This window comes from bacterium, assembly GCA_040754625.1.
Taxonomy (GTDB): Bacteria; JACRDZ01; JAQUKH01; order JAQUKH01; family JAQUKH01; genus JAQUKH01.
In genome coordinates this window covers 1-44,084 of record JBFMCF010000093.1, presented here as the reverse complement: position 1 = coordinate 44,084, position 44,084 = coordinate 1, and the positions used below count along the sequence as shown (strand labels likewise).

Annotated in this window: 44 protein-coding genes; 4 read left to right on the top strand and 40 right to left on the bottom strand. The window is 39.7% G+C overall.

The window, feature by feature from the left end; translation table 11 throughout:
- Positions 1–178: 178 nt before the first annotated feature.
- Complete coding sequence (locus tag AB1498_08510) at positions 179–1,294, bottom strand: hypothetical protein (protein MEW6088332.1); 1,116 nt, start codon at positions 1,292–1,294, stop codon at positions 179–181.
- Between the two features lie 247 nt (positions 1,295–1,541).
- Between AB1498_08510 and AB1498_08505 the strand changes: the two genes are divergently transcribed.
- Positions 1,542–1,913, top strand: coding sequence for a helix-turn-helix transcriptional regulator (locus AB1498_08505; GenBank protein MEW6088331.1), 372 nt, complete (start codon positions 1,542–1,544; stop codon positions 1,911–1,913).
- A 16-nt stretch (positions 1,914–1,929) separates the two neighbouring features.
- Here the strand turns inward: AB1498_08505 and AB1498_08500 are convergent, their stop codons facing one another.
- From AB1498_08500 to AB1498_08435, 14 genes are all read right to left on the bottom strand, one after another.
- Entirely contained in the window at positions 1,930–2,118 is a 189-nt protein-coding gene (locus AB1498_08500; protein ID MEW6088330.1) for a hypothetical protein, read from the bottom strand.
- Positions 2,119–2,167: 49 nt separating this feature from the next.
- The gene (locus tag AB1498_08495; GenBank protein MEW6088329.1) at positions 2,168–2,530 is read right to left on the bottom strand and encodes a GDSL-type esterase/lipase family protein; all 363 of its coding nucleotides are present in this window, start codon (positions 2,528–2,530) and stop codon (positions 2,168–2,170) included.
- A gap of 9 nt (positions 2,531–2,539) precedes the next feature.
- Positions 2,540–3,640 (bottom strand): acyltransferase family protein, encoded by a 1,101-nt coding sequence (locus AB1498_08490; protein MEW6088328.1) that lies wholly within the window; start codon positions 3,638–3,640, stop codon positions 2,540–2,542.
- Positions 3,641–3,698: 58 nt separating this feature from the next.
- Positions 3,699–4,142 (bottom strand): type II toxin-antitoxin system VapC family toxin, encoded by a 444-nt coding sequence (locus AB1498_08485; GenBank protein MEW6088327.1) that lies wholly within the window; start codon positions 4,140–4,142, stop codon positions 3,699–3,701.
- Entirely contained in the window at positions 4,139–4,366 is a 228-nt protein-coding gene (locus AB1498_08480) for an AbrB/MazE/SpoVT family DNA-binding domain-containing protein (protein MEW6088326.1), read from the bottom strand. Before AB1498_08480 ends, AB1498_08485 begins: the two co-directional genes overlap by 4 nt.
- A 261-nt stretch (positions 4,367–4,627) precedes the next feature.
- Positions 4,628–4,837, bottom strand: coding sequence for a hypothetical protein (locus AB1498_08475; GenBank protein ID MEW6088325.1), 210 nt, complete (start codon positions 4,835–4,837; stop codon positions 4,628–4,630).
- Complete coding sequence (locus tag AB1498_08470) at positions 4,815–5,420, bottom strand: 2Fe-2S iron-sulfur cluster-binding protein (GenBank protein MEW6088324.1); 606 nt, start codon at positions 5,418–5,420, stop codon at positions 4,815–4,817. The genes AB1498_08475 and AB1498_08470 overlap by 23 nt, the downstream gene beginning before the upstream one ends.
- 142 nt (positions 5,421–5,562) lie before the next feature.
- Entirely contained in the window at positions 5,563–7,332 is a 1,770-nt protein-coding gene (locus AB1498_08465; protein ID MEW6088323.1) for an NADH-quinone oxidoreductase subunit NuoF, read from the bottom strand.
- A gap of 85 nt (positions 7,333–7,417) precedes the next feature.
- Positions 7,418–8,371 (bottom strand): NAD(P)H-dependent oxidoreductase subunit E, encoded by a 954-nt coding sequence (locus AB1498_08460; protein ID MEW6088322.1) that lies wholly within the window; start codon positions 8,369–8,371, stop codon positions 7,418–7,420.
- Positions 8,372–8,413: 42 nt separating this feature from the next.
- On the bottom strand, positions 8,414–8,998 hold the full coding sequence (locus AB1498_08455) for an Rnf-Nqr domain containing protein (protein ID MEW6088321.1): 585 nt from the start codon (positions 8,996–8,998) through the stop codon (positions 8,414–8,416).
- The gene (gene rsxE, locus AB1498_08450; protein ID MEW6088320.1) at positions 8,995–9,660 is read right to left on the bottom strand and encodes an electron transport complex subunit RsxE; all 666 of its coding nucleotides are present in this window, start codon (positions 9,658–9,660) and stop codon (positions 8,995–8,997) included. Before rsxE ends, AB1498_08455 begins: the two co-directional genes overlap by 4 nt.
- 108 nt (positions 9,661–9,768) lie before the next feature.
- A complete protein-coding gene (locus AB1498_08445; GenBank protein ID MEW6088319.1) occupies positions 9,769–10,359 on the bottom strand; it encodes an FMN-binding protein in 591 nt (196 codons plus the stop codon).
- Positions 10,360–10,402: 43 nt separating this feature from the next.
- The gene (locus AB1498_08440; GenBank protein ID MEW6088318.1) at positions 10,403–11,392 is read right to left on the bottom strand and encodes an RnfABCDGE type electron transport complex subunit D; all 990 of its coding nucleotides are present in this window, start codon (positions 11,390–11,392) and stop codon (positions 10,403–10,405) included.
- Between the two features lie 110 nt (positions 11,393–11,502).
- Positions 11,503–12,987, bottom strand: a complete 1,485-nt coding sequence (locus AB1498_08435; protein MEW6088317.1) for a 4Fe-4S dicluster domain-containing protein — start codon at positions 12,985–12,987, stop codon at positions 11,503–11,505.
- Between the two features lie 689 nt (positions 12,988–13,676).
- Between AB1498_08435 and AB1498_08430 the strand changes: the two genes are divergently transcribed.
- The gene (locus tag AB1498_08430; protein MEW6088316.1) at positions 13,677–15,647 is read left to right on the top strand and encodes a cobalamin-dependent protein; all 1,971 of its coding nucleotides are present in this window, start codon (positions 13,677–13,679) and stop codon (positions 15,645–15,647) included.
- Positions 15,648–15,718: 71 nt separating this feature from the next.
- On the opposite strand, the gene AB1498_08425 is transcribed toward AB1498_08430, so the two are convergent.
- Positions 15,719–17,008, bottom strand: coding sequence for an MFS transporter (locus tag AB1498_08425; GenBank protein MEW6088315.1), 1,290 nt, complete (start codon positions 17,006–17,008; stop codon positions 15,719–15,721).
- 141 nt (positions 17,009–17,149) lie between these two features.
- Here AB1498_08425 and AB1498_08420 point away from each other — a divergent pair, with 141 nt between their 5' ends.
- Positions 17,150–17,839 (top strand): PEP-CTERM sorting domain-containing protein, encoded by a 690-nt coding sequence (locus tag AB1498_08420; GenBank protein ID MEW6088314.1) that lies wholly within the window; start codon positions 17,150–17,152, stop codon positions 17,837–17,839.
- A gap of 4 nt (positions 17,840–17,843) precedes the next feature.
- On the opposite strand, the gene AB1498_08415 is transcribed toward AB1498_08420, so the two are convergent.
- Positions 17,844–22,082 (bottom strand): acyl-CoA dehydratase activase, encoded by a 4,239-nt coding sequence (locus AB1498_08415; protein MEW6088313.1) that lies wholly within the window; start codon positions 22,080–22,082, stop codon positions 17,844–17,846.
- A 212-nt stretch (positions 22,083–22,294) separates the two neighbouring features.
- Between AB1498_08415 and AB1498_08410 the strand changes: the two genes are divergently transcribed.
- Complete coding sequence (locus AB1498_08410; protein MEW6088312.1) at positions 22,295–22,576, top strand: DUF503 domain-containing protein; 282 nt, start codon at positions 22,295–22,297, stop codon at positions 22,574–22,576.
- A gap of 138 nt (positions 22,577–22,714) precedes the next feature.
- On the opposite strand, the gene AB1498_08405 is transcribed toward AB1498_08410, so the two are convergent.
- The 23 genes from AB1498_08405 to AB1498_08295 form a co-directional block, all read right to left on the bottom strand.
- On the bottom strand, positions 22,715–23,071 hold the full coding sequence (locus AB1498_08405) for a YgjP-like metallopeptidase domain-containing protein (protein ID MEW6088311.1): 357 nt from the start codon (positions 23,069–23,071) through the stop codon (positions 22,715–22,717).
- The gene (locus tag AB1498_08400; protein MEW6088310.1) at positions 23,014–23,427 is read right to left on the bottom strand and encodes a YgjP-like metallopeptidase domain-containing protein; all 414 of its coding nucleotides are present in this window, start codon (positions 23,425–23,427) and stop codon (positions 23,014–23,016) included. Before AB1498_08400 ends, AB1498_08405 begins: the two co-directional genes overlap by 58 nt.
- Entirely contained in the window at positions 23,427–26,459 is a 3,033-nt protein-coding gene (locus AB1498_08395; protein MEW6088309.1) for a type I restriction endonuclease subunit R, read from the bottom strand. Before AB1498_08395 ends, AB1498_08400 begins: the two co-directional genes overlap by 1 nt.
- A 1-nt stretch (position 26,460) precedes the next feature.
- A complete protein-coding gene (locus AB1498_08390; GenBank protein ID MEW6088308.1) occupies positions 26,461–27,480 on the bottom strand; it encodes a PDDEXK nuclease domain-containing protein in 1,020 nt (339 codons plus the stop codon).
- Between the two features lie 182 nt (positions 27,481–27,662).
- Positions 27,663–28,502, bottom strand: coding sequence for a Bro-N domain-containing protein (locus AB1498_08385; GenBank protein MEW6088307.1), 840 nt, complete (start codon positions 28,500–28,502; stop codon positions 27,663–27,665).
- A 179-nt stretch (positions 28,503–28,681) separates the two neighbouring features.
- Positions 28,682–28,942, bottom strand: coding sequence for a hypothetical protein (locus AB1498_08380; protein ID MEW6088306.1), 261 nt, complete (start codon positions 28,940–28,942; stop codon positions 28,682–28,684).
- On the bottom strand, positions 28,914–29,642 hold the full coding sequence (locus AB1498_08375) for a transposase (GenBank protein MEW6088305.1): 729 nt from the start codon (positions 29,640–29,642) through the stop codon (positions 28,914–28,916). Before AB1498_08375 ends, AB1498_08380 begins: the two co-directional genes overlap by 29 nt.
- A gap of 336 nt (positions 29,643–29,978) precedes the next feature.
- Positions 29,979–30,194: a hypothetical protein gene (locus AB1498_08370; protein ID MEW6088304.1), complete on the bottom strand. Its 216-nt coding sequence runs from the start codon at positions 30,192–30,194 to the stop codon at positions 29,979–29,981.
- 184 nt (positions 30,195–30,378) lie between these two features.
- Positions 30,379–30,765 carry a DeoR family transcriptional regulator gene (locus AB1498_08365; GenBank protein ID MEW6088303.1) on the bottom strand — a complete coding sequence of 129 codons (387 nt, stop codon included), beginning with the start codon at positions 30,763–30,765 and terminating at the stop codon, positions 30,379–30,381.
- Positions 30,752–31,489: a Fic family protein gene (locus AB1498_08360; GenBank protein ID MEW6088302.1), complete on the bottom strand. Its 738-nt coding sequence runs from the start codon at positions 31,487–31,489 to the stop codon at positions 30,752–30,754. The genes AB1498_08365 and AB1498_08360 overlap by 14 nt, the downstream gene beginning before the upstream one ends.
- A gap of 18 nt (positions 31,490–31,507) precedes the next feature.
- The gene (locus tag AB1498_08355) at positions 31,508–33,025 is read right to left on the bottom strand and encodes a type I restriction-modification system subunit M (GenBank protein ID MEW6088301.1); all 1,518 of its coding nucleotides are present in this window, start codon (positions 33,023–33,025) and stop codon (positions 31,508–31,510) included.
- Positions 33,003–33,620 carry a restriction endonuclease subunit S gene (locus tag AB1498_08350; protein ID MEW6088300.1) on the bottom strand — a complete coding sequence of 206 codons (618 nt, stop codon included), beginning with the start codon at positions 33,618–33,620 and terminating at the stop codon, positions 33,003–33,005. The genes AB1498_08355 and AB1498_08350 overlap by 23 nt, the downstream gene beginning before the upstream one ends.
- Before the next feature lie 197 nt (positions 33,621–33,817).
- The gene (gene metG / locus AB1498_08345) at positions 33,818–35,335 is read right to left on the bottom strand and encodes a methionine--tRNA ligase (protein ID MEW6088299.1); all 1,518 of its coding nucleotides are present in this window, start codon (positions 35,333–35,335) and stop codon (positions 33,818–33,820) included.
- Between the two features lies 1 nt (position 35,336).
- Complete coding sequence (locus AB1498_08340; protein ID MEW6088298.1) at positions 35,337–36,128, bottom strand: stage 0 sporulation family protein; 792 nt, start codon at positions 36,126–36,128, stop codon at positions 35,337–35,339.
- A gap of 65 nt (positions 36,129–36,193) precedes the next feature.
- A complete protein-coding gene (locus tag AB1498_08335) occupies positions 36,194–37,174 on the bottom strand; it encodes a DNA polymerase III subunit delta' (protein MEW6088297.1) in 981 nt (326 codons plus the stop codon).
- 88 nt (positions 37,175–37,262) lie between these two features.
- Positions 37,263–37,907, bottom strand: coding sequence for a dTMP kinase (gene tmk, locus AB1498_08330; GenBank protein MEW6088296.1), 645 nt, complete (start codon positions 37,905–37,907; stop codon positions 37,263–37,265).
- A gap of 11 nt (positions 37,908–37,918) precedes the next feature.
- The gene (locus AB1498_08325) at positions 37,919–38,188 is read right to left on the bottom strand and encodes a hypothetical protein (protein MEW6088295.1); all 270 of its coding nucleotides are present in this window, start codon (positions 38,186–38,188) and stop codon (positions 37,919–37,921) included.
- 91 nt (positions 38,189–38,279) lie between these two features.
- Positions 38,280–38,837 carry a flavoprotein gene (locus AB1498_08320; protein MEW6088294.1) on the bottom strand — a complete coding sequence of 186 codons (558 nt, stop codon included), beginning with the start codon at positions 38,835–38,837 and terminating at the stop codon, positions 38,280–38,282.
- Entirely contained in the window at positions 38,827–39,744 is a 918-nt protein-coding gene (locus AB1498_08315; GenBank protein MEW6088293.1) for a M23 family metallopeptidase, read from the bottom strand. Before AB1498_08315 ends, AB1498_08320 begins: the two co-directional genes overlap by 11 nt.
- A complete protein-coding gene (gene dusB, locus AB1498_08310) occupies positions 39,722–40,705 on the bottom strand; it encodes a tRNA dihydrouridine synthase DusB (protein ID MEW6088292.1) in 984 nt (327 codons plus the stop codon). Before dusB ends, AB1498_08315 begins: the two co-directional genes overlap by 23 nt.
- On the bottom strand, positions 40,689–41,708 hold the full coding sequence (tsaD, locus tag AB1498_08305) for a tRNA (adenosine(37)-N6)-threonylcarbamoyltransferase complex transferase subunit TsaD (protein ID MEW6088291.1): 1,020 nt from the start codon (positions 41,706–41,708) through the stop codon (positions 40,689–40,691). The genes dusB and tsaD overlap by 17 nt, the downstream gene beginning before the upstream one ends.
- Positions 41,709–41,788: 80 nt before the next feature.
- Positions 41,789–43,135 carry a S41 family peptidase gene (locus AB1498_08300; GenBank protein ID MEW6088290.1) on the bottom strand — a complete coding sequence of 449 codons (1,347 nt, stop codon included), beginning with the start codon at positions 43,133–43,135 and terminating at the stop codon, positions 41,789–41,791.
- A gap of 34 nt (positions 43,136–43,169) precedes the next feature.
- Positions 43,170–43,958: a hypothetical protein gene (locus AB1498_08295; GenBank protein ID MEW6088289.1), complete on the bottom strand. Its 789-nt coding sequence runs from the start codon at positions 43,956–43,958 to the stop codon at positions 43,170–43,172.
- Positions 43,959–44,084 lie beyond the last annotated feature (126 nt).

Genomic DNA, 44,084 nt, shown 5'->3' with positions numbered 1-44,084 from the left:
TAACAGCACGAACATAAAACATGCTTCTATTATACCTTAGTGCGACAAAATTACACTTTTATCTCGCTAACTCATTGATTTTATTAGGTTTGTTTTTTTAGAAAAAGGAAGCTGGACAAGTCAGGAGGCTCACAGGTATAAAATAAACCTGTGAGCCTTTCTATATTATTCAAAACAACTAAAATTCAGCAGCAACACCTAGAGAAATATTATTTGCTGCTAAGTTAACATCTTTGTATTTGCTCCCTAATATATCTGCTCTCGCAATCCCTGTAACGCCCTCGGCTATTTTCCAATTGCCTTTTACTGTAAATGCATTTGATTTTCCAAACATATCATAACCAAGAGTTAGAATATTTTTGAAACCAACTTCTACTACAAATTCTCCTGTTGGAGCATCTGCTGTCGGATCGGAAATATCTTTCCCGGCAGTACCTGTCACTGCCTTTTTAAGACCGCCGATATATTGCACTTTAAAATCTACCGGATTTAACGCATATCCAATATTAGCCGCATAAAATGAACCCTGTTGAGCATCAATATCATTCACATTCAGATCTAAATTATATGCGGCGCCTAATGTCACACCTGAAACATCAGCACCAATATTTAAAAATAAATCTTTTGAAGTCCCCCCGGTTTCCGTATTGACATCACCATCAACAATTGCAATCGCATAAGAAAGAGGATTTACTTTCTCCGCAAAAGAAACCTGATTAATGGCATTGCTGGTTAATTTATTTACATTTCCCCCATTGCTACCAGTAGTAAGTAACTTTGTATTTAATATAGTTCCCCTGATAGCAATTCCAGGCAGTGAGGCAGCACCAACAAGTAAATTTCCATTGCCAAGTGTAAAATTAATATAAGCATCTCCTAACCCGGTATTATTCTTTTCTAATGTAACAGAGTTAGCACCTGCAAAATTGTTAGAAACCTGCGCGCTTATTTTATCTGTAATATTAGCCTTTGCTGTTAATCTTGCTTCACGAAGATCTAAATTTTTAAAAACAAAACTAGTGGTATCGTTCTTTCCATCCGTACTAACCGCCCCACCTATGTTATACCGAAAATCAACTTTTCCATTAACTTTTACATCCACAGCCGATGCGAGCGTTGTCAAACCCATCATCATTACTGCCGCCAAAATCAACATGTTCACTTTTTTCATTTTTCCTCCTTCTGAAATATTTTTTAATGAAAATATAAATTTCCAATTTCTAATTTTACTCTTATCTAAATTACTTATCCCCTCCCTTCCTCTTATGTTTTGATATTGTTTCCACTCTTTCACAAGCTGATTTTTTTAAAAATAGGCTTCCCCCGCGAGAGGAAGTCCTCTCACGGGGGTCCGCCATTGCTTAAAGGAGGAAGCGACTCTCTCTCAGTAAGCAAAAGAAACATTGAAATTTAAACCATCCCACCCCGTTTTATTTCGCTTATACTTTATACACCTGTTACATTGTGTTTGTCAAGTGTTTTTTTACTATTTATTACATAGTAGCAATCGGCATATAAAAACTGTAACATTAGCAGATAATATGAAAAAATATACTATAAAAACAAGCGGGCAAATCGGTGTAAGGATTAAAGAGCGAAGAAAAGAACTTGGGATTTCGCAGGAAGAACTCGCGGAAGCATTAGATGTAACTTACCAGCAGGTCCAAAGATACGAAAACGGAAGCAATAAACTTAATGTAGAAAATATCCAGTTGATAGCGGAAATACTTTCTGTGCCGGTATCTTATTTCTTTGGAGCCAGGGAATTTATCCCAATTTCTGAAAAACGGGCTTCGTATGCGGCCAGGGAAGAAAATAAGCTTTTAAAATCCTTCAGAAAAATTAAAAATAAAAGTTCTCAAAATATGATTATGAAGGTTATTAAGCTTGCAGGGAAAAACAAGGCGGGATAAATCAAATTTAAAATTATTAAATCGCCCCGTGTTTTTTCAGCAATTTTGCCAGTGTTTCAGCCATTTTTCTGTAACCTTGCGCATTCGGATGAATCTGGTCGCTTTTTAAATCAGGTTTTATCAGAATTTCAGGCAGCGTTTCATTATCGTAAGGGATATCGAATTCTTCCGCGATATCTTTATAAAATTCGGCCCCCGACAGCAATATGCCAAACCTTGGAACGCCTAAAAGGACTACATCGATATTCCTGCTTTTAGCTTATCATTTCCTTTATGTTGTTTACAGCCTGTTTTTCATCCATCCTGCGAATTAAATCATTCCCGCCGTGGCATAAAATTAATAAGGCAGGATTATATTCATCAAGCAAACCGGGAAGCCTTTTCAGCCCGCTCAGTGTGATTTCCCCGGGCACCCCAACATTAACTACCTTGCGGCCAATAAGGCTCTCCAAAATTGCCGGGTAGCTTTCGTCCGCTCTCGCGCCCGTGCCGAATGTAAGGCTGTCGCCAAACGCGAGTATTACGGCATCTTCACCCAGGGGAGAAAGTTTATTCGAACTTTTCAGGCATCCCGCTAAAAGGCAAAATATAAAAACTGCTGAAATTATACGTTTCATTTTTAATCCCTATAATATTTTTTTCGCGAACGGGATTTTTTTAATTATATAACGGCTTATCAGAAAACACAATGGAACACCTGCAATTGAAACAAATAAAAATTTCAACAATGGATGCATTAAAACATTTCTAACAGAATAGGCAAGAAAAACAATCACCGGCGGGTGGAAAATATACACCGGATACGCGTTATCAGACATTATTTTCGCCAAATCGCCCTGCCGGTTAAACTTTTTACGGAATATAACAAAAAGCCCCGCGATAATTCCGACACCCGTGAATGCCTCCCATGAAGAATAAAGCAGTGACTGCCATGTAAATCCACCGAGAAAAGGAGAAACATCATTTACGGCGCCGCTGAAAAACATAATGAAAGGAAGAAGTAAAATAAGCGTGAGAGACACGATAAGCCACCTTTTCCCGGCGGTTTCTGGAAAATTATCAAACCATTTATTTCTCCCTGCAATTATCCCGGTTATAAATAAACTGATATATCCCGGGTAAAACGCCGGCTGAAAATCAAAAAACCACTTTCCGGCAGGGCAAAACATTCTAATAATAAAATTTATAAAAGACAAGATTATCAAATATACCAAAATATTTTTATTGCGCGGGGGCAATCTTTGACGTCCTGTTTCCTCCATGCCGGAAAAACCGGCCCATAACGCGTAAACCATGTTAAAAATAAACAAGGTTTCAACAAACCATAAAGGCCCGGGCCCGAACAGATTTTTGCTCTGGACATGTTCTCCCATAAAAATGGTTTTCAGAATATATAATATTAAGGGATTAATAACGAAGTAATAAAATACAAATGGAATTCCCAGATGTAAAAGGCGGCTTTTTAAAAAACTTTTCAGGCCTTTTCGTTCAAATGAAGCAGGCGTGAAATACGCGGATATTAAAAAGAAAAAACCCAGGGAAAAAGACTGGACAACAGCCGTAAACATTGTCAATAAGATATTCGAGATTGCGTCATCAGATCGTTCATAATAATACCATGAACCGGCGGAGCCGTATGTCACGGCTATATGAAGCATAATAATCAGTATCGTAAGCAAAATCCGCAGGTTCTCGATATAAAGTATTTTTCTATTTTGTTCAAGCATAAATTTATTTGCCAGAGCACTACTCTTTTAAGAAGCGTGGGACGAGGAATTTTTAATTCTATAAATACTCATCTAAAAAAATCACGTCTACATCATCTACTTTTGATAAATTTCTATCATTCCCAATAAAAATTTCAGATTCGGAATTAATTGCGCTGGCAAGATGAATTGCATCGGGACTTTTTATATGGTACCTTGCCCTGAGTTCAGCAGCCTTCCTTAAAACAGAACGGTCGACCGGAAGAATGGTCAAATGAGGGAAATTGCTTAATAAAATTTCGTAGCGGTCGATCAGGTCATTCCCTTCTTTTTTATAGGGCTGTACCAGTATTTCAAGTATAATCAGTTCAGAACAAAAGGCATTGATTTTTTGGGAAGCAATGAAGTTTAAAATCTGCTGGGTGAGTTTTAGATAGCGCGGGTTTTCTTCAAAATGATAAATAAAAACAGATGTATCAAGCGAAATTTTTTTGCATGAACTTATCCGTTCAATCAGGTTCACCAGTTTTCCCTTTCCTTTTTCAGATATTCAGCACTCTCTTCCCATACCTCTTTACCTAACCCCTTAAGGGCTTTAACGTAATCATCGGGCTCGGGGACAAGAATGACTCTTCCTTCTTTCACCATTACCAGAAGTTTCGTTCCGCTCTTTATATGTAAGGATTCTCTTGCCTCTTTTGGTACAACAATCTGGTTTTTACCGCTTACTTTAACTATTGATGACATGATTACACCTCCAATCTGCTTTACTTTCGACATAATTACTTTACCACAATAATATTATTTTATCAATATTATATTTAAAAATTTAGTAACCGGTCAGTTATTGGTGGTTTTCGGTAGGCGCAAGCTTTAGCTTGCGTTAAAAAATGCTTATATTCCAACTACTTCCGCAACCTAAAGGTTGCGGCTACCACTGATAACTGACCGATTACAAAATTTATACCCTCCATATAAATTTTCACAATTTCGGTTTCAGCCTGATTGCTAATTTTCTTCCGGTATTTGTAAATATTTCCCTATCAATTCGGCCCCCATTTTGGGGCCATTGTATTTTTCCAGTATTTTTTTATATTTGCGGGCATTATCTTTGTAGGTTTTGTCCGCGAGAATATTTTCCACGGCCTTTGAGGTATGGGAAAGCCAGTTGCCGTCAGGCATAACTAATATTTTTTCATATTTCGACCTTTTCTTCAATCTTTATAGCCTTTATTGGACAAATATAGGCGCAGGCTCCACACCCGATACAGGTCTCGGAAATTTTATTAAACGGGGTTTGGACTTTTTTCCGGGAGCCCCTCCCTGTAAAATTTATCGCGTTCATTCCTGTTATTTCTTTGCACACGCGAACACACAAGCCGCACAAAATACAGTCCTCTTTATTTTTACGGCTGATCCTTACCTGTGTTATTCCATATTCCTCCGCGAGCGCTTTGACCGCTTCAGCATCAGGACACCTTGCGAGCAAAAGCTCCAGAATAATCTTTCGGATTTTTCTCAACCTCTCCGTATTCGTTTTAACCTCAAGGCCTTCTGTAACCTTGTAAAGGCACGACGAGTGGATGGCCGTGCGGCCGCCGCGGATAACTTCAACAAGGCACAATCTGCATGAACCGTAAGGCGTAAGCATTTTGTGATAACAAAGCGTGGGTATTCTTATACTGGCTTCCCTGGCCGCCTCAAGGATTGTTTTTCCTTCCTCCATTTGTAAATTTTTGCCGTCGATTATTATATTTATCATTTTAAAATTTTTGCCTAATTTTTTTGAGCTAAATTTCATGCCTAAGGCAGATCCGCCTCTGGCGGAAAAACATTAAAAACCCCTCTTAATCTCCCCTTATCAGGGGAGTAATCAGAATTATTCCCACCCAGTTTCTTTATCCCCCTGATAAGGGGGAATAAAAGTGGGTTAGACAAAATTTCTATTCCACCACCACTGCCTTAAACCTGCACAGTTCCATGCACAGCCCGCATTTTACGCATTTATCCAAATCAATTTTATGGATTTTTTTAGCTTCGCCCGAAATTGCACCGCTTGCGCAATTTTTAGCGCAAAGCATGCATCCGGTGCATTTTTTCTCATCAATATGATATCTTATCAGCGTCTTGCAAACTTTCGCAGGGCATTTTTTTTCTTTTATATGCGCTTCATATTCATCTTTAAAATAACGGAGCGTTGTCAAAACAGGGTTCGGCAGGCTCTGCCCCAACCCGCACATTGACGCGTCCTTTATGACCGCGGAAAGCTCCTCAAGAAAAACAAGGTCATCTTCACTGCCTTCGCCTTTACATATCCTTTCCAATATTTCAAGTATCGCGGACGAACCGTCCCTGCATGATGAACATCTCCCGCAGGATTCGTCGTTTGTAAACTCGATATAATACCGCGCCACATCTACCATACAGGTGTCCTCGTCCATGACAATCATCCCGCCGGAACCCATTATCGAACCGGCTCCCGCGAGCCTTTCATAATCGACGGGCAGGTCCAGCAGGCTTTCGGGAATACACCCGCCTGACGGCCCGCCAGTCTGGACCGCTTTAAATTTTTTGCCCTTCGGGATACCTCCTCCTATGTCAAAAATTATTTCCTTTAAAGTAATCCCCATCGGGACTTCCACAAGCCCGCTGTTTTGAATTTTGCCGACAAGAGAAAATACCTTTGTCCCTTTGCTCTTTTCCGTCCCGATTTTATTAAACCATTCAGCGCCGTTATTTATAATGGAAGGCACCGTCGCGAAAGTCTCAACATTGTTCAGCGATGTGGGTTTCCCCCAGAGCCCTGAATCGACAAGGTGCGGCGGTTTATGCCTCGGTTCGGGGTATTTTCCTTCTATCGACGCGACAAGCGCCGTGGCCTCTCCGCACACAAACGCGCCTGATCCCTGCCTGATAAAAATGTCACAATAAAAATCAGTCCCGAAAATATTTTTGCCGAGTATCCCGTATTCTCTTGCCTGTTTAATCGCGGTCTCAAGCCTTTGCCTCGCAAGAGGATATTCGGTCCTTATATAAATATATCCTTCGTTCGCGCCTACCGCAAGAGCAGCTATCAGCATGCCTTCAAGGACAGAATGCGGGTCAAGTTCTATAATACTCCTGTCCATGTAAGCGCCAGGATCACCTTCATCAGCGTTACATACCACGTATTTAATATTTCCCCGGGCATTCCTGCACATCTCCCATTTTAAGCCCGCGGGAAAACCGGCCCCGCCCCTTCCGCGAAGCCCAGATTTTTTTATCTCATCTATTATTTCCGCCGGCGTCATTTTGGAAAGCGCCTTCGCGAGTGCCCTGTAACCGTTTATCGCGATGTAATCATCTATATTTTCAGGGTCTATTATTCCCCTGTTTTTTAATGAAACAATCGTTTGCCTCGCGAAAAAAGGAATGTCTTTGATTTTTGGGATCGTGGTATTTGTCTTTTCCGAAACATACATGAGTTTTTCGAAAGGTTTACCTTTTATAAGATGCTCATCCACAAGCTCGGGGACAATCTCCTCTGTCACGCTGTGATAAAATATCCCGTCCGGCATAACAATAATGATCGGCCCTTTCGCGCAAAACGCGTTGCACCCTGTTATAACGACGGATGTTTTTTCCTCCAGGTTCCGTTTTTTTATTTCAGCCTGAAGGGCGTCCCTTACCTTAAAAGACTTGTTTGAGATACAACCGGTCCCGCCGCAAAGCATCAGGTATTTCTTTCCGTTGTCCAGGATTTTGCCTTCGCGGCCGCGAATTATTTCTTCAAGCGTTTTAGAAATCCTGTCAAGATCTTCAATTTTCAGTTTTTTCATATTTTTTGACCAGTTCCGGTGCCTTCTTCCTTGTCATCAGCCCATACACATCCTGGTTGATCTTCAGCGCGGGCGCGAGCCCGCAGCAGCCGAGACACCTGACTGTTTCAAGGCTGAACCGCATGTCTTTCGTGGTTTCCCCTGTTTTAAGATTTAACCCTTTTTCAAGAGCAAGAATAAGGTCCGCGGCGCCCTTTACGTGACACGCGGTACCCAGACACACATCCACCTGGTACCTGCCTTTCGGCTTTAAACTGAACGCGTTATAAAAGGTAGCGATTCTAAATGTAACGCTTACCGGTATCTCCAGTCTCTGTGATATATACCTTAAAACAGGTTCAGACAAATACCTGAAAGCCTCATTAGATTTTTGAAGGACCGGCATCAGCGGGCCTTTTATATTTTTAACCTCGTCAAATATTTTATCGATTATCTCTTTCTCTCCCGGGGCAAGGTACTGTTCCTTTAAATCAACATCGTAATAAACCTGGTTTTTTATCCTGAACTGCCAGCGTTTGGCCGGGTCGTAACTCCGGTTCCTGACCATTCCTTTAATAGTTTCTAAAAAATCCGGTATATAAATTTCGATATCCTCTTTTACCCTGACCTGACACGCAAGCCGCATCCCGCTGCGTTTTTCTTCACGGGTCATAAACACTTCTTCCTGGGGAAATATCTCACCCCCGCCCTTTATTATTTTTATCTTGCAGTAACCGCAGCTTGATTTTCCGCCGCACGATGAAGAAATATCGATTTTGTTCTCAACAAGGTAATCCAGGAGTGTCCTCCCTCCCTGGACCTTCAATTCTTTTCTTTTCCCGTTTTGCTCGATTGTTATTTTGCATTCCCCGTAATTAAGCAGTAATTTCTCGCCTATGAGGATCAAAACCGTCACCGCTATCAAAATCAGGTCCATTATTAAGATAGTAGTCATAATATTAATAAATTATATGTAGGGGCTCAAAATTTTGAGCCCCTACAAATTAACCATTCCCGCGAACCCCAGAAATGCCAATGAAATTATCCCCGCGATAATCAAAACAATTCCGGGCCCCTTTAAACCATCAGGAATGTCTCCAATCAAATTTAATTTTTCATTGATCGCCGCTACAACAATAATCGCGAACATCCACCCCACGCTTGAACCAAACGCAAAAACAATCGATTCCCGGAAAGAATAATTTCTTAAAACCATAAAAAGGGACACAGCCAGGACAATGCAATTAACTGTAATCAAAGGGAGAAAAATCCCGAACATCGCTTCAAGCACCGGGAAAAATTTACCCATTATCATTTCAAGCAATTGAACAGTCGCCGCGATTACAATGATAAAAACTATATAATAAATAATCTCGCTTTTATACGGGACCAGGATAAGATGATAAACAGGCCAGTTTATGGCCGCGGTCAAAACAACCACAAAAACCACGGCAATACTCATTCCGACAGCGGTTTTCATGCTTCGTGAAAGTGAAATAAAAGGGCACATTCCAAGGATATATGTAAACGCAATATTGTTTGTCCAAATCGTCGCGAAAAAAATGATTAATAGTTTTGTCACTTTTTACTCCTCAACAAGAGGTCATGCCCCTTGTTAACAACACTTTTCCTTTCTACGCGAACGCTTCTCAATGTCTTATATATCCATAAATAAAGGCTTAAAACAAAAAACGCGCCCGGTGCCATGACCATAACCACCCAGTTTGTCCAATTCTGAGGCATGACCCTCATTCCCAATATGCTTCCAAAACCAAACGATTCCCTGATGACCGAAAAAACAACTAACGTGTAAGTGTATCCAAGCCCATAACCAATCCCATCCAAAACCGAGTAAAAAATACCGTTTTTTATCGCAAACGCTTCCGCCCTTCCCATAAGAATGCAATTGGTAATTATTAAACCGATATAAGGCCCGATTGCCTCGCTTATATCGGGATAATACGCTTTTATAAACCTGTCGACTATTATGACAAATGAGGCTATAACAATCATGTAAACTATCATTCTCGCGTGCGACGGTATAAAATTCCGCATCGCCGAAATAAAAACCGCGGTGCAAACCAGGCAGAATGTTACGCCCAATCCCATAACAATGGCATTTTCAAGCTTGTTTGTTATGGCAAGGGACGAACATATCCCAAGTATCATACTGCAGACGGGATGGTCGTTCCAGAGGCCGTCCATGAGAACTTTATAGCTTTTGGATTGGGTTATCTTTGACATATTCTGTATTTTAACCCCCTTTTTATTCCCCCTTACCAGGGGGGATAACACGAATTACTCCCCTGATAAGGGGAGATTAATAGGGGTTATTTGAGCAAAAAAATAAATTCAATTTTTTTTGCTTTTCAAACTATTCCTATACATTTCCACCTGTTTATTAACCAGTTTCTCAAACGCCTTAACCGTCATTGTCGCGCCGGTAATCCCGTCAATCTCATTTTCTTTCTGCGCTTTTCCCGGCGGGACTATTTTTATGTCCGGCAGAAATTTTTTATCTTTAAATTTGTCAAGATACGCCTTCTCACCTATCCTCCCGCCCAGCCCCGGGGTCTCTTCCTGGTGGATTATCACAATGTTTTTAATTGTTTCGAGGTCCGGCATAAAAGAAATAACACCTGTAATCGGCCCCCAGAGCCCGGAGCCCGCGAATTCAAAGGCTGTTTCTTTATCCTTATTAATATAAATTTTTTTGCCTTCATTCCCGGATACAGTTACATTTTCCATGAAAATTTTTTCTATATTTTCTTTATTTCCCTTTTCATAAGAAATACCATACGCCTCTAAAAGACTTTTTTTGATTTTTATTTCCTTATTCTTCTCGACAATCGGCGCCGTATAACCGTTTATGGCCACAAGGGAAAAAGTGCACACTGTCCCCAGTATAACGACAAATATAACCATTTTAATTTTTTCCTTCACACCATTCTCCTGGGTATTTTCCGTTCTTTAGTTTTCTTTTATATCATGCCAGCGGCTTATATTTTATCTTCAAAATAACCTGGTCTATCAAAGGGCTGAACGCGTTCATTAAAAGAATGCTGAACATCACGCCCTCCACATAACCTGAAAAGCTTCGTATTAAAACCGTAAAAAGCCCGCACAGGACCCCAAAGACATATTTACCCTCCCTTGTAAAAGGCGAAGTTACAGGATCGGTTGCCATAAACATTGCGCAAAATAAAAGCCCGCCTGACAAAAGCTGGAATAAAAAAGGCGCTATCTTAGACGGGAAAAGCATGTTCCCGGCCAGTGAAAACATAAAGACTGAACCAAGATATGAAAAAGGGACACGCCAGTTGCTGACCTTTGTCCACATTAAAAACACACCGCCTATAATTATTCCCAAGCGAAAAGTTTCCCCAAGGCTTCCTGAAACATTTCCCATTAAAAGGTCGCGGTATGATGTAATAAAATGTTCGGTTTTAAACATTGTAAGGGGTGTCGCGGAAGTTATCGCGTCCGTCAGCGGGACCTGCCAGCTTGCCGTCATGATTTCAGGAAAAGCGATTGTAATAAACACCCTCCCGGTTAATGCGGGATTAAAAATATTTCTACCTGTGCCCCCGAAAACCTCTTTCCCGAAAAATGTCCCGAATATGATCCCTGAAGCAACAATCCATAAAGGCACGGTAGGCGGCAGGATAAGCGGGAAAATCAGTCCCGTGACAAAAAAACCCTCTTCAATGTCCTTTTTCCTTATAAGGGCGAACGCCACTTCAACTATTCCGCCGAAAATATAGGAAACAAGAATGATTTTTATTACCCTTGTCCCGAAAAAATATACCGACGCTATCACACTCGGCATAAGCGCGATAATCACGAAGAACATATACCGCTTCAATTCCAAGTGGTCCAGGATGTGCGGCGCGTGCTCCGTCCTTGAATCCGTACCGTAAAGAATCCCTTTAACTACATTGGACAAAATTTTCAAATGTGTATTTTTTGATTCCATAATAATTATACCGAGCACCAGAGAACCAGTCACTATGTCACCAGTTTTTCAAAAAGAATTTCTTTTCTTCTCAACTGGCGACATGGTGCACTGGCGACCCAGTGTACTTATTATTTAATTCCCCTGTACTCCTCAAACCCTTTCAAATCAACATAAGGCAGCTTAAACGAAAACGCGTCGCGGCCTTCATTGATGAGTTTCAGTTTCCCTTCCATGATATATTTTGACACCGGTATTTTTGAAGGGCAGACGTAACTGCAAAGATTACATCCCACACAACTGAACATTTTAAGGGTCATCAGCGTTTCGTCAATAATTCCTTTTTCAAAATATTTATAAATAAGATGCGGTATTATCCCGACAGGGCAGACCTCCTCGCAAAACCCGCAGGACACGCATGCCCTTCTCTCCCCGCGCATATTGGTATTTATGATTTTTTTAAAACCTAAAACATTGGGCGGGAACGTGTTTGAATAGGAGTCATCGCCAAAACCAAGTTTTATAAAAGGAAAAATTTCTTCCGGTTTTTTTTCTGAAACTGAAATTATCTTGTAACACGTCCGGTCTAAAGGCAGGGATAAATCCATAATCCCAATGCCGTTCAAAAGGCTGTTTATTACAAACCGCAAATCCTCGTCTTCATTTATTCTTCCTTTAATAATATATTCCACCGGTGTCCCTATCCGCGTCTTAACATACAAACTTTCTCTGAATCCATGGCCGCAAAGGGCGATGGTCCTTTCTATGAAGGGTTTCCCCATTGTAACGGCCTCGTAAACCTGGATGACATTCTGTATATGAAAAACCACCACGCCGATGTCCGTCGGTATTTTTCCGTAAGGAAAAGTCTTCCCTAAAATCGTGGAAATAAGGATTTCGTCGAATGCCTGCGGGTATTTTGAGGCCAGGCTGTAAAACGTAACGGTTTCATCATCCAGAAGGCTGTAAATTTTTTCTATTAATGTTCCCCTGCCTTCGCCGAAGGCGATATGAAACCGTGCGCCGGGCATAATCTTTTTTAGAATTTTTATGCCGTCGACAAAATTAGAAATCCATGAGTCTTTCAATAATAAAAATGAAGAAAGGCTGTATACATCTGAACCAATCCCATGAATAATTACGTCCTGAACCTGTCCGGGGAAAATCGGGGAACTCTTATAGCGGGTGGGAATGCCTCCCCTGTTCAAAGCGGTAACACCTGATAAATACAATGATTCTTCAATTTTTTCGGAAGATTTTCCTTTCCAATCGTAATTATGGCCCTGCAGGGACTGCCAATCGGCAGAACCATCTGATTTTATCACTACGGCATCTACTTTTCCATGCAGGTAATCTATTTTTTTTATTTCCTCGACAATCCCTCCGATACTCGCGTGGACGGGAGTTGAAATCGAATCGTCATCCCTGCCGATAATCTGGCCTGCTTTCACTCTCTGCCCCTGCCGGACAACCGGGGGGACTTCTTTCCCAAAACCCTGCTTTAAAGGAATAGCCACCATTTCCGGGATTCCAAGCTCAATCAGGGTCTCTTTCGGCTCCCCCTCAAAATTTTTCAGTTTATACCCGCCGGAAAATGTTTTGTGTTTTATGTTCATTTCGCGTTTTATTATAAAACATTATTTACGATTTGATTTAAAGCAAAATACTACTTAAATTTATCGGCATTCCACGGGGATTTTTTAGAAGCGATTTCATAAGTCGATTCGTCACGAAGTTAAGCGAAGGACTTATGAACAAGGCAGCAGGCGCAAAATGCCCGGAGGCATAGCAGTGCTATGTCGAGGACATTTTGTGCCGATAACGCAGTGCATAAGTCCTGTAGCTAACTGTAGTAGAAGAAACTTATGAAACCGCTTATAGTGCTCTGGCAAGTTAATTTTTGATAGATAGCAGAGGCTATTTTGTCCTGATTCAAGGCGCTCGTAGCGCAACATACCCTCTGCGGTATGGTAAGCGACGAGCAACGCAGAAGCAGGGCAAAAGAGCCCTGCCCTTCGGGAATGCCCATCTTTGGTCAATTTCTTCCTCACTCCTCCTTGATGTATCACTGCGGATACATCGCGTCGTCCTTCGTCGAAATTGTCTCAAATCTGGGGCATTCTATCTATCAAAAATTAATTTGCCAGAGCACTAGGAAGGATGGGGGAAATATTTATCTTTACAATTCAGCATATTAAATATATAATAACTGATAATAGAAAATGAACCCAGCCCTTCCTGAATAATAAAAGGAAGGATTAGGGTTAATAGTTAGTTTAGGAATACTAATAGGAGGAAGGGCTGGGTGAAGTTATTATTGTCCTCAGTTTTTAAACCTTACGGGGTCGACGATGAATACGGCCGCAAAGAAAATATTATGGAGCTTTTCCATAATCAGGTCACGAGAGAGCAGGGAATTTTCTCCTTCCGTTACCATCATAAAAGCTTTAACCTTTATTTATTGGCCGAGAACGTTAACATGCCGAGTACCGTTTTGGATTTCCCGTCCATAAAACGTTTTATCAGGGAAATCAAAAAAGGGTATGATTATGTCGGCATTTCCTTTATCACACCTAATTTCATAAAAGCTAAAAAAATGTGCGAACTTATCCGCGAATATTCCCCAAAATCAAAAATAATCCTTGGTGGCCACGGCACGCATATACCCGGCCTTGAAAAGATGATAGATTGCGACCATATTGTAAAAGGCGAAGGAGTAACAGGCCTTCGTAAAATATTCGGGGAGCCTGAAGACGCCCCGGTAAAGCATGTCTCACTTTCTTCATCGGACAACAGGAAAATCATGGGCATACCCATAAACGACACAACAGGCGTTCTTTTGCCCGGTGTGGGATGCCCCAACGGGTGCCGTTTCTGCTGTACAACCCACATGTTTAGCTTTAAATACACTCCTTTCTTTAAAACCAGCCTCGAGATGTTTAACGTCATGCGAAAAATGGAAAATGAACTTGGATGCGTTGATTTCTTTGTCATGGATGAAAATTTTCTTAAATCCAAAAACAGGGCCATTGAACTCCTGGAGTTAATGAAAACCCATAAAAAACATTATTATTTCGGGGTTTTCTCCTCGGCTGAAACGATAAATGAAGTTGGGGTCAAATTCATGTTTGAAATAGGCATAAGGTTTATATGGATCGGTGTTGAATCCAAAGACTACTGCTATACAAAAAATAAAAATATAGACATGAAAAAGCTCTTTACTGAATTGAGAAACCATGGAATTTCCGTCCTTGCCTCTACAATACTTTTCCAGGAACATCATGACAAAAAAACCATCTGGGAGGATGTTGATTACACGCTGGACTTAAGGCCTGATTTTGTCCAATTCATGCAGCTTGGCCCTCTCCCTCAGACACAGCTATATCTTGATTATAAGAAAAAAGGGCTTTTGCGCGAAGATGTCCCTTACGAAGAATGGCACGGCCAGCACCGCCTTTGGTTTAAACACCCTGAATTCACGCCTGAAGAGTCTGAGATATACCTTCGCGACGCATTTCTTAAAGACTACCGCGAGCTGGGGCCTTCTATACTAAGAATGGTTGAAACAAACATGCAGGGGTATCTTTACACGCAAAAATACCGGGATGACCCGTGGCTCAAAATGCGGAATAACCAGTTAAGGGAAAACTGTGTGCGGTATTATCCTCTCCTGAATGTCCTGAAAACTTTTATGCCGAATACCCTCACAAGAAAAATAACGGAACGGGTCATAAGCTTATATGAAAAAACCCTGGGGCCAAAAACCATAAAGCAGAAGTTATTGACGCTTGGAGCTTATCTTTATGCCGTTAAAGAATATTTTAAATTAAAAACAGCGGGCGATGTTAAACAGCCGAAAACGCATTATACAAGATACCACAAACCTGAGTTTAACTTTTTCCCCGCGGTATTAAAAGGAAAACTCCTGCCCGACCTTACTCTTAACACGCTTGAAATCAAATTAAAGAACGCTGTCTCAGGCAATAATATACACCTGGAACTGCACGGTATCCTGGATTCGATAAACGTGAAAAATTTACAGCATAAACTGTCTGGTTTATTTATCAGGGAAAAAAAGGCCGATATTGTTCTTAATATCGTGAACATCCAAAGGATAGATGACAACAGCCTCTATAAATTGCTGGAACAGTTGAAAGATTTTGAGTCCCGCATAAAGTTACGCTATTCCGCCAGATTAGAAAACATTTCACAGACCATTGAAGAAATAAAACGCAATTTTGGAAGCAAACTCGAGCCTGAAAGAAGATTATCTTAACGGCCAGGGAGTGTTAGGCTCCTTATCCTGAGCACTTTTTAGGAAATACAGCTTGTTAACTTTTTTGCGATTCAATTTGCCTCTCTCTCCTTAGCCTCTTTAAGCAATACGAAATATATAACTAAAGCCGCAATTTCAACATTTATAACCAGTATTATTATTAATGTTATGTGGATTTTATATAACAGCCCCATTAATAAACTTCCAAAAAACACCGCGAGCCCATACACCATGTTAAATATCCCGTACCCCAGCCCTCTTTTCTTAAAATGCGTTAAGTCGGCAATTGTTGATTTCATAATGGTTTCATGGGTTCCCATTACAATACCCCATAACACAACAGCTATTGTGATAAATAAAATATTTTTCATAAAACCGAAAAAAGGGATAAACAAGGTAAACAGGGGGATTATAAAAAGAATCTTGGTCCCCGCCCTTTCATTATTATATTTTTCTTTCAACCTGTCATAAATTCTCCCGATTATCAAGGCCGCAACCGCGTCAAGACCCATCGCTATTGAATAAAACACGGGAATTTGCGCGTCGCTGATTATACCCTTGTCTTTAAAATGGTATCCCAATATTACAAAGCTCACAAAACCCAGTGTTGTAACAAAAGTAAAAATTGCATACAACCAGAATATCTTTGATAATTTACCGGGAGGGTTTTGCAAATCAAATTTGGCTTCAAATTTTCCAGGATCAGGCGCTTTTAAAAACGCCAGCAGCACAGCTATCATAACAATTATAAATGGTATCCACAGCAGCCGGAACCCCATCTGGTAATCCGATATGGTTTTTACGGCCCCTGTTCCGGCAAGAAATATTCCGGTAAAAATCAAAGGCCCGATAATCGCGCCAGTTTGGTCCATAGCTTCATGCAGCGCAAAACCCCATCCGGTCCCGACCGGCCCTACTATGCTTGATAAAATAGTATCTTTAGCGGGGCTCCTCACAGCCTTGCCCAGCCTTTCACAGATAATTAATATCGCGACAGTCTGCCATACAGAGGCCATCGACAGGAGAGGAATGCTTATAATCATTCCATATCCGGCAATCGTAAATATCCAGTAAGCCTTTGTTTTATCGGAAAGATAACCGGAAATGAACCTGATAAAGTAGCCGAGAAATTCTGCCATACCGGTTATAAATCCGAGTAAGACGATGTCCATTCCGATGATTTTGGCAAATGGGCCATAGACACTGCGCGCGCCTTCATAAATAATATCCCCGAATAAACTGATAATACCAAAAAGAATTATCAGCATTATCGCGGTTTGTTTTTCTTTGCTCTTAATCATCGGGCCTGCCCAAACTTTCCCATAAATAATTTTATATTTTACCCTTTTTTGCTGAAACATTCTATCCGATTTTATAACAGCAATAACAATCAATAAAATAATCCTTTACTTATATATTTTATCATGATATAATTTATGTTAGTTTTTTTAAGCCAAGATAATTTGCGATTTTAAGAAACTTCAAAAGGGGGATGGAAAATTATGAAAAAAATGAAAGGTGTTTTAACCGCTTGTTTATTGTTTTTTCTGCTTTTAATTAATGCTTCTTATTGTTACATCATGACATTCGATAATATGCCTTCCGGCTGGGATTCCTATGATCATCCCCCTGAATGGAGATATGAAGAATACGGGCTTACTTTAAGTTATAACGCATGGTGGAATGGTTACGGCGGCGGGCATCTTTTTATGCAGGGTTATGCCGGCAATGATTATCTGATATTTGACACTCCTAAATACTTAAAACAATTTGAAATAAACGGTCTGCCCACTCCGGGCTACCAGGATTCCAGGCATACTTTTGGGCCGATGAATATTGCGGCATTTGACAATAACAATAATGAAGTCTGGAGCGGAACTGCCGATTTAACAAACTACACAGACTGGAACACCTGGCTTACAGTCTCCGTTGAGACGGACAACGTAAGCAAACTTATTTTTTACGCTCCATGGGGGACCGCAAATCCATGGAACCCGATGTATGATTTACCGCCAAGTGATGGAGGATTACCCGTTCCTGCCGGTTCATATGTATACTGGCCAAGTGTGGATAATATGAACGTTGAAGATTCTAATACTCAAGTCCCTGAACCCGGCACAATGCTTTTACTGGGAAGTCTGGCAACCGGCTTATTTGGTTTCGGAGGATTAAAGAAAAGATTTTTAAAGTAAATGATTACGCCTGCATTGAGCGGATTGTTCTTTTCTTGGGAAATTTAATATAGGGAATCAATTTGTCATTCTGTTTTTTCCCCGTCCCGTCATAGGTCAGGGAAACGATCGGAACGCCGGTAACAGATTCAATGGAAGGCGTCATCGCTTCGGTGATAAGCCCCGCGCAGCAGAAAGCCGGGCTTAGCTGGGCAAAAAGTGAAATATCCGGGTATTGTTCAAGCAGGGAAAAGATCGTAATAAGATTATCCATTGATTCTCCCGCGTGTTCCGGCATCACATGAAATTTTTCCATTATAAATTTGAGGTCGATGGGTTTTTTTGTTTCTTTTTCCTTAAGTATTTCATTAAAATGCTTGTAGTAAATGTTCTCAATGGTCCCCGCCATCATCATAACACCCTTGCTCGTAATCGCGTCTTTAATGCGCCCATCCCAGAGCCATCTTTTCACGTATGAATTAGTGACCATTTTAGCGAAATCGCTCAAGGATACGGTAATAACCTCCCCGCCCACGTCTTCTATAAATTTCACAAGGTACTGGTTCATAATATCGTTGTCCCTCACATAAAGGTCTCCAAAAAGCGCTATTTTAGGCCGGTTTGTTTTTTCTATCCTAATGTTTTTAAAATTCCCGACGACTTCAACCACCGCTTTTTCCAGCGGTTTTTTCCCGATAAAAGCGTCATAAAAAATATTTACCGATTGGCCGATTACCTTGTCCGTACTGCCTTTATCTCTTTCATACGGCCTTATTTTACAACCCATTTTTCTTATCATGCCGCCGAACATATACGCGAAATAGGTCTCGACCCCGGCCTTCAGCGATATGTCCATCAGCGACAGGCTTCCTGTGTAAACAGAAATATGCTCCATTCCGTTACCGTAAGATTTAAACATGCTTTTTACAAGATACGGATAAAGCCTTATATTGCACGCGAGCCTTGAATTAAGCATCCATACGGCTGTATCAAGAGGATTAAGATTGTTTTCTTTTATATAATCGATGAAACTTTGATATATAATGCTGACCGGCAGGCACTGCCCTTTATTGCTTTTTAATCCAAATTTAATGGCTTGTTCCGTCACGGGAACCAGTCTCGCGTCTATCCCTTCTTTTTTCAGAACCGCTTCAACAAGTTTTACCGTCAGGTCATCCCAGCTCGGGAAAAGAAGTGTTTTTTTGGTTATTTCAACCTCGGTTTCCGGGTTCACTGAAAGATAATTTTTGTAAACAGCAGGGGATTTCTTCTGGTTGAAATGGTTCCTGAACGCACGGACAGCGGCCTCGATCCTCGTTTCATAACCCACGTTTGACCCGTGTTCATCAAGGTCAAGAATAATATACGGCTTTTCATAATCTTCCATAATGCGTTTAAAATATTCAATGGCGAAAGAATCAGGAGAACATTTAAAACTTGATATATACACGGGATAAATCCCTTTTGTTTTCGCGATAACAGCCGATACCGCGAGGATCCTGGCGGTATAATTCCAATGAAACGCCCTCAATAAAGGCTCGATTTCCCTGACATCATTTTTGGTGTAAGCAAGCATATCATGATAAAAAACCTTTGTGTTAAGGCCCCCGAAAATTCCCGGGATACCTTTATTCATGTTATTGTCGAGAACAACATAGGGCCTCCCGAGAAGCATGACTTTTATATCATCCCCCTGGGCTATCTCTCTTTGATATATGTTCTGAATTTTTGACCTGCTCTCTTTATAAAATTCAAGAGCGGCGTCATAAGCGGAAGCGATCGACCAGTAATCGGCGCCTATGGCCGGCCTTAACGCTCTGTAAAGCTCCACTTTTGTCATAAAATCCCCGGGATAAATGACCGGCGTAATGGATTTATTTTTTAATTTAATCCCCTGGGACGAAGAGACCAGCGACACCGCAAATTGACTATAATAACAATAGTGCCGGAACACATCTTTTTCTTTTTCCCTTGATTCGAAATAAACAGGCAAAAACACATAATCTGATTTCTCCGAAAGATATTTGACCTGCCCGTAGAATTCCGTAATCGGCGCGCAGAATTCAGCCTTTGCTGTTTTTTTTCCGGTTTTAAATGTGTCTTTAGCCCATTCGCTCGAAATTGTTTTTATCCCAAGTGTATTAAAAAAATGGGTCCATAACACATTCTCTTCTGAAAGATACAGCCCGTGAGGCATTCCGATAGTGATACTCGACCTGTATTTCCCGGGTTTATTGAAAGCTTTAAACACCCGTTTATATTCTTTGACAAGGTCGAAACCGGATTTTTTATCAGCGTGTTTCCCGCTGTTATAATCCCTGCCGCATAAAAAACCGAACGCTACTATTTCATTTTGAACGGTCACTTTTTTAATCTTGCAGTTATTGTGGCAAAGGTTGCATACTTCCGATTCTACCGGTATTTCATCCTTATAAAGCGATATGCCGCGGAATTTTGACTGTTTGATATTACTTTCGGCAAGAATTAACGCGCACCCGAACGCCCCGGTCAGGTGGCAGTACTTTGAAACATATATAGGCTTATCAAGCTTATTTTCAAAGGCGGCGACAAGCGCCTTATTTTTCGCTGTCGCGCCCTGGAAAAATATTTTTTTCCCGATGTTCGCTTCCCCGGCAACTTTCGAAAAATAGTTGTCCCTTACCGAATGGAGGACCGATGCGAGTATTTCGTCAACCGGGTATCCATCGCTGAGAAAATGATTAATATCGCGTTCCATAAAAACCGTACAGCGATCGCTCGATACCGGGGATACTTTATTCATCGCCCTATCGGAATATTCACTTAACGCGCACCCCAATTTTTGCGCCTGTTCTTCAATAAAACTGCCGGTCCCGGCGGCGCAGACATTGTTCATAACGCAAAAAGTAACCATGCCGTTCTTCAGGGTAGTGAACTTTGAATCCTGCCCGCCGATTTCAATAATAGTATCAACCTCCGGGTCAAGTTTAAAAGCCGCCCGCGCATGCGATGTAATTTCATCTATTACCTGGTCAGCCCCTATTATCTTCCCGATAAATTTTCTTCCTGCGCCTGTCGCGGCCGTTCCTTTAAACTGGAAGCTGATATTTTTCCGTGCGCAAATATCATTAATTGCTTCAAATATTAACTGGACGGCCTTTAAAGGTTCGCCCGCGGTCATCGTGTAAAATCCCGCGAGGATATTATTGCTCTCGTTTATGACTACCGCTTTTGTGCTTGTGGAGCCGATATCAATGCCCATGTATACCTTATTCACGGCCTTGAGCTTTTCATAAATATCAACCTCCACACTCCCGGTTCTTTTTCCTGGAGATATATAATTAAAATTTTCTATACCTTTAAAATCGGGATAACTTGAAAGCTTAAGTTCAAGCGGTTTATACCCATATTGCAACTTTGTCTTATTATCAATAACAAAAGATTCCGCGCTGTTTAAACAAGCGGCCGGAGAATTTTTTCCGCTTTTCGGCTGCTCGTCCTGGGACACCCCTGATTTTCTGGGCATCTCGTTCAGAAATATCAACGCCGCGCCAATAGCGCCATAAAGATAAGAATATTCTCCCGCAACGGGCACGCTTCCCAAAAAATTAGTCAGATGTTTTATAACCGCCTTATTCCTTGAAACCCCGCCGGTAAAAATCACCGGTTTTTTTATACTTTCATTCCCGAAAAGCGTGTCGGCAATATTTTTTACCAATCCCTCACAAAGGCTGTCGCAAACCTGCGGGGGTGAATACCCCTCCTGCTGGCAGTGAATAAGGTCTGTTTTCGCGAAAACGGCGCACCGGGAGGCAATAGGCGGAATAATATTTTTATTGGAAAAAGCGGTCTCGCTCAGCTTTTCGATACTTTCAAGTTTAAGCCTCGACACCTGCTGGTCCAAAAAACTCCCTGTCCCTGCTGCGCAGGTGGAATTCGTTTTATAACTTTCATACTCACCCTGTTCATTAAATGTGATTAAACCGAAATTTTCTCCCCCGACGTTAAGAATGGTCCTTGCTCCAGGGTGATATTTTTTCACGGCGGTAATCAAGGCAAGCTGGTTATCAAACCTCACAGCCCCTTTAATAATATCAGGTGTTGACGCGGTTGACGCTATGCCGCCAAGTTTATTTATATCAATATCTTTCAAGATATCAATAATTGCTTCCCTGATTGCCCCGTGATGCAGGCGGTAAAAAGTTTTAATTATCTGTTTTTCTTCATTCAATAAAACAGATGATACAGCCACGGAACCGGCGTCAATTCCTAATACATGTAACATATTTTTTCCTGAATTTTATATAACTATTAATAAAACATTGTATATCCGATTTTAAATAATGTCAGCAGAATTATTTATAAACGCTCATTCTGAGTATAAAATATGTTCAATAAAATAGTTTAACAAACGCCTGGTAAAAATTTTTTTGCATTTTTTGATTTTTTAAATTAAAATAAATATTGTCCTTTAAAATTATAATCGGGGATTCACAATTGAAAATAGGTTTACTGGTTTTGGATTTTCACCTGGAGGCGTGTTTTTCGCTGAAGGAAAAGAGGCACCGCCTTTCATGCATAAGAGACAAGATAGGAAAACAGGCCATTGTTGCCGTCTGCGAAAGCGGCCATCATGACAGCCTGGAATCCAGCCAATGGGCTTTTTTAGCCATTTCGACAAGCGGGAAAATAGTGGACAAAACGCTCAGTGAAATTGAAGAATATATCGATATGAACATCGACGCCCAGATTGTAAATTCAAAACGGTATAATTTATAGTGCAAGACCACCGCTCACTGTTTCTATCCTCGGGAAAATCGGTGCGCCGCGGTCGGTCCCGAGAAATTCGTCGCATCATTTAATAATAAAGCACATAAATTAGCACTAAAATATATGGGAAAATGGGGTAGAGATTATTTAAAAATAATACTTCGGACCTTCTCTACGAAGCCGTTCGCGGCGAATTTCATAATCGGGAAGGATTGTGCCAAGCATTTTCCAAAAATTTTTTGAATGGTTCGCATATTTTAAATGGCACAACTCGTGAGCAACTACATAATCCACCAAGAACATGGACGCCATAACAATATGCCAGTTAAAACGAATCTGGCCTTTCCGATTACAACTGCCCCACCGTTTGCTTTGATTAGCGAGAATTATCTCAGGTGTAATTAATTTTAATTTCTTCGAGTATATTTTTACCCTTTTGGATAAAACTATTTTCGCGTGTTTTTTATACCAACGAGCCAATATATTTCTAACTTCTTCGACCATCCGTGAATTATTACTAAAAATCTGCCGCCTTTTACAGTAATTGTCGGCTTATTTTTAGATTCCAGTATTTTTAACCGCAGTTGTCTCCCTAAATACATAAAAGTTTCGCCGGTAATAAATTCTCTTTTTGGCAAATGCTCCCTGATTTCGTTTATGTGGCGCTGTTTATCTATTATCCATACAGCTTTGGAATGCACTAATTTTGAAAGGAAACCAATCGATAGGTTAAAAGGCGCCCTTAAAAAAACACCTTCTATAGGATCAACAAAAACACTTACGGTTTTTCTTTTTTTACTGCGTTTAACAAAAAAGTTTATATTTTTTCTGCCAAATGAGACTGTGCCTTTTTCTATCATTATTTTGCAAGCCTCACTCTTGCCAAATCCATAATCTTAGCCGTTAAATTTTCAATTGCCTCGAATTGACAGCCCTTTTCTCTTAAAATTCCTTTTATCTGCCTTCTCATTTCACGCTGGACATCATCCTTATGAATCCAGTCAATCACAGTAAGTTTTTCTAATGATCCCATAATAGAATGAGTCAAATCTTTATGGATATCTTTCTTTTTGCCATATTGAGCGGCTGGTTCTTTAACTAAATTATCCTCTTGTTTTTCCGTTTTGGTTTCAAACGAAAGAATTTTATATAAGGCATATTCTGTCTCTGAAAATCCTAAATCATGTGCGGTTTTTCCCATATTTCGGGCTTCATTAACAAGGGCCTGCAAATGTTTGAGTTCCTCAACAGCATTTATTCTCTCTTGTTTCTTTTCCTCGATAATTTTTTCAAGACGCTCCTTAACCGATTGATAAAAAACGGGATCTTCCTCCAAATGAACGTGTATCTCATGGCGAATAGCGTGTTCAATTTCACTCGCCTTCGCTTCCGGTGAACTTAAGGCTTCAACTACTTCATCGAATTTTTTGGAAAATATTGATACCGGTTCCAGAAGTTTCTGGACTCCATTTGTTCTGATATGTTCTTCAATAAGCTGGCGGACTTTTGCTCCACAGCTTGATAAATCAAGAGCCGAATCGCGAAAACGAGCTTTCGCCGCGTTTCTTACTTTACCCAGCCATCTCAAATCCGCGCTATATCTTAAAGCGGACGGATCGGGTAAAACCATGTCCATACTTTGGCTGAAACGCCTAAATGAAACATCAAAATCAGCCCTTATATCTTCCGGTTCTAATATTTTTATGCAGTCCTCAAGGCTGGATTTATCCGCTCTGTCAAAGAAACGCATTACGGCCCTGTAACGGGCTTCAAGGCGGGGAATTTCATCTTTTTTAGGGGTTATCGCCCGCAAAATATCTTCAATATCAGAAGGCTTAAACACATTTAACGCCTCCTGCAAATCCCGTGATATTCCCCAGTAATCGACTATAAGCCCATAATCTTTCTTGTCGGCTGTCCTGTTAACACGGGCGATTGCCTGTAAAAGTGTATGCTCTTTTAACGGGCTGTCAATATACATAACCTGTTCGACAGGCGCGTCGAAACCTGTCAACAGCTTGTCGCAAACAACAATAATCGCCAATCTTTCCACCGGATCTTCTTTAAAGCTCCGGATAATTTCTTTTTCTTCCGCCTGGTTCTTATGATGCTTTTTAAGGCGCTGTGGATCATTGTTGCTTCCAGAAATTAAAACTGCCGAAGGCGGAGCATTCAACCTGTCAAGGGTATCTTTATATATTATCGCGGCCTCCCGGCTTGAAGTCACAATCTGGGCCTTAAAACTGTTAGGCATAATGAATTTTTCATAATGTTCAATTATATCGAGACAAATGGCCTCTACGCGCGTAGAGGCAAGCCCGATTATTTCTTCGGTCACGTATTTTCGCTTAATCTCTTCCCGCTCCTTTTCATCATAGTCCTGAAAATACCTGTTAAAAAGCATATCCAGATTCGCGCCATGGACATGAACATCCGGGAGCCTGCTTTCATAATATATTGGAACAGTCGCGCCGTCCTGAACAGCCTGCTCGATAGTATAAGTGTGGATATAGGAGCCGAATGTTTGTATAGTGCTTCTGTCTTTCTTATCTATCGGGGTGCCTGTAAATCCCAAAAAACAGGATTTTGGTAAGGCCTGTCTCATGTTTGCCGCCAAGTTTTTGTATTGTGTCCTGTGCGCTTCATCAACCATTACAAAAATGTTTTCGGCTTCGGACAGGGCAGGATGTTCATTATTAGTTAATTCCTGAAATTTTTGAATTGTGGTCATAATTGACTGGCCGTTTCCAGCCTGAATTAATTCTCTTAAGTGTTTTACGCTTTCCGCCTGAACGGGGTTGGGAAAACCGCATCGCTGAAACGTCCCGGCGATTTGGTTATCAAGGTCAATCCGGTCTGTCACTACAATTAACATTGGATTTTCCAATTTCCTGCACCGTTTTAACTTTACCGCAAGCCATAACATTGACAGTGATTTTCCCGAACCCTGCGTGTGCCAGATAATCCCTCCGCGATTTTCAGAGTCTTTAGCTTCCTGAATACGCCTTATGGCATTATTTACCGCGATAAACTGCTGATACCTTGCAATCTTTTTTATTGCCCGGCCACTTTCCACCTCAAAAGCGATAAAATTGCGTATAATGTTCAAAAAATTATTTTTTTCAAGTAATCCATAGATAAGGATATCCTGCGGGTTGGGAGGCTTGTTAAAAATTCGGGAGGTATGCTTTTTGCTTAGTTCATCAAGAGTAATTGGATAAGGCTCTTTCCATTCCAGGAAATGCCTGTACGGCGCGTATACAGTCGCGAATTTCGCTTTCTGCCCGCAGGTTGCAATAAGAATTTGAACGGTTTCAAATAATTTAGGGACACCCCTGTTTTTATATTCATCTTTCAATTCCTGATACCTGAACAACTGTTCAATCGCTTTATTGATGGGCTCGTGGACAGTGGGACTTTTGCATTCAAAAACAGCCAGAGGTATCCCGTTAACAAAAACCACTGCATCGCATATAATATTTTCTTTCGGCCCGGAAATTTTAAACTGCCGGGTTACAATAAACTCATTTTTTTCAGGATGGTCAAAATCTATAAAATAAACATTATGACTTTTTTTACCTTTACCATCAATATCCTGCTCAAGCGATAATCCATGCGCCAGAGAAATATAAATTTTCTCGTTTGCCTCGATTAAACTGGACGCGGGAACATTAGTTACAGCCCTTACCGCTTTTTTAAGGTTTTCATCAGAAAGCCACGGATTAAGCTCTTCGAGCTTTTTTTCTAGGCGGTGAACCAAAACAGTATCTCTCAAACTCTCCCGCTCTAAGTCCAATTTTTCCGACGGCACAAACGCATATCCAAGCTTTTCCAATAATTCAACCGCCGGATTTTCAGATAAATTTATTTCGTTCCCGTCTGGGGTAATCATTTTATTCTAATCCTTTTTTTAACATCTCAGCGGTTGGAAGTGATTTATTGAAGCCCTTTGGCAATTTTTTTGTTACTTTGTAATCTGAAATACCTATTGGTTTTTGAATATCTCGTAAGGCATATTCAACTTCAAACTTATCGCGACTTTTGCAGAGAATAATCCCTATGGATGGATTTTCTTCCGGTAATCGCACATTGTCATCGAGTAAACTTAAATAGAAATTCATTTTGCCTGCATATTCGGGTTTAAACTCACCTATTTTCAACTCAAATGCCACAAGACAGCGTAAATACCTGTGAAAGAATAAAAGATCGATATAATATTCCTTATCTCTTAATTTAATTAGATATTGATTTCCTATAAAACAAAATCCCAAACCCAATTCAGCGATAAACTTTTTTAAATCTGAAATAAGTTTTCTTTCCATCTCTCTTTCTTGTATCGGCTTAGACACGTCGATAAAATCAAGGGCATAATTATCTTTCATGGCCAGGTCGGCCTGTTCTGCCAGGTGTGCCGGCAAGGCTTTGCGAAAATTATTCATTTTCTTTATCTTTGTTTGTTTATGAGCCTCTGCTTCTATCTGATGCATAAGAACATCTCTGCTCCAGCCAAATTGTATGGTACTTTTAATATAATATTCTTTCACTTCTTCGTTTTTAATACGCTGCATAATTACTATATTTTGTCCCCAGGGAATTTCTTGCACAAGCTGTGCAAGTTTTGGACTATCTTTATACGTTAAATAAAAAATTCTCATCCGCCAAAGATTATTTGGCGAAAATCCTTTCTTACCATCGAATTCGGACGTAAGATCTTCTGATAACTTTTCAACAATATTTTTCCCCCATCCAAATTTTTCCTGTTTTTCAACAATCTTTTTCCCAATATCCCTATACAATATTATTAGCTCTGCATTTAATTTACGATATGCATTAATCCGTGCAGAAGTAATTCTCTTCTTAATTTCATCCAAAAATTTTGCATAATCTCTATGGTCTATTTCTTTTTGCGGCATCGTTTTTCCCTTTCTCTAATTACTTAAAAACAAAAATTATTCACGGACAAGCGCGTTTGGAGACAATATTGCCTGCAAAAGTTCAATTGCCGGATTTTCAGATAAATTTATTTCGTTCCAGTCTTGTGTATTCATAGTCATAACCTCTTTAATTGGGCAGACACTGTCTGCCTGAACAGAATTTATTTCCCTTTTATTTGTTTTTGTTTCTGTCCCGGCAAAAATTTTTCGTTTGAAATCACTTTTGTCCCAGTCTGCTCTTCAATATCTTTTCGCGTTCTTCCGGCAACTGCACGGCCGTCTTTGGCGTCTCGCTGAAGTTTAGGCATTCCTTGAGAATCTCTATCTTGTGTTATCTTTGTTGTTGTCGCCTCACCAAGCATAGTAATAATAAGCTCTAAATCCGTCATATGATCACGCAGATTTTCCTTTTTTAAACCTTTGTGTTTTTTGTAATCATCAACTGGCATTTCAAACGCGCCCTGCATTATTTCATTTGTAAGAATCGCATATTCCAAATCTGTCGCCGCCCCGCGCGAATCCCATTCATCGGTAAGTTTTTGCCGGACAGCGATACCGCGCAGGCGTTTATCAATCCATTCTTTAGGATAACCTTTCTTTTCATATAACGCTTTAGTCCTCTGCATTCCGAGTTCCGGGTTTTCTATTTCATCTAATCTTTCTTTCCCAACCTTTGCCAACCAGCGTTTAAATGGTTCAGCTTTTGGGGAAGGAACTGACTGGATGATACGAAGGATACCCTCAGTATTTGAGCAGTCTGTTTCTCGTAATTTCCCATCAGACGCGGTCAATTTCAACTGTAGACAAAATGTCGACAGTTCAGTTCCAGCTTCTGATTTCTCTCGTATTTTCATCTTATACCAGTAGTCACGCGGATTTTCACTATCTGTCAAGACCGCCACAACGTCCACCACTGAAAACCACCACTCATTATTAAGCAATTGACGTCTTATTCTTTTACCGCTAAAAACAGCTATTTTAGTTAGATCTTTTTCTTTCATAGGATCTTCCCCTTTTTGATGTAAACCGGATTTTCAGATAAATTTATTTCGTTCCAGTCTCGCATATTCATAGCCATAACTTTTTTAATTCGTTTTTTGCAAATTCTTCAAGCTGTTGTAATTGGGCAGTCAGTGTCAGCCTGATTTGAGGATAAACTTAACTAATAATTCAAAATTCATTATTTCCCCTCACTATTATTTATGCAAATATAAATAAGAATCCTTGATTTCAACCGGTGACAATTTGTCACCGACTCACTTCCTTCCTTTTTCAGCCGTTCTTTCAGTTTATTCCAGTATTTTCGGGCAGTTTGATAATCGGACTGCTGGATTAATACCTGAATAATATCAATCACAGAAAAATACCACGTTTCAGATTTTTCATCATAAATTCTGCGGATTTTGTAATTTTCAAACACAGCTAATGAATTTCCTGTCATTTTGCGCCTCATATTTGGGCGAATACATGGATTCACCCCTACAATATTCATCATCCTGCCAATTAAAAGGATTATTAATAATATATTCCCGAATTTTGTTTAATTCTATTTCGTTTCTGATAATGTGTTCGTAATAATTCCGCTGCCAAACAGGAACACCCGGGGTTTGCCGCAATTTATTTATACGTTTGGCTGAAAATGTTTTAAATTGCCGAATAATCTCCGGCAATCCATGACGCATTTTCATAACGTTATGTCCTGTAGGGGCAGGTTCCAAACCTGCCCTGTTTGTTACAGGTTCCAAACCTGCCCTGTTTGTTACAGGTTCCAAACCTGCCCTGCTTGTTACAGGTTCTAAACCTGCCAGCCCAGCCAATACAATAATCCCATGAATATGGTTCGGCATTATTACAAATTCATCCAATTCAATACAGACATTATGATTTGGTAAATCATTCCATGTATCTTCAATCATCCGTCCCGTATCATTCAATATCATTTGGGCGGGTTTAGGATTCAGGGCGGGTTTAGGACTCAGGGCGGGTTTAGAACCCGCCCCTACACCAATGCCAATTTCTCCAAACAAACATTCTTTATTCCAACAGCATATCGTAACAAAATACGCGCCTTCCCGCGCATAATCATAATCTTTTAATCTTATAGAGTTACGATGATGAATATCTGGATTATATTTACTCATTTTTTCCCTATTTTCTGCAGGCACGACCTGCAGTTAGTGTAATTATCTTTCATGGCCTTTATTCGCGACATTATTACTAGATTTTGTCACCAGGATATTTCTCCAACGGCTTGTTGGAGATTTGGATCATCTACGTTATACTTGACAAAATATTATAACTAATGTTAACATGCAAGCATGGATGAAAAAACATCTAAAAACATAGATGGCACAACCGAGGATACAGTAACTCAGCCCGTAATAGATACTTTTGAACACTTGCCGCCGAAATATACTCATCCGCAATTTGATTGTTTTCATTCGGAAAGTAATTCTGTTAACCCATCCGGCACCTTTTTATTTTTCATTAACGAGCCCTTTTTCAGAGGGCACAGCGCGCTGTACCCCGACATTCACATCATTTTTTTCTTCTGTTTTTACAAATTTGCCGCAGCCAGCACAATGATAAATTAGCAATATCTTTTTTATCACTTGCATTTCAATTTTTCTCATTTGCAATTCAGTGTATTTTTTGCAATACGGGCACCAATCCATTTTTTGTCCTTTTGACATAGCCGCCATTTTGTTGGCGTCAACAAAATGGCCAACGCTGAATTTCCATCAAAATTACCTTTAATTCTGTTGAGAAAATTTTTTCCGCTAAATTTCCGATAAATAAATTCGTAAAAAGTTATCTTTTTGCTTTCTCCCTTTTGTTTACCATCACGGGCAACTCATTCCTTGCCGCTTCTCGCCATTAGCTCGCCAACTCATAATAAAATTTGGTACCGCTTCCCATTCTTTTTATTATTCCCTTTTGAACCAACTCCATTAGCTCTCTATTTGCTGTTCTCTCGCTTGTTTTACATAATTTCGCATATTCTTTTCTATCAATCTTTGCATTTTTTCTTATATAATTTACAGCTGCTCTTTGCCTTTCATTTAATCCATTTAATATTTTTTCATCCATCTCAACAATAGTAGATTCTTTTATTTGAGATTTGAATATAAGTTTTGTCTGAATTGGATGCAGCTCAAAACAAGGTTTCTCGTGCCATATTTTATCCTTTTGTTTAACTATCGTTTTGTTGATATCACCAAAACGATCAGCAATACTCTGATTACAGATTTTAATTTTCTCCAAAAAGCCTTAAATAATCTTTTTGAGTTTCTTTGACTATACCGGCAATAAATGTTATAAAATCCCTGTCATCAACACGAGCGCTTTCAAGCGTGGCAATATATTTCTGGCGCAATATCGGAGGTGTAATGGCGATATTATATCCCTCCTGCAAAAGAATCAAATTCATCAGCAGTCTTGCTACCCTTCCATTTCCATCCACAAACGGATGTATAAAAACAAAATCCTTATGCGCCAAGGCGGCGAATTCCACAGGGTGATATTTCCCCCTTGATTCAGGCAAATTCTGAATAAATTTTTTCATAAGGCCCGGAACCTCCTGAGGCAATGGCAGAGGATATTTAGAGCCGGTAATAAAAACTTTTACCTGCCTGTACCGTCCCGCGTTCTTCTCGTCAATACGATAATAAAATAACCTGTGTAAATCCAAAATATCCTTTTCAGTCATTTCTTTGTTTTTCGCCAGTTTATACACCAGATCATAAGCCTCGCTATGGCCCACAGCCTCATAGTGATCCCTGATAGGTTTACCTCCTATGGTAATACCATCTTCCAATACAATCTTCGTTTCTGCTTCCGTTAAAGAATTACCTTCCAGGGCATTGCTTGAGTAAGTCAATCCGATACGATAATATTCTTTAATCTGACTAAGTAAATGGTTATCTAACGGCCTGTACTTGTTAATTTCTTTTTGCAGTTTGTCTATTTCTTTGAAGATATTTTCCATAGATGATCCTCCTTTGGTTTATTCATACCCCAATTCCTTCAAACACTCATTCATTTTTTTCTCCGCCTTATCCCGTTCTTTTTCAAGTTCACGTAATTTAGCGAGGGCCTCTTTTACATCAATCTTCTGCTCAGGTTCGGTTATATCAACGTAACGGCTGATATTAAGGTTATGATCATTTTCTCTGATTTCATCAAGTGAAACAATGCGGGAAAATTTATCAATATCTTTGTATTCATCAAAAACCTTAACAATTTTTCCTATATCTTCATTACGCAGCCTGTTTTGGTTTTTGCCCGCTTCATAATATTCTGAGGCATTGATAAATAAAACTTTATTTTTTCGCTCCTTTGGTTTATTGCGGTTTAATATTAAAATTGCCGCGGGAATGCCCGTCCCATAAAAAAGATTTGGCGCCAGCCCAATAATTGCCTCAAAAAAATCTTCTTCCAACAAAGCCTTTCTAATCCTGCCTTCAGACACCCCTCTAAAAAGAACACCATGAGGCATCACAACCCCCGCGACACCGTTATTATTTAATGTCGCGATCATGTGCTGAACAAACGCGTAATCGCCTTTTGTTTTAGGTGGAATGCCATAGCGGAACCTGACATAACCATCATTTTCGGCCGCCTCAGTACCCCAGCTATCAAGGCTGAAAGGCGGATTAGCTATTACCCTGTCAAAAAGCACTAATTCCCCGTCTTTAACGAATTTCGGATCGCGGATTACATCACCTTTTTGAATATCCGCGTCCGGGAAATTATGTAAAAGCATATTCATTTTGCATATGGACCACGTTCCAAGATTTTTCTCCTGGCCGCATAAAGAAATATTCTTCGCGTTGCCTTTTTTCCTTTCAATGTAATGCGCGCATTCAATCAACATACCGCCTGAACCGCAGGTCGGGTCACAGATACGCATACCTTCTTTTGGTTTTAAAAGTTCAACAATAAGCTGAACAACCTTCCGCGGCGAAAAAAATTCCCCGCCTTTTTTACCGGCATCATCCGCGAATTTCTCGATCAGGTATTCGTAAGCCTGTCCAAGAATGTCCGGATCTTCAAGATTTGAATTTTTCAGGTCAATTTGAGAGAAATGATTAACGAGGCGGGATAAAACGGAATCACGATTTTTAGCGTCTCCGAGTTTATTTGAGTTGAAATCTATATCTGCCAATACCCCTTCTAACGCGGGATTCTGATCCTCCAATACACCGCAGGCTTTATTAATCGTATCCCCAATATTTTGAGAAATTTTTCTTATTTCAGGCCACCGGCCGCGCCTGGGAACAAAAAATTGATGTTCGTCCGGGTCTTCCCGCGCTATTTTTTGCGCTTCGGATTTTGATACACCCCTTTTCAATTCTCTTTGTTCAATCTTTTCCGCCTCTTCGTCAAAAACATCCGACAACCTCTTTAGGAATAGAAAACCAAAGATATAATTTTTGTAATCCGACGAATCAATAGAACCTCGTAAAATATCCGCTGCCCCCCATAAATAATTATTCAATTCAGAACTGGTCAGTTTCGCCACGATAATCCTCCTTATTCATTAACATATCCATTACTATTTGATTTGTAATTTCTTTTCTCAAATTAGCTGATTCTATACTTAAACGATATTGTACTTCTGAAATATCAGCAAGGTTAGATATTTTTTTCTGTAAATCTATAGCCGGGACAGGGACATTAATCTCACTAATATCAGATATATTTAATACAAGCTGCATTGTTGAAGATGCAATATTTGATAAAAGAACTCTTTGCCCTTCCCTGGTTCTTAAATACGCGGCCAGAAATATTGGAAGTACCTCATTGGTTAGACGAATGGCTATGAGATTAGACGTTATTATTGCTTTTGGCAAGCTATTAGGAACTACTGTAATTTTTAGTTGAGTACCACGGCAGGTAATAAGTATATCATCAGGATAAACAATATAGTGTTCGGCATTTTTAAAATTATTCAATGAAAATTTTTTAAGATTATGAATCTCAATCCTATCATCTGATATATCTTTAATATTTATAACCGGTATTCCTTTCTTATCTTCAATTAATTTTGCGACACTATATAATGGAGCGCCATTAAATAATTTTTCTGCAAATGATTTTAAACTTTTAGATGTCATTTATTCTCCGATAAATCTTATTTTGAGACAGCTTATCAGAAAAACAATTGCTTGTCAAGTAAAAAATATAGTTTTATTTAAATATTAAATTTTAATATTTATCATATCAAATAAATCCACATAAACCATATCACTATTATTGACATTCTGCATTGATTTAAATAGATTTGAATAATAAGGATTATAAAAAATAGAGTCTATTTTTCTATCCTCGGGAAAATCGGCTCGCCGCGGGTTGTTTTGATGTTTGGAGGGAATTTGCCCCAGACAGCTTCATCAATAAGAACTTTTTCAAAATTTACCGTTAATCCGAGCTGGCCGCAAATTTTTTCTGAAGTTTCCGGCATAAAAGGACGAATCAGGATTGAAATAATCCGCAGAGATTCAGCCAGGTCATAAAGGACCTGCAGGGCCTCCGTCGTTTTTCCCTCTTTTATCAATTTCCACGGGGCCTGTGAATCGATATATTTATTGGCCAGGCGGACAAGCCGCCATAACTCCGTCAAGGCCTCGCTGAACTGGATATCATCCATGGCATTGTTGAATTTGGGCAGAATTTCATAAAACATCGCTTTTAACTCATTTTCAGGCGTCCCTTTTTCCGGAACAATCCCATTATTATATTTTTCAATCATTACAAGGCTCCGGTTCAAAAGGTTCCCCAGGTCATTCGCAAGGTCACCGTTAATTCTTTTTATCAATAAATCAACCGAAAAATCGCCGTCAAGCCCGAATGGAATTTCCCGTAGCAAAAAATAACGGAACGGGTCAACGCCGAACCTTTCAACCATCTCAACAGGGTCAACCACATTTCCCAGGGATTTTGACATCTTTTTCTTTTCAACCGTCCACCAGCCGTGGGCGGCGATACGTTTAGGCGGTTCCAGCTCAAGGCTGAAAAGAATCGCGGGCCAGATTACAGCGTGGAACTTAAGTATGTCTTTTCCTATAAAATGGACATCCGAGGGCCACCGTTCTTCGAATACGTTGTTATTTATACCGTAACCGGCGGCTGTGATATAATTTATAAGCGCGTCAAACCACACATAAACAACGTGTTTTGTGTCATTAGGGACAGGAATCCCCCATTGGAAATTGGTCCTTGAAACGCTTAAATCGTTCAGCCCGCTTTTGACAAAACTATAAATTTCGTTATATCTTGAAGATGGAACTATAAAATCCTTGTTTTTTTCAAGATGTTCCATCAGCTTTTTCTGGTAATTCGACATTTTAAAGAAATAGCTTTCTTCTTTCAGTTTTTCAACAGGCCTTTTACAGTCGGGGCAAATATTGTTCTCCGCCTGCGTCTCGGTCAAAAACGTCTCGCACGGCGTGCAATACCATCCTTCATATTCGCCTTTATAAATGTCACCTTTTTGTAAAAGTTTAATAAATACCGCCTCTACCGCGAGTTTATGCCGTTTCTCCGTTGTCCTTATAAACTCATCGTATGAAATATTCAGCCTTTTCCACAAATCCCGGAACCTGACAACCATCTGGTCCGCCAGTTCCTGCCCCGTAAGATTCCGTTCTCTCGCAGCATCCTCGACTTTTTTGCCGTGTTCATCGGTGCCGGTTAAAAAGAAAACTCTTTTCCCTTTTAATCTTTGATACCTCGCAAAAGTATCTACAGCTATATTTGTATAACTATGGCCTATATGAGGTTTGTCATTTACATAATATAACGGTGTGGTCAAATAAAATTTTTTAGGCATATTATTTTTTAACCAGTTCCTGGGCGTTTACCTCTATCTCGTTTTCGTTCTCAAGTTTTATCCGGACAATACCGCGAAGGGGGTCTATTGCGATTATTCTTCCCTGTCCTTCTTTAACGGTTATTTTACTTCCCACTTTAGGCAGGTCTTTCAAAAGATCTTTATAAATTTCATATTCATACATGAGGCAGCACATCAGACGGCCGCAAATACCCGATATCTTCTGGGGATTTAATATCATATTCTGGGTTTTTGCCATGCGTATTGAAACAGGTTCAAAATCGCCAAGAAACGTTGCACAGCACACTTCCCTGCCGCAATTGCCAAACCCGCCAAGCATCCTTGCCTCATCCCGGACCCCGATTTGCCGAAGTTCGATTCTTATTTTATATATATGAGCCAAATCTTTTACTAATTCCCTGAAATCCACCCTTCCTTCCGATGTAAAATAAAAAACCGCCTTCTTGGCATCAAAAGTATATACAACAGAGACAAGCTTCATCGGCAAATTATGTTCTTTTATTTTTACAATACAGGTATCAAACGCCTCTTTTTCTTTTTTCCTGTTTTCCTCAAGTTTTTTATAATCCTCCTCATTCGCCGCGCGCATAATCCTTCCTGAAAGCCTATCATTCATATTCGCGTCCAAAACTGTCTTTACTTCAGTAACCACCTTGCCAAAATCGATGGTATCTTTAGTCTGGACAATGCAATCATCTCCAATCTGGAGTTCAATATTTTCCAAACCGAAATAATATACCTGGCATACATCCTTGAATTTTATCCCTACCATTTTGTTCACCGGAGCTTTTCCCCCTTTCATAGATTAACTTGCCTTGCAAAAATTTTCCTGTTTTATTATTCTTCTGTCATGTCCATAAACATAACTTCCAATGCCAGCTGAAGATTAACATTTTGTTCGATTAATTGTTTGGTTTTCTGTATTAAACTTATTTTGCCTAAAATGCTTTCAATTGTGTTTTCTTGCTCTGCCTCGATATTTGAAAAATAATCAAGGTTTAATAAAATTTCCTTAGTGTTTGTAATCTTGTAAACCAAAATATCGCGCAGGTAAAATACCATTATATCCAATATATCCATTGCCTTTTCGCGTGTCGCGCCCAAATCTTTGGCCCAGTTCAAAAAATTTTTCAGAAAAGGGCTTTTTAAATTATTAAAAACCTCTTCCCGTTCTGTTTTTGTTTTTTCATCTTTGAAAGATAATGCCCTGTCAACCCGGCCGAAAGAAAATGCGGCCGCCAGCGCCGTGTCCTCTTTATTATAAAAAAATTTTTCCTGTAAAATCCTTTCGACTTCGCTGATTGAAAGATAATCAAACTTTATTTTCTGGCACCGGGAAACAATTGTCGGAATCAGAGCCTTGCTTTCGGAAGGAATTAAAACAAAAATTGTATCATTCGGCGGTTCTTCCAGAAGTTTTAAAAGCGCATTTCCGGACGCTTCCTGCGGTTTAATCAGTCCCTCCGCCTGGTCAATAATGTAAAATTTATATCTTCCCTCCAGGGGTTTCAAAAAAATCCGCTCCCTGATGCCATAAATCTGTTCTATCCTAATCCCGCCGCTCTTCCCAAAAGGGGAAATAACCTGGACATCCGGATGAATGCCCTTTTCTATTTTGTAACATGAAGAACAAATATTACACGCATTGCCTGTGTTTTTTTGACAATTTAACGCTTTGGCCAGCTCTTTTGCAACGAGATGCTTGCCGGTCCCGTCAGGCCCGGTAAAAAGATATGCCTGCGGGACACGATTATTGCCGATTGTTCTCTTTAATGTTTCTATAACTCTTTTTTGCCCGATCACATTATCCCAGGACATTCTTTCTCCCAAATTTAACACGTAAATCGTAATACGTAAAACGTGAATAGCAAAGGATTGAAACAATTAACGATTTACATTTCACGTTTTACATTTTACGTTTAACGATTACTTTTTCAGCGGCATTTTGAATAATCCGCCTGTTTTTTTCCAAAGAGTCGTTACCATTAATAACCAGAAACCGCCCGGGTTCTTTTCCTGCGATAGTTAAATATCCTTTCCTGACTCTCCTGTGAAAATCAATTTTCTCTTTTTCTATACGGTCGGCTTTATTATTCCGGATACGGCTTCTTTTTAATCCGTATTCCGGTTCAATATCAATAAGAACAGTCAACTCCGGTTTAAACTCTCCTACCAGTAATCTATTTAATTTATTAATAAGCTTAATATTTATTTTTCTTCCAAAACCCTGGTAGGCCGCTGTCGCATCCATAAAACGGTCACAGAGAACTGTCTTTTTTGAATTCAGCGCAGGTTTTATCACCTCTTCCAGTATCTGGCTGCGGCATGAAAGATACAAAAAAAGTTCACTCCACAACGACAGGTTTTTTACTCTTGGGTCTAAAAGCACGCCGCGTATATCCTCACCCAGAGTAGTCCCGCCCGGTTCACGCGTTATAACTACCGGATACCCGCATTTTTTTAAATACCCGGCAAGCAATTTTATATGCGTGCTCTTGCCGCCGCCGTCAGGTCCTTCAAATGTGATAAAAACACCTTTTTTTTTATTCACGATTCCCGCGCCTATTTGAAATAGTTGATAATGCCTGACAGAAGCAGGCTAATCCCGCCGATGCGCATCACCCACTTATTTAAAACAAATCCTTTTACTTTTTCACTCCGGAAACTCCATAAACTTAAAATAGCCCCCAATATAATTTTAATTCCTTTCAGTTCCTTTGAATAAAGAAGCGTGATATACCCGATACCGGCTATAAAAAGCAAAAACCCGCTTATTACAAGCCGGTATATAATCTCTTTTTTGCTTATATAAGGCTTTTCCTTATTTTCCATCACATACTCCATATGTTTACATTTTCTTATAATTGACAATTGAGCATTAACAATTTACAATTGAAAATTGTCAATGCTCAATGTTTAATTGTCAATGAAATCTTTTTAATATAGCAGCTAATATATCTTCCACATCCGCCATTGCTCCCATTCCCTCGACACCGCAGGCAAGTTGTCCTTTTTTCGGGCCTACAATTTCCGCTGTTTCTTTAATAATTAAAATATTCTTCTGTAGTATATTATTCTCCCACATATTCACATTCATCGCCGGGCAGATAATTAAAGGGACTTTTTTGGGTAAAGCAAGCACAGTTGAAGTTAAAAGATTATCGGCTATGCCATGGGCAATTTTTGCGATTGTATTTGCGCTTGCCGGAGCAACCACACAAATATCCGCCCACCCGGAAAGATTGATATGTTCCAGCAGGGGCGAAGCACACTGTGCCCCTATGTCATCAGCAAATAAATCCCTGTACACCCTGTCTTCGGTTAAAGTGGCAATAGTCAGGGGTGTGACAAATTGTTCTCCTGCTTTTGTCAAAATTACTTTTACTGAAAATTCTTTATTCTTCAATAATCTGATTAACTCACAAACTTTATAAGCCGCAATGCTCCCTGTTATTCCTATTAAAACATTTCTATCTGCCATTTTCAGACTCCTTTAAACCAGCGGTCTCGTGATCAAAAATAAACTTTTCAATACTGCCCTGCAGCCAATCTTCAGGGTCAACCGCCGTCCTATTGGCAAAAATCCCAAAATGAAGGTGCGGGCCTGTTGACATACCCGTTTGCCCGGCTAACCCGATTAAATCGCCTTTTTTTACAAAATCCTTTTCTTTAACTTCCACTTTAGACAGGTGATAATATACACTGAAAATCCCCTGCCCGTGATTAATTATAACCGTATTCCCGCGTGAAATCAACTTTTCTGTCAAAACCGCCTCTCCGCAGTTTGAAGCTTTGATCTGGGTCCCTTCCGGGCACGCGATATCCAGCCCCAGATGAAAAAAATTTGTGAGACCGTTATTTATGGAACGGAAAGAATCAAAAGAGGAAGTAATGACACCCTCAACAGGCATTATAAAATTACTCCACCACATACGTTTTTCCGTAACTTGTTTTATTATATTGCTTATATATACATCTTCATTTGCCAAATTTTCTTTCGTAATGTCCTTTATTTTTTTATCCGGGATTTTTATTTCCTCTTTTTTTTCTATTTTTCTGCCTTCAATTAGAAACTTATATTCAATTGCCTCTTTTTCTCCATTTTTATACTGAATATTAAGAAGAAACGGATATTCTCCGCCTTTCGCGTAAATATTAATTCCTTTAATACAATAAAACCTTCCATCATCCCCGGGAAAAAAATCAACCGCGGCACCCATAAAATTTCCCTGGACATCGCTTATTTCCTTGTTTTTATCTTTTACTAATCCCGCTAATGTTTTTCCTGTCAAAAATTTATCCTTAAAAAATTTAACATCTAAACCTATCGCGGTTTTTTGAAAAAATAATACAAGGAAAACCAGGTTAAACAGATTGAGTTTTTTCATATGTTTTTATCTGCCCCAAAAAATGCCTGACACCGTTTATTGTTTTTATATCCATTAATTCTTTGCGCCATATTTTCGCGTGAAACATTCCCTTAAAATAAAAGGAGATATACTTGCGCATTTCATAAATAGCTTTTTCTTTGCTTTTATAATAACAAAGGTATTCAATATGTTTGAGCATGATATTTATTTTTTCGCAAAAATCCGGGTCTTCTATTTTTTTCCCTGTTGTTAAATAATGGTTTATCTGCATCAAAAACCACGGCCGGCCTACCGCGCCGCGGCCAATCATGATTCCGTCGCAGCCGGTTTTTTCTGCCATTTCCTCCGCATCGGAAACTTTTGCAACATCTCCGTTCCCGATTACAGGAATTTTAACTTCAGATTTAATATCTTTTATAACCCGCCAGTCAGAATGCCCATAAAAAAACCGGCTCCTTGTTCTTGGATGAATTACAATGCCGTCCACCCCGCAGTCTTCACATCCTTTGGCAACCATTACCGCGTTAATATTATTTTCGTCCCAGCCGGAACGGATTTTTACAGTCAGGGGAATTTTGATTTTTTTCCTGACAGCCGAAACTATTGAAAAAAGCAGGGGCGGGCTTTTTAATAAAACTGACCCGCCTCCTGCGCGCACAATTTTGGGTTCCGGACACCCGAAATTTAAATCAACAATATCAGCTCCCATTTCCTCTAAAAATATACCTGCCTCAGCCATCACATCCGGATTGTTTCCGAATATCTGGAAACTGACAGGTTTTTCTTCTTTTGCGCTTATCAGGAGGTCCTGTGTTTTCTTATTTTTTCTTACCAATCCTTCGCTGCTTATCATTTCCGAACATACCAAACCGCAGCCTGATATTTCTTTTACAAGCAATCTAAAAGGTAAATTGGTATATCCGGCCATAGGCGCTAAAATAATATTATTTTTTAATTCAAGATTACCTATTTTTAACATTTAATTCATTCCCGGTTCTAAGAGCCTCTAAATCAAATCTGAATTTCATTCCTTTTTTATATTTATATATACCTGCGGTTGCAATCATCGCCGCATTATCCGTGCAAAATTTTTTAGGGGGACAATAAAGATTTAATCCTTCCTTTTTTGCTTTGTCTTCCATTGACCTGCGTAAAGCAGAATTTGCCGCCACACCGCCTGCCAATAAAATATTTTTAATTTTACATTCTTTCGCGGCCTCAAAAGTATTCCTGACTAAAACTTCAATAACCGACCGCTGAAACCCGGCGGCAAGATTCCGCAAATAGTTATTATCCGCGTTCTTATTTTTATTATACTCATACCATACCGCCGTCTTTAACCCGCTGAAACTAAAATCCAATTTATTTCCTTTTTTAAACCTTGCGAAAGGAAATTTAAATACAGATGGATTCCCCTCTTTTGCCAGCTTTTCAATCAAAGGCCCGCCCGGGTAACCTAAATTCATAATCTTCGAAACTTTATCGAAAGCCTCACCGGCAGCATCGTCTCTTGTCTGGCTAAGCTGTGAAAATTTAGTATGATTTGAACAAAGAAACAGGCTTGTATGCCCCCCGGAAACAACCAGGGCAATACCCGGGAATTTTTTTCTTTTGTCGTCTATGTAATTTGCGTAAATATGGCCGTAAAGATGGTTTATTCCGATAACAGGAATATTCAAAGCATAAGCTAACGCCTTTGCTGTCGAAATACCTATCAAAAGTGAACCAACAAGGCCGGGTTTATAAGTAACCGCTATCGCGTCCAGGTCCGTGAGTTTTATGCGGGCTTTTTCAATTGCCCGGTTAATAACCATATTTGTTTTCGCTAAATGGTTACGGCTCGCGAACTCGGGAACCACGCCGCCATAAGGTTTATGAATTTTTAACTGAGAAAATACAATATTTGACAATAATCCGCTTTTATCATTTACAACCGCGGCCGCGGTTTCATCACAGGAAGTTTCAATACCGAGAATATACATATTTTCTCCTATCACAAACAAAAGAGAGCGGATATTAAAACCCGCTCCCTAATCTTAAAAAGATATGGTCACGATCTTTCCTAAAGGCTTCTATAAACCTCCTGTGCCAGTAAAACATCCACACCCCATTTCAACTGAACATCAAAATTTCCTTTTCCATCCGTTCCATAGGCATCTTCCCATGCAGTCAATTTCCTTACATTTATCTCATCATTTTCCGAACTTTCAAGTTTCTCTTCAAAAGTAAGATTTTCGTGCTTTTCTTCCCATTTAGTCTGCTGCACAGAAACTTCTTCACTTTCTTTCTTCTGGGAACTTTCAGCTATATTCATCTGGGCGGCGTGAGAAAGCTCAATCACCAAATCAGGGTTTATTCCTTCACCGTGTATACTTCTGCCGCTTGGGGTATAATAACGCGCGGTGGTCAAACGTAGCCCTGAGTCATCCGAAAGGGGAATAATAGTCTGGACTGACGCTTTGCCAAAAGTCTTCTCGCCGATAATCACACCGCGGTGATGGTCCTGGATTGCTCCTGCGACAATTTCTGAAGCGCTCGCACTGCCCTTATTTACCAGGACCACTAAAGGAATATTTTTATCGATAGGTTCCCTGTCCGAACGAAATTCCACTGTCTGGTCCGGACTCCGGCCTTTTGTATAAACAACTAGCCCTCCTTTCGGAATAAAATAATCCGCGACCTGCACTGAAACATTTAATAACCCGCCGGGATTATGCCTTAAATCCAAAATCAATGACTTCATACCTTCCGCCTTCAGCTTATCCAACGCCTTTCCTAATTCCTCCCCGCTGTTTTCTTTAAATTCAATCAGGCGGATATATCCGATACCGTCAGGAAACATTTTAGCTTTTATACTTTTTATTTTAATAAGATCCCTGATTAAGTCAAATTCCATAAGTTCATCTTCTCCATCCCGTAAGATGCTGATTGAAACCTTTGTCCCCTTTGGGCCCCGCATTTTATTAACAGCCTGCTCCAATGTGAGGTCCTTAGTGGGTTCTCCGTCAATTTTAATAATCCTGTCTCCTGAATGCAGCCCCGCGCGAAAAGCAGGCGTTCCTTCAATCGGGGAAATAATAGTCAAAAAGTTATCTTTAATTGCAATCACAATGCCCAATCCTCCAAAACTTCCTTTTGTATGTATCTGCATTTCTTTATAATCATCCGGGCGCATATATTGGCTGTAAGGGTCTAGCGTTAAGAGCATCCCTTTGATTGCGCCGTAAATCAGGTCAGAACTTTTAACCTCCTCCACATAATTGCCCTGGACTATATGGAGGACTTCGGAAAATAAGCGCAAGTCCTGGAAGATATTTTTGGTGGCCGCGCCCCCGTGAATAAAGGCCAAATTTAGGCTTAACGCGATTAAACATATCAGTATGGCCGAAAAAAATAATCTCTTTTTCATTGGAATCCTACCTCCGTTTAAATGAGTTAAATATTCAGATGTCTATTGCTTTTTTTACAGCCAAATAGTAGTTTATACTAATTAAAAATAAACTCCCGGTTATAATTATGAACACGGTTGACGGATAAATAAAAAATTGCAATTGATTATTCAAAAATATATTTTTCAAACTTATATTTAAAAACAAAACAGTCAAAAGACCGCTGATTAAGCCAGCAAAATACCCTTTTGCGATAAAAATACCATATGTATAAAAAGGAGCCGCGCCGGCCACTTCCAGAATTTTAATCCGCACACTATTCAACTGGGATTCTTTCTTAAATCTGTAATATATATATTTTACAACAAAAATCGAAGATATTATACCTAAAAATAAACTCGAAACTGTTAAAATCAACTTTTTTTCTTCCATGTATTCAATTCGCTCACCCTCGTATTTAACAAACTTTACTCCTTCCAGGCCGGAAATCATCCTTTTTGCCTCTTCTATTTTTAAGGTCTCATCCAGATTAATGTTTAGACTTACCTGGAAAATAATTTTCCCCGGTTCAATGTCCATGGTATTTTTTAAGCCTTTTACCTCTTTAAGACTTTTTATTTGTTCTTCCAAAAACCGGGTATCCGCATTCTTATCAAGTTCAACCAAAAAATTGCCCCATTTTTCTTTTTCCTGCTTTAAAATTGCCCCGCCTTCCCTGTAAAGGAAAACCGATACCGCCAAAAAATATATTGGAATTATAAAAACAAGCAAACTTAATATAAAAGATAAAGGACGTTTTACAATCTCTAATACCGCTTCACAAATGAAATAAAATATATTCATTTGGTTCTGTTGAAATCCTCAAATAGAAATAAATCAAGAGGCCGAGTTGGAGGCCTCGATGAATATTGTAAATTATACCGAGCAATAAAACTTCGTGAATTCGGAGTTTTATTAAGCGAGCTAAGA

Excerpts from the sequence above, each read along its gene's own strand:
- AB1498_08380 (MEW6088306.1), bottom strand. The coding sequence starts at position 28,942 with ATGACAGGAAATTCATTAGCTGTGTTTGAAAATTACAAAATCCGCAGA.
- AB1498_08340 (MEW6088298.1), bottom strand. The coding sequence starts at position 36,128 with ATGGTAGGGATAAAATTCAAGGATGTATGCCAGGTATATTATTTCGGT.
- AB1498_08405 (MEW6088311.1), bottom strand. The coding sequence starts at position 23,071 with ATGGTCGAAGAAGTTAGAAATATATTGGCTCGTTGGTATAAAAAACAC.
- AB1498_08325 (MEW6088295.1), bottom strand. The coding sequence starts at position 38,188 with ATGGAAAATAAGGAAAAGCCTTATATAAGCAAAAAAGAGATTATATAC.
- AB1498_08320 (MEW6088294.1), bottom strand. The coding sequence starts at position 38,837 with ATGGCAGATAGAAATGTTTTAATAGGAATAACAGGGAGCATTGCGGCT.
- AB1498_08385 (MEW6088307.1), bottom strand. The coding sequence starts at position 28,502 with ATGAAAGAAAAAGATCTAACTAAAATAGCTGTTTTTAGCGGTAAAAGA.
- AB1498_08395 (MEW6088309.1), bottom strand. The coding sequence starts at position 26,459 with ATGATTACCCCAGACGGGAACGAAATAAATTTATCTGAAAATCCGGCG.
- AB1498_08315 (MEW6088293.1), bottom strand. The coding sequence starts at position 39,744 with ATGAAAAAACTCAATCTGTTTAACCTGGTTTTCCTTGTATTATTTTTT.
- AB1498_08400 (MEW6088310.1), bottom strand. The coding sequence starts at position 23,427 with ATGATAGAAAAAGGCACAGTCTCATTTGGCAGAAAAAATATAAACTTT.
- AB1498_08360 (MEW6088302.1), bottom strand. The coding sequence starts at position 31,489 with ATGGAAAATATCTTCAAAGAAATAGACAAACTGCAAAAAGAAATTAAC.
- rsxE (MEW6088320.1), bottom strand. The coding sequence starts at position 9,660 with ATGTCAAAGATAACCCAATCCAAAAGCTATAAAGTTCTCATGGACGGC.
- AB1498_08460 (MEW6088322.1), bottom strand. The coding sequence starts at position 8,371 with ATGACTACTATCTTAATAATGGACCTGATTTTGATAGCGGTGACGGTT.
- AB1498_08390 (MEW6088308.1), bottom strand. The coding sequence starts at position 27,480 with ATGCCGCAAAAAGAAATAGACCATAGAGATTATGCAAAATTTTTGGAT.
- AB1498_08465 (MEW6088323.1), bottom strand. The coding sequence starts at position 7,332 with ATGCTTTGCGGCGGGACCGGTTGTATCTCAAACAAGTCTTTTAAGGTA.
- AB1498_08370 (MEW6088304.1), bottom strand. The coding sequence starts at position 30,194 with ATGTCAAAAGGACAAAAAATGGATTGGTGCCCGTATTGCAAAAAATAC.
- AB1498_08425 (MEW6088315.1), bottom strand. The coding sequence starts at position 17,008 with ATGTTTCAGCAAAAAAGGGTAAAATATAAAATTATTTATGGGAAAGTT.
- AB1498_08375 (MEW6088305.1), bottom strand. The coding sequence starts at position 29,642 with ATGAGTAAATATAATCCAGATATTCATCATCGTAACTCTATAAGATTA.
- AB1498_08420 (MEW6088314.1), top strand. The coding sequence starts at position 17,150 with ATGAAAAAAATGAAAGGTGTTTTAACCGCTTGTTTATTGTTTTTTCTG.
- AB1498_08335 (MEW6088297.1), bottom strand. The coding sequence starts at position 37,174 with ATGTCCTGGGATAATGTGATCGGGCAAAAAAGAGTTATAGAAACATTA.
- AB1498_08300 (MEW6088290.1), bottom strand. The coding sequence starts at position 43,135 with ATGAAAAAGAGATTATTTTTTTCGGCCATACTGATATGTTTAATCGCG.
- AB1498_08505 (MEW6088331.1), top strand. The coding sequence starts at position 1,542 with ATGAAAAAATATACTATAAAAACAAGCGGGCAAATCGGTGTAAGGATT.
- AB1498_08415 (MEW6088313.1), bottom strand. The coding sequence starts at position 22,082 with ATGTTACATGTATTAGGAATTGACGCCGGTTCCGTGGCTGTATCATCT.
- AB1498_08495 (MEW6088329.1), bottom strand. The coding sequence starts at position 2,530 with ATGAAACGTATAATTTCAGCAGTTTTTATATTTTGCCTTTTAGCGGGA.
- AB1498_08295 (MEW6088289.1), bottom strand. The coding sequence starts at position 43,958 with ATGAATATATTTTATTTCATTTGTGAAGCGGTATTAGAGATTGTAAAA.
- dusB (MEW6088292.1), bottom strand. The coding sequence starts at position 40,705 with ATGTTAAAAATAGGTAATCTTGAATTAAAAAATAATATTATTTTAGCG.
- metG (MEW6088299.1), bottom strand. The coding sequence starts at position 35,335 with ATGCCTAAAAAATTTTATTTGACCACACCGTTATATTATGTAAATGAC.
- AB1498_08490 (MEW6088328.1), bottom strand. The coding sequence starts at position 3,640 with ATGCTTGAACAAAATAGAAAAATACTTTATATCGAGAACCTGCGGATT.
- tsaD (MEW6088291.1), bottom strand. The coding sequence starts at position 41,708 with ATGTATATTCTCGGTATTGAAACTTCCTGTGATGAAACCGCGGCCGCG.
- AB1498_08350 (MEW6088300.1), bottom strand. The coding sequence starts at position 33,620 with ATGACATCTAAAAGTTTAAAATCATTTGCAGAAAAATTATTTAATGGC.
- AB1498_08440 (MEW6088318.1), bottom strand. The coding sequence starts at position 11,392 with ATGGAATCAAAAAATACACATTTGAAAATTTTGTCCAATGTAGTTAAA.
- AB1498_08470 (MEW6088324.1), bottom strand. The coding sequence starts at position 5,420 with ATGAAATTTAGCTCAAAAAAATTAGGCAAAAATTTTAAAATGATAAAT.
- AB1498_08480 (MEW6088326.1), bottom strand. The coding sequence starts at position 4,366 with ATGTCATCAATAGTTAAAGTAAGCGGTAAAAACCAGATTGTTGTACCA.
- AB1498_08435 (MEW6088317.1), bottom strand. The coding sequence starts at position 12,987 with ATGAACATAAAACACAAAACATTTTCCGGCGGGTATAAACTGAAAAAT.